The organism is Psychrobacter sp. CX90 (assembly GCF_057396305.2).
Genome location: NZ_CM182008.1, coordinates 576,713 through 634,383 on the forward strand (window position 1 = coordinate 576,713; position 57,671 = coordinate 634,383).

Sequence of the window (57,671 nt, forward strand, 5' to 3'; positions counted from 1 at the left end):
ACTATTTAGTTGGATGCAAGTTTTCACTGCAGCAGGGTTTGCATTTAGCCATGGTGCTAACGATATTGCGAATGCTGTAGGTCCATTTGCCGCTATTATGGATGTTATCCGTACCAATACTATCTCAAGTGAAGCTGCTGTTCCTAGTGCCGTTATGATTACCTTCGGCGTGGCGTTGATCGTCGGTTTATGGTTTATTGGTAAAGAGGTCATTCAAACGGTTGGTACAAACCTCGCTAAGATGCATCCCGCTTCTGGGTTTTCGGCAGAACTATCTGCAGCTGCTGTGGTTATGGGCGCGTCTATGCTTGGTCTTCCGGTATCAAGCACTCATGTGTTAGTGGGTGCGGTATTAGGCATTGGTATTGTCAATAAAGATACAAACTGGGCACTGATGAAGCCAATTGGGCTCGCATGGATTATTACGCTACCAGCGGCAGCAGCAATGTCTATGATAAGTTATCTAATTTTGATCCAAGTCTTTTAAGTTTAAAGTGTTTGGTTTAAGAAGCTAAGCATAAAATATTCAGGTAAAAAAAATCCCGCATGAAAATGCGGGATTTTTGTCTAAAATACCTAAGAGGCATCCAAAATGTATATTTTACACATTACGACCATGCTGGTTTTGCTGAATCTTTTTAGCCAATCGATAACACTCGTTAATGTGATCTGTGGCTATTTTTTTGAATATCATATAGCCCATGGTTGCCGCAACCATTTGACCACCTAAGGGAATAAACTTAGTCACTTGTTTTGCCACGATACGACCACCGAAGTTTTGTACAGTCTTTTTGACTACACCACGAGTTGCCATTAATCCTGCAAAATCAATAGCCCGATCTTTAACTTCACTCCAATGAACATCTTTTGACTCTAAATCAATGGCAGTATTTCGTTCAGAAATTAATCCGAAACGCTCACTAATCTGAGGTAAAAGTTGAGTTAACATACCTGCATCAACTGCAACATCAAAAAAAGGAACGGGGACAATGGCTACACCAGCAGACAACTTTGCACGTTTTTTTACAAGTGCCTCACACTCTTTTTTAATTTTCTCAAGGTTCAAATCTGGATCAATAGTTTCAGGTAGTTTTTGTATATCTGGAGTTGTTTTCATACATATCCTTATAGGGTAGGTTTATAGGGGTTTAACTGACTTATTACTTATTATAGTAGAGTGGCTATACTTAAGTGCAATCATTAACTACGTCTATTTAATTGAGTAACTTGCTCAACAATGTTAACTCATAACTCAAATTTTTAAATCATAAGCTTAACTACATACAATTGGTATTATTAATTAAATTAATAAGATACTCATTAATTAACTTGCTTAATTTATGTTATATAGCTCTATTTTAATACTAGGGGAATAATGCTCAATAGGTGGTTTGTATTAATTTTGACCAAAAAACGTATTAAAGGCATATATATTAACATTATGATTAAACAAAAGGCTTAAACAAATTACACAAGTGCTAAGATATTCAAACTTATCTATTTTAATTTATTCTAAAATACGCATAGGTTATTTTTTTGCATGAGTTTATGAGTTAAAGATATACAATTTCGGATAGAAAGATGATTAGTGAATAAGGTTATCTTTGCAAAAACGTATTTATTGAATGGATTCTAAGCTAACCCTTTTATCTCTAAAGTATTTTAACCTAAGATCTGTTCATCTAGTAGTCTGGTAATAGTAGTCTGGTAACTGATATTAGTTTTATCATAATGAAAGACAACACTCAGTCCTACAAATATAGCCTTGCCTCAGTTTATAGTATTCAAAACTTTCAAATTCCACTTAAGCTAAGTACAATAGCATGATGCTAAATTTAACCCCCCGATTCACAGGTAAATTGCCTGAAGACCTACCCCCTACCTTATTACCTCTATATGAGCAGTCAGCAACATTGACTCGGCTGTTTATTGCCCGTGGTATCCGCACAGTCAACGAGCTTGATTATTCATTGTCTACATTGCTATCTGCCAGTGACCTATATGATATTGACAAGGCCATGTTATTACTCGATGAGGCCATTGATACCAATAAGCGCATATTAATAGTTGGCGATTTTGATTGCGATGGGGCAACTAGCACAGCCTTGATGATGAAAGTGTTGGGCGACATGGGAGCAAATGTGCAGTTTATTGTGCCAGATAGATTTAAGTATGGCTACGGGTTGACACCTGAAATTGTCCAGCTTGGTATTGATACCTATCAACCAGACGTTATCGTTACCGTCGATAATGGCATTTCTAGTCATGAAGGGGTTAACAAAGCCAAAGAAAATGGCATAACGGTTATCATTACAGACCATCATTTAACCACTAAACCAACACCAGAAGCTGATGCTGTCGTTAATCCAAATCAATTAACTTGTAACTTTGATAGTAAGGCTTTAGTAGGTGTTGGTGTAGCTTTTTATCTGCTTGGACGCTTGTCAAAACATCGCCGTGATAATGATAAATTATCAGTGCAAGTGAGCCAATACTTAGACTTAGTGGCACTTGGTACGATTGCTGATGTTGGTGTGCTTGATCATAACAACCGTACTTTAGTACACCATGGCCTAAAAGCGATTAGGTCTGGGCAATGCTCATTAGGTATTTTAGCCATATTAGAGTTAGCAGGCCGTGATCACAAGAAAATGACAGTGCAAGACTTCGGCTTTGTAATTGGTCCACGTATTAACGCTGCGGGTCGTATGGATAATATGCGTATCGGTATCGAGTGTTTAATGGCTGAGGATTGGGCGGATGCTCAACGCTTAGCTTATGAATTAGACCGTCTAAATAAAGAGCGTCGCCGTGTAGAAAGTACGATGCGTGAGCAAGCAGATGACATACTGAATCAGTTACAACTGACAGACACGGTGATGGATAGTGAGGTCCAAGATAGCGGTATTTTTCCTAAAATAGAGCAAGATAAGGTAAGCTCTCGTGGCATTGTGCTATATCAGGATGACTGGCATCAAGGCGTGATAGGTATTGTCGCAGGTCGGTTGAAAGAAACTTACTACCGGCCTTCTATTGTGTTTGCGCCAGCGGACAGCAATAAGCTAGGGGATGAGGATTTAATTAAAGGCTCTGCACGGTCTATACCTGGCATTCACATTCGTGATGCGATTGAAGCGATTGCTGAAAATAAGCCTGAGTTAATTAGTCACTTTGGTGGGCACGCCATGGCAGCTGGATTAACCCTAAAAAAAGGTAACTACAAACCCTTTATGCAAGCGTTTTGCCATTTAATGGATACAATCGATGAGACAGTATTTGAAGAGGAGAGCTTCACGGATGGTCAGCTTTTAGCTGATGATTTTAGCTTGCAATTTGTAGATGCTCTTAATAATACAAATATTTGGGGTCACGGGTTTGTGCCACCACAGTTTGATGGGATATTTGAGGTTGTTCAATTTAAGGTTTTAAAAGATAAGCATTTAAAACTATCGCTTAAATATCCAGGGGTTCAGTACCCAATTGATGCAATTTGGTTTAATTTTGACCTCCAAGTTTGGGATTACAAGGCTGAGCAAGTACATGTATTGTTTGAGTTAGATATCAATGAGTGGAATGGCAATCAAAATATCCAGTTGATGATTAAAGATTTGTCATTGATTAAACCATCATAGCTTATTCTAAAAGTTGTTGGTCTAATAAGTTGCTGATTCACCGAAATTTAAGTCTATTTGCTGTAAAGTTCAATATCTGGAAATTTCCATTCGTATCGGATAGCAAGTGAGCGAATGATGAAAATTGTCAGCATGGTCGTTATTTCAACTATCCATTGACTAATACCAAACGTTGGTAGTATGAAATATAGGCTACCCCCTAGTAATGCTGGAGTTATGTATATTTCATGCTGTAGCACCAGTGGGATTTCATTACAAATCATATCTCGAATAATACCACCTACAATGATAGTGATAACACCAAACAATAATGAAACGGCAATATTTGCTCCCATGCTTACGGCAACCTTGATACCAATAAGGGTAAAAGCAGATAGGCCAATAGTGTCGAAAAGTTTTAGCAGTTTGTCGACATGTCGTGAGTTAGGATGGAAAAAAACTTGGAAGGCGAGTGAGGTTACTGTAATGACGGTTAAGTAACTCATATCGACCATCCAAAAAAGGGGGTGTCGATCTAATATGACATCTCGTACGGTACCGCCGCCAATTGCAGTAACAATCGACACTAATAGACAGCCAAAAACATCAAACTGTTTGTGCTTGGCCAATATTGTTCCGGATATGCTACAGGCAATTATTCCTATCATATCAAAGGCAAAAATAAGGGAGGTAGGGTCAAAGGTTGTATCCACTATTTTACCTATATACTGAGTTGAAATTAATGTACCATCCTGATCGAAGGCAGATGCCAGTCAAACTTTAAAGCCAAAAGGCGCACTACAAATATGACGCCAAGCATAATAAAGTCATTTAAACCTGTATGCACTCCTAAATACTCCAATGATAAGTAAACACACGAACCAATCAAGCTTGCCGTAATATAGATCTCTCTTTGCAATACCAAAGGTATCTCATTGCATATGACGTCGCGAATCATACCTCCTACAATAGCCGTACATACAGCCATTAGAATTGCAATTATTGGCGAGGTATCGTGGGTTAGGGCAACTTTCAACCCAATCACACTAAATGCAGCAAGACCCACTGCGTCAAATAACTTTAAAGCATTATCAATCTTGTGATATAGATGAAAAAAAACCTGTAATATCAAAGAGGTGAGGCTAATCACAATGACATAGCTTAAATCTGTCATCCAAAACAAAGGGTGGCGATTAAGTAATAAATCACGAATAGTACCGCCGCCAATCGCATTGACCATAGAGACTAAAATACATCCAGTAATGTCGAATCCTTTATGCTGTGCCAACAAGGTGCCAGCAATAGCACAAGCTATGACACCAATCATGTCAAAGATATAAATTAAATTCTCTGGACTTATCAAATGTTCTGGCATATATGTGCACTGTTGTTAAATTAATGAGGGTTAACTTTTAAACTTAGTATTGGTTGTCTTGCTTGACTTAAGTTTGAATGTGTATACACAAATGAAAAGGCCTCTTGAATCAAGAGACCTTTCCCTAAAATTACTTTATCTTCTAAGCTTTATCTTCTAAATTGGTAACGCTTCTCAATATAGCTACTTAGGAATGTATCTTAAAGTAGATATATATCCTACCTTCACGGTTGACTTTAAGGCTGATTCTACGATTTTCATTGTTATCTAAGTTATCTAAACCAAGCAATAATACACCATATTGTATTAAAGTCATTACAATGTCGCATATAACCGCCATTTTACAACAGTTACTTACGTTACACCTAGTGAACGTAGTTAAATGGACTACTTCAAAACTTTAAGTCCTGCTTTGTTTTCACGCTTTGGCTTATTAGGTGCAGAACTTGTGTCAGTTGTCGATTTGTTGTTTTCACTTGGTGTATAGTTTTCATACTCACTGGGATCAAAAAACATACCTTGGGAATTTTCTTTAGAGTAAATCCCCATTACCGCATGCATAGGCACCCACAAATCACGTGAAACACCGCCAAAACGAGCACTAAAGCTAATAAAATCATTGTCAATAGACAAACTACCTGTAGCCTGACTGGCGATATTTAAAACAATTTGACCGTCCTGAACGTATTCAGTTGGAATAATCAAGTTATCTTGAGTCGCATCTACTAAGAGATAGGGCGTTAACATATTATCTTCTAGCCACTCATACATTGCTCGAACCATATAAGGGCGGCTAGGGGTTAAATTTAAATCTTGCACTGACATATCAACCTCTTAAACGCTTAAAATAAAGTAAATATCATTCATATATCGATTTAATAAACATAGAAATTGAATGGTGACATTAACTCTATTTTGTAATTGTATTTATAAAGCTTTCTCTTTCAAAAATACGTTTTTGATATTCAAAAAGTGGGCGACATAAATGGGTTGGCAGCTCTATTTGCATATCATCTAAACGGTATAGCATTACCCCTAGTAAAATATCACACCAACCAAAGTCATCCGACATGAAATATGTGGATTGTCCAAAAATTGGCGATAAAGTCACTAAGGCATCTGAAAGTTTACGCCGAGCTATATCCGCTTGTTTTGCATTAAAGCTGTCTTTATGAGTCAGTAAAACTCTGCCAAGTTTTAACCAGTCGTTTTGAATACGCCACGCCAATTGACGTTGAATCGCTTTCATTTTTGGTGTATCTGGTAGCAGCTTATTGCCATGATACCGATCTTCTAAATACTCAAAGATAACATTTAATTCATATAAGCTAAAGTCACGATGCATGAGAACAGGTAGACTATTGTAAGGGTTTAATTGGCGTAAATCTTCAGGACGTTCACTATCAAGTAACGACAGATAGTACTTTAATTTTTTCTCAGCCAGAATGAATTTTACAACATGACTATCATAACCATCATCGGCATATAAAATTAGCTGGCTATCAGGTATGTCATTTGGGTTTATCATATACTCAGGGTGCCAATAAGTTGACTAGCATCGTAACTAAACTATTTCAGTTTATCAATAGAATAGTATAAACCTATTTCCAAAACTTAATAAAGATTTAACCATATGATTTATAGAGCAACATTAATTTTCACAAACCTCACTTTTCTGTTTAGAAGATATATCAGTTTACTTACCGTTCATGAATTATATCAATTTAAACAATATTAATTGTGTTATTTGAATATTCTGGATTAGCTTTAGAATAAAAAAAGACGATAATTAATATCGTCTTTTTTAAATGAAGAGTCGTTTATTTAATATCTTTCCAGAACTCTTTATTAAGTAGATAGACTGGTATTAATAATACCAGTAAAAATAAAAGTACATAGAACCCATAGCGTTGGCGATCTTCACGAACAGGTTCAGCCATCCATGCCATAAAGTTAACTAAATCACCCACACGATCACGATACTCTTGCTCACCTAATTCATTTTGAAGATTAAGTAAAACATGAGGCATCGCTGCGTTTTTAAGTACTAGGTTATTAGCTCCCCAAGGGCGACTGGGATCTTCATAAAAACTTAGTAGATAGGTGTATACCCAGTCATCTCCACGCAGTCTGCTCTCTAGAGATAAATCTGGAGGGGCAGCACCAAACCATGATGCTTGTACTTCTGGATCAATCTGGGCATCAATATGATCACCAATACCATCAGCAGTCACTAGAAGGTATTTTTCAACCAATTCAGGTGGGATATCCAAATCTTGAGCAATACGTGAGTGGCGAACATATTTCGCAGAATGACACCCTGCGCAATAGTTCATGAACATGGTAGCACCACGTTGTAGCGAGCCCTTATTATTGAAATCAATAGGGGCTGTACTACAAGTTAAGCTTTCTTCATGGCCTTCAGCATTGGTAAAGGTACCGCATCCGCCACCCCCAGATGCTTGGGCAGTGGTAGCAGCTAAGGCAATGGCAACACCAAATCCGAAGCCAGCAAATGATTTTTTAATCGCATTCATTAGTGACCTCCAGTAACGCGTTCAGGTGGTTGCTTACATTTTTCAATTGATGTGTATATTGGCATCAAGAAAAAGAATAAGAAGTACAATACTGTAAATATACGACCTAAGATAGTGTTAAGTGGGGTAGAGGGAGCAACACCCAAATAGCCTAGGAATACAAAACTAATGACAAAGATAGTAAGAGCAATCTTCGATAGAATCCCTTTATAGCGTATTGATTTAACAGGTGAACGATCTAACCATGGCAACAAGAATAACATAGCAATAGCACCGCCCATTGCGATGACCCCGCCAAGCTTATCAGGAACAGCACGTAGAATGGCATAAAATGGGGTGTAATACCATACAGGTGCGATATGTTCAGGTGTTTTAAGCGAATTAGCAACTTCAAAGTTTGGCTTTTCTAAGAAGAAACCGCCACCTTCAGGGAAGAAGAATACCACTGCAAAAAATATGATAAAGAATACCACAATACCTACCATATCGTGCACGGTATAGTAAGGATGGAATGGAACGCCATCTAACGGAATACCGTTTTTGTCTTTAAGTTTCTTAATGTCAACGCCATCAGGGTTATTAGAACCAACATGGTGTAAGGCAACTAAGTGAATAAATACTAATCCAACAAGCACTAAAGGAATGGCAACCACGTGCAAGGCGAAGAAACGGTTAAGGGTAATGCCCGATATTAAATAGTCTCCACGTACCCACTCTGCAAGACCATCTCCAATGACTGGAATAGCCGCAGGTAGATTAAGAATAACTTGAGCACCCCAGAATGACATATTACCCCAAGGCAGCAAGTAGCCAAAGAAGCCTTCAGCCATTAAGCACAGATAAATACCCATACCGATGAGCCAAATAAGCTCACGAGGTTTTTTGTATGAACCGTAAAGCATACCCCTAAACATATGCAGATAAACGACAACAAAGAATGCTGATGCACCAGTTGAGTGCATGTAACGAATTAACCAGCCACCTTTAACATCACGCATGATGTATTCGACAGATGCAAAAGCACCTTCAGCACTAGGGTTAAACATCATCGTCAACCATATACCAGTAACAAGCTGGTTGACTAATACAATCATTGATAGTACGCCGAAGAAGTACCAAAAGTTAAAGTTTTTTGGGGCATAATACTTTGACATATGGTATTCATATGTCTCAGTTGCGGGGAATCGAGCGTCAACCCAGTTCATCAAATTTTTACCAATACTCATAATTAAACCTCCCCGACAGTTAAGATAGGCCCATCTACACTGTACTCAGGAATGGGTAAATTAAGTGGGGCAGGAACGCCCTTATATACACGCCCAGATAAATCATATAGTGAACCGTGACATGGACAGAAGAAGCCACCATACCAGTTATCACCACCTAAATCAGCCGCGCCAACATCTGGACGGTAGTTAGGTGCACAACCTAAATGAGTACAAACCCCTTCAACGACTAAAATACTCGGATCACGTGAGCGAGTTTGGTTTTTGGCATATTCAGGTTGAATGGATGCTTCTGATTCAGGATCACTAAGCATTGGTGTGACATCTTCCAACATGGCTACCATTTCGTCGGTACGTTTGACAACAAATATGGGTTTACCACGATATTTAACCACAATCATTTGGCCATCTTCGATAGCACTAATGTCTTGTGTAACGGCAGCACCAGCAGCTTCAGCTTTCGCACTTGGATACCAAGAGCGGACAAACGGTGTTGCGACTGCAGCAACCCCAACTGCACCTATTGCAGCAGATGTAGCAATCAGTACTCTACGACGTTTTATGTTGACGCCTTCGGCATGGCTCATTAAAAACTTCCTCCAGATAATAGTCATGAAACAACTACCACTAGTCAAGAAATAACTAGTGTCGTTTCAAACTGGTATGTATTACCCAATTAAACTTAAGAGACATTAAAACCTCTTTACCAAGCTTATTAGGTTACATTGGCTTTGCCTATTTATTTCTAATTGTGTCTATTCTAAGCTATTTTGGCTATAAAATAAATTCAAATATGCAAAAAACAAAAAACCCCTGCGTAAACAAGGGTTTTTTTTTGTATCTGATAGTCACGACTATGCTAGTCGTACAAAATTATTAACGTTTAGAGAACTGAGGACGCTTACGTGCTTTGCGTAGACCCAATTTCTTACGTTCAACTTGTCGTGAGTCACGAGTAACAAAACCAGCTTCTTTAAGAGCAGGCTTTAAAGTTTCGTCAGACTCAATTAGAGCACGAGTAATACCGTGACGGATAGCACCCGCTTGACCATTAATACCACCACCTTTAACGGTAACGTACACATCATAGCTCTCGCCAGCTTCTAGCAGTTCAAATGGTTGACGAACAACCATACGAGATGTTTCGCGACCAAAGTACTCTTCAAGGGGCTTGCCGTTTACAACGATGTTGCCTGTACCTTTAGATAAGAATACTCGGGCAGTAGATGTTTTACGACGACCAGTTCCGTAATTGCGTTCCATAACTTACTCCTGATTATGCGATTAGATGTCTAGTTCTTGAGGCTGCTGGGCGGCGTGTGGATGCTCTGTACCAGCGTATAGCTTCAATTTCTTGATAGTAGCATAACCAAGAGGGCCTTTAGGTAACATGCCTTTGACAGCTTTTAAAAGAACTTCTTCTGGCTTATGAGCGATTAACTTAGTAAAGTTAGTCTCTTTAATACCGCCAGGATAACCGCTATGACGATAGTATTTTTTATCCTGTGCTTTTTTACCGGTTACAGTAACCTTATCAGCATTGATAACTACGATATAATCGCCTGTATCAACATGAGGAGTAAAAGAAGGCTTATGCTTACCACGGAGGCGAGAAGCAATTTGAGTGGCAAGACGACCTAAAGTTTTACCTTCAGCATCTACGATATACCAGTCGTGAGTAACCTCAGCGGGCTTTGCACTTTGTGTTTTCATGATTAAACCTTAAGTTGTCGAGTGAAACAGCCGTCATTGATATTATGAAAGATACTGATCACGTCTGTTTCACTTTTGTTGAGAGTGTTAGGGGAAACGGGGCTCTCAAAAAACAGACGCACATTGTATGCATTCCTGACGAAAAAAGCAATAGGCTATTATAAATAGAAGCAGATATTTATTGGCGCTTTACCCTAGGTTCAAGCGATTTGGCTTTGGGCTTTTTTGCTTAAATCAATTTTTAGTAAAGTGGCAAATATTTGTCCTATTTTGCACTGTTTAATCAGACTGTATGAGTATGATAGTTGCTGCAAAGTTTGAGTAATGGGTCGTTTATCTTCTATATAAAACAAAGTGTTTTCATTAACTATTTGCTCGCTGATTAACCCCTCAATCATAGGTACCCAGAGATTTAGGTCGTAAGGAGGATCGACAAATACAATATGATAGTGGAGAGGTTCAGGGTTTTTCTGCTCAATGTTTTGATTGCCACAAACGTTATCATTTGGATCTATTTTTTTAGCTGTCAAGCTAGTGCTTAACCTCCCTGTTAAAGTCGGTATAATATTCATGGCATTAGCGTTATAAACAGTGGCTTGATGTTTATTTAGCTTAAACTTTTCTGCTGTCTGGCTAATTAAAGCGGCTTGAGTTGGTTGTAATTCAATAAAGGTCGCATGAGCCGCACCGCGAGATAATGCTTCAAGTCCTAAAACACCGCTACCCGCACAAAGATCTAAGACATTAGCGTCAAAAAGTTCGAACTGTATCCAGTTAAATAGCGTCTCTCTAAGTCTGTCAGGTGTGGGGCGCAGTCCATCAGCATCTATAAAAGGCACAAGTTGGCGTTTATAGCGTCCACCAATAATACGTACACGGCTGAGGGAGGGCTCTTTTTTTAAGCGTGAAGAGCTGTTACCAGAAGTTTTTTTGGTTGTTAAGTACTGGCTATGGCGACTCATAAGACCCTGTCATCAATTATGCTTATAGTTTAAGTGTTTGTTTTGAAATTTTGTTCTTCAATTAAGCTACTGTTCTGTATCTGTATCCGCTTCCTCTAAAGTATCTAATGCGGCCTTTTGAGCGGCCTTCTCTGCTCTGATTGCTTCGAGTTCTTCATGGGTAGGGGGTAATAAAGGGTTTTTAGGGCGGCGTAGCACCCAATAATCAAATAAAGCACGACCAATTGGCGCTGCTGTTTTACTGCCGCCACCGCCATTCTCAACCAATATGGCCAGTGCAATCTGTGGGTTGTCAACTGGTGCAAACCCTGTAAACCAAGCATGATCCCAGTGGCGTTTATCGAGTTGGCTTTTATTGTAGCTTTTGCCCTGAGCAATAGACTTAACCTGTGCTGTACCTGTTTTGCCTGCAATTCGATAAGTTGGGGTATAAATGCCTCGGGCGGTTCCTCGTTTTACAGTTTGTTCCATTGCACTTGTCATCTTCAACCAATCAGAACGATCACCATTAAATTCAATATGACCAGTTGGTTTATCTATTGGTTGCACAAAGGCTGCCCCTTCAGAGCTTTTAAGCAGGTGTGGGATTATTTTTTGACCGAGACTGGCCGTTATGGCCGTGGCATTAGCGACTTGTAATGGTGTTGCTAAAAAGTATCCTTGACCAATGCTGACTGAAATAGTATCTCCTGGTAGCCAGTTTTTATCATAAGTTTCTTTTTTCCATTGGGGTGAGGGCATGACGCCAGTTTTCTCACTGGGTAAATCAATACCTGTCTTACTGCCAAAACCAAACCGTACCATCCAATCATGCAGGCGCTGAATACCCAATTGATAAGACAATTTATAGTAGTAGGTATCTACAGACATTACTATAGACTTGGTCAGGTTCACTGTGCCGTGTCCACCGCGTTTCCAATCTCTGAAGCGGTGAGTGTCTCCTGGTAAGGTAAAATAACCAGGATCATAGATGGTGTCGTTCCAACTCATGACGCCATAATGAATACCGGCTAGACCTTCGAAAGGTTTGATCGTAGACGCAGGAGGATACATACCTTGCAATGCACGGTTATAGAGCGGTTGATCTGGATCATCTCTTAAGTTGCCATAATCTTTGAAGGATATACCAGAGATAAATGGGTTTGGATCAAAACTTGGATTGCTGACAAAAGCTAATACATCCCCATTTTGAGGATCTATGGCAATGATAGCACCACGGCGACCATCTAATTGCTCCTGAGCTACTTTTTGCAATCCGTAATCTAAGCTTAAATAGATATCATTACCAGGAATTGGTGGAGAACTTTCAAGTTCTCTTAAAACATCGCCATGCACATTGGTTTCAACCGCCTTATAACCTGGCTTACCCAACAATATATTTTCATATTGCTTCTCGATGCCAATTTTTCCAATGATATCTGTACCCGCATATAAATCTTTATCAATCTGTTTAGATTCTTTATCGTTAATCCGTCCGACGTAGCCAATAGCATGGGCAAAAAGTTCATCATAAGGGTAAAAACGGGTAAATTTACTCTGGATACTGACGCCTTTAAAAAAGGGTTTACGCTCACTAAACTGCGCTACCTGCTCCTCGTTCAAATCAATTTTTATGGTAACAGGATCATTTTTGTTTTTATCGATACGCGCCAAAATATCAGTAATCTCCTCATTTGTTAACTTAAAAATAGGCGCGAGTAGCTTTAGGGTACGTTCAGGATCTTTGACATCATCTGGGCTCAACATAGCGGTAAAGACAGATTTATTATCTGCCAATAAATACCCGTTACGGTCATAAATATAACCGCGCGAAGGTGGGTCAGAGATGAGCTTGATACGATTGTTATCAGACTGCATGGTATATTGATCATGCGAGTACACTTGCAAAAACCAGTATCGGGCAAGTAACACCCCTAGACCTAAAAAAATAAATATGGCAGCAAATAAGATTCGATTGCCAAATATCCTGTTTTCCTGGCGGATGTCTTTAGAAATAGGTTGTTTCATTAAAAATTACTTAGCAGGCAAAAGAAAGGGTTACTGCAATAAAGAGACAGATGTTTAAGTCACTATGGCAAAAAAGGCGAAAATGGCATAACAAACCGCATTTTCTTTAGTGAGGTATATGATACTTTAATAAGATAGTTAGAACTAATGAGGTAGCTGGTTATTTAGTAATAGATGTAGTGCTTTACTTCTTATCTAGTACAACTTTAGCCATCTTTAATTTTCCATCACTAATTGTAGAATTATATCATATCAATTTTATATAACAGCTTTATATAAGAAGAGGGATATATAACAAGAAATTATATTTACTATTGGCTTAATGTCACTAAATAACCGCTTCTTTTTAACTAGATATGGTAGTTAGTCATATGACTCATTAATAATACATCACTAAGTAAAATATCCATGAATGTGGTAAAATCCTGCTTTCAAATGTACATAGAAAGTAGCCACACAGGTATACATACGGATCAAGCGTATGTGCCTATTATAATATAGGCGTATGTGCCTATCATAAATGTATAAATGCGTATTATTAGTGATTTATAGGCGATATAATAATAATGCTGTCCAATTTATGGCAAGTCCTTAGCGATCACCCTGAGTTTCTGGCAATGCTGACAATTCCATTTGTTACCGCATTTGTCACGTGGGCCCATGTGTGGATGGCCTTAAAGATGTTATTTTATCCTATATCCTTTTGGGGTATAAGAATTCCTAGCTTGCCTTTTAATATACAAGGCTTAGGTTGGCAAGGAATTGTACCTGCTAAAGCAGGTAAGATATCAGGTGTTATTGTTGATCAAACCTTATCAAAGCTTGGTTCACTTGACGAGTTTTTTCAGGCGATGGAACCTGAAGAAATGGCAGACTTCATTACAAAGACTGTTGACTCCAATCTTGAGTTATTGATTGATGAAATAATGAATGAGCGTTCTGCTGTATTATGGACCAACTTACCTTATGCGGTAAAACGTCGTATCTATGCCCATGCGCATGAAGAGATGCCAAGTATCATGAAGTCATTGGTCATTGATTTAACCAACAATGTTGAAAATTTGGTTGATATGCGCCAGATGATTGTGCGTACGATGGAGAGCGACCGTCGACTGATGGTTAATATGTTTTTAAAAGTTGGTCAAAAAGAGATTGATTACATTTGGCATATTAGTGCGCTTATCGGATTTATTTTTGGCATTATTCAGATGTTTATATACTTAATCGTACCGCAACATTGGACGGTTCCATTCTTTGCAGCGATTTGGGGTTTTTTGACCAATTGGATTGCTATCTGGATGGTATTTAATCCAGTAGATCCAAAGCCCATAAAGTATCTTAAAATTTTTAAGCGTCTTCAAAGTTTCCCATATATAGTACCTGTGCTACCTAGAATAGATACTTATCAATGGCAAGGTGGCTTTATGAAGCGCCAACCTGAAGTATCAGAAGTCTTTGCTGAGATTGTGGTTAAAGACTTGGTAACGCTTGAAAACATCATGCATGAAATGATGTACGGCCCTAAGGCAGCTCAAACTAGGGATTTAATGAAGCAGCATTTGTATGACGTGCTTGAGTCGCCATTGGTCAAGACGACGCTTAGGGTAGGGCTTGGTCGTCGAGAGTTCGGACAGCTAAAAAATACTATTATTGATAAATCTATAGACGCGACCATGATTCCAATTCGCGACCCTCAATTAAATGAAAGCCGAGCTAGCAAAGTTTTTGTCTTATTTAGAGATCGAATCAAAGCCTTATCATCACGAGAGTTTCAAAATTTATTACGACCCGCTTTTCAAGAGGATGAAACTACCCTTATTATTCTAGGGGGGGTAACTGGCTTTCTAGCGGGTTGGTTGCACTTAATTATCGTATTTTATCCTTAACTGAATTGAATAATTGTTCAACACTTATATGAATCAGTTTGTTTCGATATTAATAACAATTTAAGCAAAGTGGCTAGAAGTAGCTAAAGGGCAAGCAAGTATGGTTATCACTGAGCTAGGATATTTTGCATTAATTGCAGCGTTGGTATTGGCCTTATTGCAAATCGTTCTACCAACGGTTGGCATAAATAAAAATGAAATTCATCTACAGCGTCTAGCGCCAAGTCTTTCATGGGCATATTTTATAGCTTTACTTTTCTCATTTATTGCATTGATGGCAGGCTTTTATTTCAACGATTTTAGTCTTATTTATGTTGCTAAACATTCAAACTCTTTATTGCCTTGGTACTATAAACTCTCTGCAACTTGGGGTGGTCACGAAGGGTCGCTATTATTGTGGGTTACTATCTTGGCAGGGTGGTCAGCTTTAGTCGCTTGGTTTAGCCGTGGATTGCCATTAGATATGCGAGCGCGTGTTTTAGTGGTCTTAGGCGCCATTCAGTTTATGATGCTGACCATGCTTATTTTTACATCGTCGCCGTTTGACCGCACCTTACCTAATATGCCAGTCGATGGCGCTGATTTAAATCCATTATTGCAAGACCCTGGATTGATTTTTCATCCGCCTATGCTATATATGGGTTATGTTGGTATGGCAGTACCTTTTGCTTTTTGTATGGCGGCACTATGGGCGGGGCGTTTAGATGCCGTTTGGACCAGATGGTCACGCCCTTGGGCTCTCGCTGCTTGGGCGTTTTTAACGTTAGGTATTGCATTAGGCTCATGGTGGGCATATTACGAATTGGGTTGGGGCGGTTGGTGGTTTTGGGATCCTGTTGAAAACGCTTCACTGATGCCTTGGTTGGCCTGTACGGCTTTGATTCACTCTTTGGCAGTGACCGAAAAACGGGGTGTTTTTAAAGCATGGACGATAATGCTCGCAATATTTGCCTTTGCACTGAGTTTGCTAGGTACTTTTTTGGTTCGTTCTGGCGTAATAACCTCCGTTCATTCATTTGCTGCGGATCCGACCCGAGGCTTAGCCATTCTTGCTATTTTAGGTATAGTAATCGGTACGGGATTAATTGCCTTTGCTCTAAGGGGGTGGCGTCTGACTGTTGAGAGTCACTATGAACTTAAATCACGAGAAACCCTTTTGATAATTAATAACATCGTGATTTTAGTCGCCACACTCGTAGTATTGTTAGGTACGCTTTACCCTATTATTGCTGACTCTTTTAATTTAGGTCAGGTGTCCGTAGGTCCCCCATATTTCAATGCTTTATTTGTCCCTTTGACATGGTTGTTATTGTTGGTCATGGGGATGGGTTCTAATATACGTTGGAAACGAGATAAGCGCCCTTTTTTGGGTATTGCAACTGGGCTGTTTGTGAGTTGCCTATTGTTGGCTGGGATCATTACCTATTTGGTTACAAAAAGCGCGGAAGTCCAAATCATTATCACTGGTTTCTTGTGCTTATGGGTGTTGGCTTGGATGACTTTTGATATAAAAGATAAAACCCGCAATGCGCCAAATTTGCGCATGGGGTTGAAACGCCTCAAACCAAGCTATTGGGGCATGCAAATGGCGCATTTGGGTGTTCTAATTTTGGCGTTAGGAATTGGTGTTACCAGTACTATGAGCATTGAGACTGATGTGGCAATGAATGTTGGTGATACTAAAACAGTTGGTGGTTACGAATTTACCTTGTCAGCATTTGATGAGGTGCGGGGGCAAAATTATGACGCTGTTCAAGCTGAAATAAAAGTAACTAAAAACGATACACTAGTGACGACTTTGTATCCACAAAAGCGTAATTATGTGGTTAGTCAAATGCCAATGACAGAAGCGGGTATTAATACAACCTTCTTTCGTGATCTCTATGTGGCACTAGGAGAACCGATTAATGATAACGATCCAAACAGTAACTGGGCAGTGCGTATATATGTTAAACCCATGATAAGTTGGCTGTGGATTGGTGCAATTGTCATGGCTTTGGGGAGTTTGCTAAGCCTGAGTGACAAACGCTATCGTTTAAAAAGATAGAAGCTACCCTGATAACCCATAAGTTATTTAGTGTTATAAATTAATTTGTAAAACTTAATAATATTTTGGCTATTAGATTGTTTGCCACTTGATCATTTGGCACTTAATTATCTGGCACTTAATTATCTGGCACTTAATGATAATGTTATCTGCCTTGAACGGGTTAGACAAATACCTTGATACTATAAATAAATGAACATGTAGACCAGTAGAGTGACTATTAATTTGATGGCTTGATCTGATAGCTAGACAGGCATTTAGCTGCATAAACAATTAGGCAAATAAACATACCGCTCAGCAAGTAGAGGTTTTGTTGATTAGGGTGCAATGGCCTCAATATTGATAGTATTAATGATGCATTAAAAGGAAAATGGCATGACAGGTCCGATCGTAAAAAAGTCAACCATAAAAACATGGTTTCTTATTCCATTGATTGTGTTTATTGGCTTAATCGTTATGTTGTTTTTTAGATTAGGTAAGCCAACGGATATTGTTGTGGATAATGCCCTTAATAGACCTGTGCCTACGTTTGAATTGCCACTGCTTTCCGATATGTCAAAAAAAGTTAGCAATAATCAACTACCCAGTCATCCCTATCTCATTAACGTCTGGGGATCGTGGTGTCCAACGTGTATTGTAGAACATCCATTCTTGCTTGAATTAGACAAGCAAGGTGTTGATATTGTGGGGGTAAATTATCAAGATGAAGTTGAGAATGCTCTCGCTTATTTGCGAAGAATGAGTGATCCTTTTGTTTTTTCTGCTCATGACTACACAGGGTCTCTTGCAATAGATTTAGGGTTAACGGGCGCACCAGAAACTTTTGTGGTTGATTCACAAGATAACATTCGTCAACATATTGTTGGCGAAATTAATGAGAAAAACTGGAATGAGCGTGTGAAGCCATGTATGACGCTTCTTGAAGAGTTGGGCAATGACGATATTGATTTAAATAAATCAGAAACGACGGCAAGAATTGCTGAGGTATGTAAATGATCTTATCTAACCTTATACCTCTAAAAACTTTTAAGCAGTGGTTTTTAGTGACGCTAATAGCATTGATTTTTACAGTTACTCTTGGCTTGTTTACCAGTACTGCTTATGCGGCGATTGATGTTTATGAATTCGACACTCCTCAACAAGAGACGCAATACAGATCATTAATTGAAGAGTTTCGCTGCCCAAAATGCCAAAACCAGAATTTAGCAGGTTCAGATTCACTGATCTCAAAAGATTTAAAGCGAAAGACTTATGAGATGGTCATGGAAGGAAAGTCAGATGCTCAAATTCGTGACTATATGTATGAACGTTATGGCGACTTTATTAGCTATAAGCCACCCGTACGGCCAACGACGTGGATATTGTGGTTTTTCCCTCCTTTAATTCTAGTGACTTTGATTGGTTGGTGGTTATGGCGAAATAGCCTTAGTAACAGATCAAAACATAAACTAAGCTATGGCGCCGAGTCTGCTGCATCCAGCATAGATAATGTGATAGACAGTAGCAATAACAGTAATAGTGAGATTGTTGAATCAGGACTGTCTACTGAGGAATCTGCTTCTCTAGAGGCACTGTTAAAACAGCATGGTTCTATAAGTAATAAAAATAGTGATATACCAAAATAAAATTAAGTGTCATATTTTTTATACCTTAAGGGTCGACGAGTTGGACACGCCAATTCTTTCGCTATACAACGCTAAATATAAAGAATCACTTAAGGTTTTAAGGTGCTACCAATCATCTTGCTATTCATAGTCGTAGGCTTTATAGCATTTTTATTTATCAGCTATGTCTTGATGCCTCTTAACATTATTTGTTGATATCTCAACTGAAAGGAGTTAAATCATGCCAACGATAACGATTTTTATCGCCCTGGCAATCATTCTAGCAATTGCGCTTGCTTATGTCATAGTGCTGCCTTGGTTTAGAGAATATAATTCAGCAGGTAATAAAAAAGATAATAAACTGATTGCCTTGAATGTCGAGGTATTTCAAGATCGTATCACTGAGTTACAAGCTGACTATGAAAGTGGACAGATGAGTAAAAGTGCTTTTATAACTCAAAAAACTGAGCTTGAGCGACAGTTATTACAAGCTAGTGCTTTTGATAATACGCCATCATCTAATTCTATAACAACTGAGCAACTATCCGAATCCGACAGAATATCTAAAAATGAACCTAATGCTATATCTGACAAACACTTAAATGAAGATCAACTAAACGACGATCATAGCTATTACAAATTTAATGGCAATAAAAAAGCCCGTACGATCGTATTAATTTGCGTTCCTCTATTAATAGGACTTATCTATATATTGGCTGAAGATAGAACACCTGTTAGAGATCTGTGGAATGCGCAAGATAACGTTGGCGAAGTGGCAGATGACTTATTGATAGGAAAAATTGACACCCCGCCAGAATGGGCAACCAAAGATAATGTAGCACTTTTAAATGCCATTCAAACTAATGTCCATCATCATGCCCATGACGCCCAACGCTGGATGCGACTATCAGACATTTATCTGGCGTTTAAAGCAGATAACCAAGCCTTAGAGGCGATATCGCGGGCTTATAGAATTAAGCCTTCAGATGAAACGATAGCCGTCAGATATGCGCAAACTCAATTTTTTGTGAATGGCGGCATGTTGAGTGCTGATGGACTAAGCGCGTTACAACAGGTACTTAAGCAAAATCCTGAGCATCAAGGCGCTCAGATGCTTATGGTAATGGGCGAAGCACGCAGGGGGAACTATGACAATGCTCAAGCGTGGATTAATAGATTGCGTGATGGGATTATGTCAAAAGAGGGTGACCATTCACAAGCGATACAAAGCCTTGATGAATTAAGCCAAAATATTCAGGCGCAGCAGCAAGCAAGTTTATCTGCAGACCCGCAAACGTTGCAAACGGATAAACAAAGCGCAACAGGCATAAGCAGTTTAAATGCATCTGTAAAAATAAACAGTAGCTTGATTCCTCTAATCGAAACAGGTGATACGCTATTTGTTACCATACAAGAAGAAACTGGCGGTGCACCTCTGGCTGTAAAGCGCCTCCCCGCAAATCAGGCTTTAGCCGCCAAAGACAATACTCTGAAAGTCAATTTATCAGATAATGATGCGATGATGCCAACCCATACAATTTCAACGGCAATAAACGCGAATAAAAAGTTAGTGGCAACAGCTCGCATCAGTAAATCTGGTCAAGCAATGAGTGAATCTGGCGATTTACGTTCTGACAGAGTGCCCCTTCAATATACAGAAGGGGATAACTTGGACAATATAAATATCGTTATAGAAATTAACCAGCAACTGCCATAATATCTATTTATCAGTTTATTCAACCTTATCCAATAGCTGTCAAGTTGCTGATGGTCACATTTAATTTTTAATATAACTTGAGCTTTTAAAGATCTCAAGGTAAGGTAACAAAGTTTCAAAACTAGACGTTATGAATTGCAATAAAGCACCTTTTGCAAATATCAATGTGGATATTTGTTGTTATAATTTAATCATGATTATTTTGTTATTTAAGTGATATTGATTATAGACATCTTCCGCATAATGTTATTTGCTCATACTCACTTAACTAGAGGATTTAATTTATGATGCGTATTATATTGCTAGGACCACCAGGGGCAGGCAAGGGCACTCAAGCTCAGTTTATCTCTAAAGAGTTTGATATTCCGCAAATCTCAACGGGGGATATGCTTCGAGCAGCTATCAAAGAAGGTACTGATCTAGGTAAACAAGCACAAAGCATCATGAAAGCAGGGGGGTTGGTATCAGATGACTTGATCATAAATCTGGTAAAAGAGCGTATATCAAAGCCCGACTGTGCTAATGGTTGTATTTTTGATGGTTTTCCGCGTACTATCCCTCAAGCTGAGGCTTTAGTGGATGCGGGGGTTGCGATTGACCATGTGGTAGAGATTAGTGTTCCTGATGATGAAATTGTTTCTCGTTTATCAGGTCGTCGTCAACATCCAGATTCTGGTCGAGTGTATCATGTGATTTATAACCCTCCTAAGCAAGAGGGTATTGATGATGTGACAGGTGAGCCTTTAGTTCAGCGTGAGGATGACAAAGAAGAAACCATTCGTGATCGCTTATCAACCTACCATAAGCAGACCTCTACATTGGTTGGCTTCTATCAAGAAAAAGCCGAAAAAGATGCTGACGCTGCCAAATATCATAAGTTTGATGGTACGGAAGACATCGAGGTTGTTAAACAAAAAATATTAAGTGCGTTAAAAGGATGATTTCAAACCCAAAAGTGGGACGTATGACAAAAGTTGGTTTGAGATGGGCTTATAAATCCGTTTAGTCTTCTATAAATTAGCTATGGACGTATTGCTTGCTGGTAGTGATTGTTTTTAATGTGGATTTGTATTGAATGATCGCTTAAGTTGGTTGCTAATAATCATTGAGTCAAAGCTTCATACCTAAACATGTCTGATAATAAAAATCTTCAACACGTACTGTTTAAAAAGCATTATTTACAAATTACGGGTTGTAAAATGACCTCAGAAGTTAATAAAAAAACCCGCTAAATTAGCGGGTTTTTATTATTTAATGATAGGCTTTATTTAGGTGCTTAAGGTTAACTCAAGCGATGCTAGGAATTAGGCATTGCCTTCAGCTGCGGCTTGTTGCTGACTTTGCGCATAGGCTTGATCAAAGTTAACAGGTGCTAATAACAACTGTGGGAAGCTACCACGAGTTACGATATCGCTAATGACTTCTCGGGCATAAGGGAACAATACATTTGGGCAATACGCACCAAGAATTTGACCAACCTGTTCTTCAGGAATGTCTTTTAATAGGAAAATGCCACCTTGATGGACTTCCGCGATAAAGGCAGGTGCACCGTCATTTTGAGCATTGACAGTAACGGTAAGCACAACTTGATAATGATCTTCATCAAGCTTTTCAGCGTTAGTAGAAAGGTTAATGTCTAATTCAGGCTTCCATTCTTTAGTAAAAACATCAGCCCCCGGTACTTCAAGCGACATATCTTTAACATAAATACGCTCTAGAGCAAGTTGTGGTTGTGCTGCTTGTTCAGCCATTATAAGGCTCCTTTATTTATTGTTTAATTGTATTAAAATAATTAACTATGACTTTTAAGATTAGCCATTTAGCATTTGGTCAAGTTTACCATCTTGGTTCAGCTGGTCTAGCTCGCTAAAACCACCAATGAATGTATTACCTATAAATATTTGTGGCACAGTGCGATAGTTATTTGTTTTTTTCATTAACGCCATACGTTCTTCGGAGCTAATATCATGCATGCCGATTTCGGTAAATTCGATACCCTTAGAGTTCAATAAATGTTTGGCACTTGAACAATAGGGGCAAATTGGCGTGCTGTATAGTGTAACAGGTACAGTCATAACTTATCCTTGAGGTTAGGTCGATAGACAATATGGTACTTTATTCTTGGCTTGCATCAAATAGAACCATACTTAGTACAGTAGGTTACATTGCACTATAGTAGCTGTATGTAGCTGTATAATAAAACTTTGTCTATAAAATAACTTTATTAATGTTTAAAAAATATTTGCAAATAATACAGATTTAGCGAGCTTTAGCTTTGCCATTAATCGTCTTGCCTTTTGGCTTTGCTGTCGCACCTACCAATGGCATACCTGCAGCTTGCCATCCGCCAATACCGCCTTCTAGACGAAATACGTTTGGTTTACCAATCATCTGAACGGCAGCACCTGCCTGAATACCCATGTCGCAGACAATGACAATAGGTTCTTCTATAGCACGAATTTCTTCTAGACTATCCTTAAACTGGGTAAAAGGAATGTTACGGCTACCTTGAATATAACCTGTATTAAATTTTTTCTTTGCACGAATATCAATAATTTGTGCGTTCTGAGTATTGACCAAAGTGCCTAAAGAGTTAGGTGCAATTTTCTTGCCACTGCGCTTGTTCTCAACAGCAAAAAACAACAAAATAAGTACTGCTAAAATTCCAAACAAGAATGGGTGGTTGCCCATAAATTCAAGCATACGATCTAGTGACAAAATGTTTCTCCAATAATGGATTTAGGGAACATGACTTAATGGCTCTTATTATAACGTGATAAGTTGCAGATTGCATTAGACATCCCATGTGAAATTAATCCACTTTGAAGCAATTAATTAGAAGTGTCACTTTGATGTGACACTATAGTTTCCTACTACAATGTACCTCTATAAAAAGCCGCTAAACTGCTGTCTTAGTAGGTGGGGGTATCTGCTTCCTCTTGCAGGGTAACCAAGCTCTCAACGCGTCGTTGCTTCACTTTACCCTCGGCGACAGCCTTCCATAATGCGCAGCCTTTACTGTTATAAGTATGTTTGCAGTCTCTAAATTGGCAGTCTCCCGCTATAGGATCAAGCTCCACAAAGCCTGCTAAAATGTTATCAGGGGTTAGGTGCCATATGCCATATTCACGTATGCCAGGTGTATCAACAATACCGCCTTGGGTCAAGTCACTGGGGTTAAATGGTAGTAAACGACTGGTCGTCGTGGTGTGTTGACCAAGTTTTGAGTTGACTGAAATTGTGTTGACATTTTGATCAGATTCGGGAAGTAACGCATTGACTAAAGTGCTTTTTCCAACACCAGATTGGCCAGCAAAAATCACTAACTTGTCAGCTATTTTCTGTTTTAAGTCATCAAGTCCGAGCTTGTTAGCCACTTGTTGTGAGGGAATAGTATTTGAGGTAAAAGTATTTTCTGGACAGGGTGCGGAGGTTAGAACCGTCTCATAACCCAGCGCCTCATATTCCTCTAATAACGACTTTGTAAATGCATACTCAGGTAGAGACAGTAAGTCTGCCTTATTAAGAACCAGAAGAGGTTTAACGTGAGCGTGATGACAAACAACTAGGTATCTATCAATTAAGCTAGGTGCAGCAGCAGGTAAGGCTGCAAAAACAATGGCTAAAATATCGACATTAGCGGCAACGGGCTTTAGTCTATGATAACGATCTGGTCTTGAAACTAATGAGGTTCGTTCTTTTACAGATTCGATGCGTCCAAATCCCGTATTAGGATCAGCGACCCATCGTACTTGATCGCCAGTTGCGAGCATTGGTAAATTAGTTCGCGCATGACAACGCCAAATATCGCCAAGTTGTATGGCTTGCCAAAAAGGTTCAGGTTCGCCCTCACTAATCTTAGGACGCTCAGGTATCTTGGCTGGTAAAGAGGTCACTTGAACCTCTAGCTGTTTACCATAATGTGCCATAACCACTCCATCCATCAAACCATCATCAATGGAGTCTTGCTGAGCAGTTTGCTGCTTGTCGATGCGTCTTAATTGTTGTTTGGTCAGTTTGCGTTGTCTAATCAAAGCCATAAAATAGTTGTGTCCGTGATGTAATGTATCATATTGTTTGTCATTTTAGGGCATGTCTTCATTGACAGTCATTTAAATCATATGGGTTAAAAATAACTAAATGTCCGCTAAACTTTATCTGATTTTTAACCAATAGGCCTATACTTACTTTGAAACCATTCCTGTTTGACGATAATATATTTTATTTTTTACCTTATAGTTTAAATGAGGATAATAATTTAAATGAGGATACCTCTAATCTGTGGCATTTGCCATAAACGCGCAATCGAGCAAGGTTATATTACGCTAGATCAAAATCTAATCTAAAAGGCTAGATTTGAAAAATGGTTAGTTAATAGTTGGTTGGGTCAATGCAAGTTGCTTATAAAGCTTGTTAAATAATAAAACCAATCGTGTCACTTGTATACTTTGTCACTATAACTTTTTTTTGAGGTAAAAGGCGTTTTGTTAGCTCTTAAATCTATAATTTAACGTAAAAATCGGCATGTTTTTTTAAAATATTTAAGCTAACGGGTTTAAATTTGTTAACATAGGGCTTAATTGACCTTTTCGTTCTAGTTGGGGGCTATTTTAACGCTTATACCAAAGGTAGAAAGGGTAGTCTGATCAACTGTATAGCTCTCTATATCGAGCTATATCGAGCTCTATATTCCATAACTGCCTATATTATACCTCTCGATATGAATCGCTATACGATAACGCTCTATTTTTAACTTATTTATTAAGAGTGAAGATTTAAGATTTATAGTCTCTTTAAATGATATTATTGCCAATTTTATTAAATGTAAGATTTAGGATAACTTATGAGTAATACCGATCATCCCAATAAGATTAAGATTAAGAATGAGGGTAAAAAAGGGCTGGTATGGATCGATTTAGAAATGACTGGTCTTGATACTAAGACAGATGACATTATTGAGATTGCGACTATCGTTACCGATGAAAATTTAAACGTGCTGGCTGAAGGACCAGTATTTGCTATTAAGGTACCAGACCAAAAGCTGAATGCAATGGATGATTGGAATACTAAACAACATGGGCAATCAGGACTAATAGATCGTGTTCGCCGTAGTGCTGTTACGTTAGAAGAAGCCGAGCGTGAGACCATTGCCTTTTTAAATAAATGGGTTGATGCGGGTAAGTCCCCAATGTGTGGTAATTCTATATGCCAAGACCGCCGCTTTTTAGCGCGTCAGATGCCTGAGCTTGAGCGATTTTTCCATTATCGTAATTTAGATGTATCTTCTATCAAAGAGCTTTGTTACCGCTGGCGTCCAGATGTACTTAAAGGGGTCACTAAAACAGGTAGCCACTTAGCTATGGATGATATCCGCGATTCAATCCGTGAGTTAAAGCACTATCGTGATCATTTTTTCAGACTTCTAGATTAAGGTTAGATTGAGTCACTATTACTCAAACACTATTACCTTTAATTAAAGCTGAATATTAATGCTGGAAGTTGATTAGATTAAAACTTTCGGCATTTTTAATGGGATTATCAACTTGAATACGATTTTTAACTATTTTCTCAGCTGTTTGAGCCTCTGAGCTTTCTGGTTGTATTGTGACACCAATAATTGCTTCTACCTTCTCATAAGAACTACCAGGTTTAATAACTCGCCAATCCCCTAACACATAACGTTGCTTAAGTTTATGATTTACTGACAGTTCATGCATATTTGGCCGATGTGTATGACCGTGTAGCAAGGCATCAACGTTTTGTAAAGCCTTAGCCACGGCTAACTCATTGACATCCATAATATATTCTGCTTTTTTTGACTTACCTTTGGCACTGTGTTGCCGAATATTTTCGGCTATTTTTTGGCGGTTATGTAGAGATTTTCTCAGTAAAAACCACTGAATACATGGGTTGCGTATTACTTTTCTAAAGCGCTGATAAGCTTTATCGTCGGTACATAGTGCATCACCATGCTCAAGTCGGAACGTACGTTGGCCTACTTGGATGTTGTACGGCTCGGCTATCAGTTTACCCTTAAATATATCGCAAAACTTTTGCCCTAATACAAAGTCACGATTTCCGTGCATGACAAATATTTGGCAGGTATTATTACTTAAAGTAATTAACTTCTCTAGGAATGGCGTAATCCAGTGGTGTTCTTTTTGAGTGTGACTCAGTGATAAATAAGCATCATCTCCGATCCAAGCATCAAACCAATCGCCTAATATATACAACTCTTGTAGGTTGGGTAGGGCAGCTAAATCATTTAATAATGCCAAAAAAGCCTGCACTAAGGCAGGCTCATCAGTAGATAAATGTAAATCACTAATAAAAACCCGGCGAATACTGTGCGGCTGGGTAGTTATTAGATGGCCGTAATCTGAAACGGCGCTTTGATTTATTAACATAGTCACTTATTCGCTAACTATTTATTCGCTAATAATTTTAGCAGAGTTAATGACGACAGCTTCTTTAGGGACATCAGCATGCATACCAAAACGGCCAGTTGGTACACCTTCAATTTTTTTTACCACATCCATGCCGCTTGTCACTTTACCGAAGACAGTGTAACCCCAACCTTGCATGTTTTTTGCAGAATGATTTAAGAAATCATTGTCTTTAACATTGATAAAGAACTGACTCGTTGCAGAGTTTGGATCTTGTGTACGTGCCATTGCAATGGTACCTTCGTCATTTTTTAGGCCATTGTCTGCTTCAATTTCAACAGGTGCACGTGTGGATTTTTCATTCATCTCAGCGTCCATACCGCCACCTTGCACCATAAATCCAGGTATGACACGGTGGAAAATAGTGCCATTATAATGACCAGCATTGACATATTCTACAAAGTTAGCAACTGTTTTTGGCGCTGCTTGTGCGTTTAGCTCAATTACGATCTCGCCCATTGATGTCTCTAATTGTACTACTGGCGTATCAGTCATTGTTGTTTCCTCTGTTTTAGGTTTTGAATTGACATGGGTAGTCGGAGTGGTGTCTGTATTCGCACAACCCATAAAAAAGATTGGCAGTATCAAACTTGTATAGCCAAATGCTTTAAGTGCGCTCACTTGTTATCTCGCTTATTTAATAATTGGAGAAGACAGGATTCATAAATAGAATGTTCATAAATACAAAGCTATGAATTTAGGCGATAGTCTAACGTCTTTTTTTTAGCTTGTCATGTGTCTAGCTGTTACAGCGTTTAGCAAACCTGATAGAATGGCATCATATTATGATGTTAACTAGATATTATTTGTCGGTTTGTGATTAGGTTTTGTTTTTATGGTTTATGATCAGTCGAGAGCCAATCTTTGATCAACCGTGGGTCAGTACTGATTTGCGGATATCCAGTACCCTGTTAACTTGATAGCTAAGGCAACAACCCTAATGTATAACCGATGACTTATGAGTGCAAAGACTGATTTATTTGAAGATTTAACTTTTGACGCTTTAAAACAGGAGCTGTAAATTAATGAGCAAGACAAACGACAATACTAATGGCAATGTTAGCACCAATATAAATAATGACAAAAAAAACGATTTTATTCGTCATATTATTCGCGAAGATGTTGCCCAACATAAATATGAAAAAATCATCACTCGTTTTCCGCCGGAGCCAAACGGCTATTTGCATTTAGGTCATGTAAAATCCATCTGCTTAAACTTTGGCATTGCCGAAGAGTTTGGCGGTGTGTGTAATTTACGTTTTGATGACACCAATCCGACTGCTGAAAAACAAGATTATATCGATAGTATTCAAAGAGATGTAGAATGGCTAGGCTTCGAGTGGGCTGGTGAGCCACATCATGCTTCTGGTTACTTTGATCAGCTATATGATTGGGCCATTCAGCTTATAAAACAGGGCGATGCGTATGTAGACTTGCAAACACCAGAACAAATAAAAGAAAATCGTGGTTCATTTAATGAGCCAGGTAAACCATCGCCCCAACGTAATGCAAGTGTTGAGGAAAACCTTCAGCTTTTTGACGATATGAAAAATGGAAAATTTGCTGAGGGTAAAGCGGTATTGCGCGCTAAGATTGATATGGCTAGCCCAAACATGAATATGCGAGATCCTGTGATATATCGTGTCATGCATCAACACCATCATCAAACAGGCGACAAATGGTGTATTTATCCCATGTACGATTATGCCCACCCCTTATCCGATGCCATAGAAGGTATTACACATTCAATTTGCACGCTAGAATTTGAAGATCATCGACCTTTTTATGATTGGGCTGTTGAGAAGATTGGAGAAAAGGGGGGAATTGACTATCCTCCCCATCAATACGAATTTAGCCGTCTCAATGTTGATCATACGATGACCAGTAAACGCAAGCTAAAACAATTGGTTGATGAAGGCGTTGTCAGTGGTTGGGATGACCCCCGTATGCCAACCGTGGCTGGTATGCGCCGCCGTGGTTATACTCCAGAAGGTCTACGTGATTTTTGTGACCGTGTTGGGGTCACTAAATCAGACAGCGTTGTTGATTTTCGTCTATTAGAATTTAGTATTCGTCAGTCATTAGAAAATACCACAGCCCGAGGCATGGCAGTGCTTAAGCCGCTCAAAGTAACTATTACTAATTTTGAGGAAGCAGTTAGCGAGTGGGAAAGTTTAAAAGCAGACAGTGTGACCGGCCGCTGGGATGAGACCAATAAAGCATTGTGGCTGACTCAGCCTAAACACCCTAATATCGATATGGGCGAGCGTGAAATTCCATTTACCAAAACCATTTATATTGATAAAGACGACTATGAGCTTGATCCGCCGAAAGGCTATAAGCGTTTGTCGCCTGCAAAGACAGAAATACGTTTGCGCAATACCTATTGTTTAGCCGTAAGTGAGCATATACTTGATGAGGCCGGCAATGTGGTTGAGCTTAAAGCCACGATTGATAAAACAACACTTGGCAAGAACCCTGAAGATCGTAAAGTAAAAGGGGTTATCCATTGGGTATCGGCAACACAAGGTGTACCAGCCACTGTGCGCATTTATGAGCAATTATTTGACGTGGAAGATCCCGCTAATGCGGATGATTTACATGAGGTGCTTAATCCAAATTCACTTACAGTGCTAAAGGCGGTTATTGAACCTGCTCTTGCAAATTCAGACGCTGAAAGTCGCTTTCAATTTGAGCGAGAAGGTTATTTTGTGGCTGACAGTGTGGAGCATACAAAAGAAACCCCTGTCTTTAATCAGATTGTGAGTTTAAGGGACAGTTTTAAGCCAGTTTAGGATGGTTTATAGTATCTTACATGTCTATTATAAATAGATTTTGCAACTAACCCATTTCAACAGTATAGAGGTGAGTTAGTTTTAATAATTAATGGTTCATGGCAGTATTAGTTATATTTTGATGATGGATATGATTAATTTATTAGCTTTTTATTTAATTATTTAACGGTTGTTTTATTTAACGTGCAGTTGCGAGTTATTCAGCTGCTAGTTAAGGCTCATACAGCCCTTAGTTAGCGACTTACCTACTTGCCAATAATTACTTGCTAATAATTACTTGGCAATAATGCTTGCCAATAAAAACGTACCCTAAAGACAAGTTTTTCAGTTAAAAAACTAAATTGGTAATCGTGTATTTTATTAAAACCTTACCAAAAAACAGGAAGTCCCATGCCATTAAATTGCTATCAATGTAAAACAGATACTCTAGAACCCGCGCTGCTTGATGGTAGCCTGGAGGCGTTAAAATGTATAACCTGTAATGGTGTACATGTTTATCTATCGGCCTATCGAGAGTGGTTAGAGGCTCAGACCTTAAAAAACAGCAATAACTTAAGAGCAGAAGGTTCTGAAGTAGCGGATAACTTCGATTTTACCGAAGTTGAAAACACCGATGGTGCTTTGATTTGTCAAGGCTGCGGCAAATACACCCTTAAATATTTGATAGACAATGAGCATGAGAATACCATAAATGTTTGCCATAGCTGTAATGACATATGGCTAGATCGTGGTGAGTGGCAGCTGCTTAAGTATCTAAAAATGCAGAATGCATTGACCGAAGTGATAAGTGACCCTTGGCAAAAGCGTTTGAAAGCTGAGGAAAGAGAGAATAACTTTAAACTGTTATATCAAAAAAAACTAGGTAATGATTTTGCTAAAGCTGAAGAGTTTGCCCAGTGGTTAGTCACACGCTCAAATAAAAACGAGATACTGCATTATCTAAAAGAACGAAAACTATAAATCTGATAACACATCTGAAAAAAAACTAACTGTATCAAACCCGTTAAACCTAATATTTATAGCATTTACAGACGTTTTCCTCCTTATATTAATTTTTAAATTTGGTATTAATAAATCTTAAAATGAAGATAAAAAGGGAGCATTAAACCTAATGCTCCCTTTTTTATTAATAATAAAATATTCAAATTAGACTGATAGAGTATCCGTGCCAAACTGTTTACGTTTATTGGCAAAGAATCGGTCTAGCCTATTCATTGCATCTTCAAGATCCAATAAGTTTGGTAAAAAGACGACTCGAAAATGGTCTGGAACATCCCAGTTAAAACCAGTGCCTTGAACCATAAGTACTTTTTCTTCAACCAATAAATCCATCATAAACTGCATGTCATCTTCGATGGGGTAGATGGAACGGTCCATTTTTGGAAAACAATAAAAAGCCCCTTGTGGCAAGGTGCATGAGATACCAGGAATGGCATTTAGGCGATCAATAGCCAGCTGTCGCTGTTTATATAATCGACCAGACTCATCAGTAAGCGCTTGCATGCTTTGGTACCCTCCCATGGCTGTTTGGATGGCATGTTGTGCTGGTACGTTAGCACATAGACGCATTGAGGCAAGCATGTCCAAGCCTTCAATAAAGTCACTGGCATGTTCTTTCTCCCCTGAGATCATAAGCCAACCCGCTCTAAAGCCAGCAATACGATGTGACTTCGATAACCCATTATAGTTTAGTACAAGCACGTCATGTGCTAAGGTAGACATAGGCGTATGCACAGCATCATCGTATAATACGCGGTCATAGATTTCATCCGCCATGATTACTAAATCGTACTCACGCGCTATCTCAACTATCTCAAGCAACAGCTCGTTAGAATACAGTGCCCCAGTTGGGTTATTAGGATTAATAACGACGATTCCCCGGGTTTTATGCGTAATCTTTGCACGAATGTCTTCTATATCAGGTTGCCAGTTATTCTCCTCGTTACAACGATAATGTACCGCAGTACCGCCAGAGAGGTTGGCAGCCGCAGTCCATAATGGATAATCTGGCATGGGGATTAATACTTCATCGCCATCATTCATCAATGCCTGCATCGTTAACACAATAAGCTCAGAAACGCCATTGCCCAAATAAACATCTCGTACATCAACTGCGCTTAACAGGCCTTTAGACTGATAGTATTGTAAAATCGCTTTTCGAGCTGAGAATATACCCTGTGAATCAGAATAACCTGTGGATTTATGCAGATTTAAAGCCACGTCTTGCAAAATTTCATGCGGGGCATCCAAACCAAATGGGGCAGGATTACCTACATTCAATTTAATGATGCGTTGACCTTGAGCTTCCATTTGCATGGCTGTTTTTAATAGGGGTCCACGAATGTCATAACAAACATTTTGAAGTTTATCTGACTTTTTTACTAGTTTACGAGAAGGGCTTTTGATGGCATTAGGCATGGCTGTTTTACCCGTGTTAGAATTTAAAGTAGATGAAAGCAGGTCGTTGTTGATATTCGATTTGGTCTGCAAGCTTGTTGCTAGCTCTCCTCGCAATAAATAACCTTCAGTACAGTCTAATATTTTAGCTAGGGTAGGCAACTTAGAAGACACAATACCATTGATACCCCGTTCCCAATTAGAGATAGCGCCTCGGCTCACTTTAGAGCCAGACTTAGTCATTAAGACAGCCAGCTGCTCAGCGGTTAATCCTTTTGCTTTGCGAAGCTGCGTTAAACGCTTGCCTTGAGCCTGAAACTCTGATGGTTCTGTGATATTTGGTAGTGTGGTCATAATGGTGCCGTCATAAATATACTCTTCAGATACTGAGTAGTGGTTAAAATTTTACGTGCTGGTTTCAAGGGAGACGCTTACTTAATAAAATATATATATTCAATAGTATAATGCAAGATATTATTGCATTTAAAACTTTTTATCAATAGTTTCTATGCAAGATATGCTTGCAAAATTGAATATAATTATTACTTAATTCTCATTTAAATATCAGATACACCATGAGGTTAAGCAGAAATTTTCTTTACTTTTCTATATTGTGATTATGTAACGGGACGGGGTAATTTAAATAATTGGGTTTGTAGATGATATATAAGACCGCATATAGTTAACTATAGTCAATCTTAAAATTTTATCTTATAAAACGTCGAAAACTATAAAATAGCCTATAACTGCTTAAAATTACACTGTGTTAAATGTAGTAAAAAACATTCTGTTATTACCAGCTATGAGGGAAAAAGTAATGCAAGATAATCAATTGAGTAAGTCAGAAATCGAACAGTTAACGGAGGCCGACTGGCGTTCTCGTTTATCAGATGAAGAATATTATGTGTTACGTCAAAAAGGCACTGAGCGACCTTTTACAGGTATTCATAATAAGACAAATGAAAAAGGGGTATTTCGCTGCAAAGGGTGTGGTGCAAAACTTTTCGACTCAAATAATAAGTTTGATGCAGGGTGCGGCTGGCCAAGTTTTGACGCAACCTTGGATGACTCAGCAGTAGAGGAGCATCTCGATACCTCTCATGGTATGCGCCGTGTTGAGGTCACTTGTCGTAACTGCGGTGGTCATTTGGGTCATGTATTTCCAGATGGACCAAAAGATACCACAGGAATGCGGTACTGTATCAACTCAGTGGCTATAGATTTCGATCCTAATAAAGGTTAAGAAAAGGTTAATGTCTATACTTTAATGACGCTATTTAAATGACACTACTTAAATGACACTATTTGATTTAATGACGGTACTATTTTGAAGTCTAACTTAATGCCTATAAAAACAAAGGAATACTAATGGCAACATTATATGATTTTAGCGCACAGGACATCCAAGGAAATCTGGTTAACTTTAAAGACTTTGAGGGGAAAGTGTTACTCATTGTCAATACTGCCAGTAAGTGTGGCTTTACCCCACAGTTTGAGGGTCTAGAAAAGTTATATCAAGCATATAAAGAGCAAGGGTTGGTCATTATAGGTTTTCCTTGTAATCAGTTTGGTGCTCAAGAGCATGGGAGTAGCGAAGAGATTGGTGCATTTTGTCAAAAGAACTATGGCGTTAGTTTTTTAATGATGGATAAAATTGATGTTAATGGCGACAATGAACACCCAGTTTATACGTGGTTAAAAAGTCAGGAAGGTGGGTTTTTAACCGATAAAATAAAATGGAACTTTACCAAATTCTTGATAGGTCGTGATGGTAGGGTTGTTGATAGGTATGCGCCAACGACTAAACCTGATGCGATAGAGAAGGATGTGATTAAGGCACTTTCATCTTAACCCTTAGTAACTTTTCTCATTCTTCTTAGTTTATATATGGCTTAGTGGTTAATTATAAGTATGTTGGCATTATTACTTTAGGTATATACTTTAGCCAATAACCCATGTGTTTTATCAAAATTTCTTTATATTCAAGCTTAGGGCCCCTTTATGCGAATACGTAAGCTATTTAAATTTGAAAACGCACACATAGTGCGTAATTGTAGCTCAGATCGCTGCAAGCGTTCGATACATGGTCACAGTTATCAAATTGAGCTTATCTTACAAGCAGATAGGCTGGATAACGGACAAATGGTTTATGACTTTGGGCTACTTAAGTCATCTATTAAAGATATTATTGATAGTTTTGATCATGCTATCTGCTTCTGGAATAAAGATAATCCTGACTATATTGAGATGTGTAAAGAGTTTAGTGCACGCTGGATTAGCTTGCCAGTGTCTCCTTCTGCGGAGCAGTTTTCAAGAGTTATTTTTTTCTGGGCGCAAAGTATTCTTAAGCAAACGCAAACCACTAATGGTGAAGCAGATGTTAGTGTTTATTCAGTGATCGTACACGAGACAGCAACCGGCTATGCACAGTGTTTTGCTGAGGATGTGGCAAACGTACAAATGGGAGCTCTGAGATTGGAAGATTTCGAATTTAGTGATCAGGTAAAAGCTGAGTGGCATGATTCAAATATGTATGACAAACTTATTTCTGGTAAAAAGTTTGTCAACCCTGAGGTTGAGTTGCAGGTTAAGTAGAGTAGAGATTAAATCTTGATAAACATTTGATTTAAAAATAAAAAATGGTTTTGAGTAGGGTTTTTATGACGAAGAAAATAGTTGAGCTTACTTTAACTTCTGAAGAGGATACGAAAGCTCTCGCTAGAAAGCTTGCCTTAGCAGGAATAAGTGGTAATGTCTGGTTGTCAGGCGATTTGGGGGCAGGTAAAACCACATTAACCCGCTATTGGCTTCGAGAACTAGGACATACGGGCGCCGTCAAAAGCCCAACCTATACATTGGTTGAACCTTATGATTTAAGCCATTGTCAATTAAGTAGTCATGCTACAATTCAATCTGGAGTTAAGACCGTTTACCATGCTGATTTATATCGTTTGCAAGACCCCGAAGAATTGTCTTTCATTGGCTTCGAAGAGTATTTGGAAGACGATGATGCGCTGATAATTATAGAGTGGGCGAGTAGGGCAAAACAGTATTTGCCAAAGCCAGTGATGACGATTCATATTAAAATCGTAAAAAATGAGTCTGAGGATGAGGTTCGTCAAGTCAGTATTGATTATGAAGATGATGCTAGTTTTGATGCGTCTCAATTAGGGGCTGTATAGAATTTAGCTTTGAGCCTCTCTAAAATAAACAAACTCAATGCACATATGCTTTACTTTATTCATCAATAATACAGTCCTTAACCTATAAATCACTATATCAGACCTTTATTAATGACTTCCAACACCACTCAAACCTCCCAAGCTCAACTGAATAATCGTTTAGAAAGTAATCGTTTACAAAGTAATCGTATAAAAAAACTTCCTCCTTTACTTGTTAATCAATTAGCAGCTGGCGAGGTGGTCACGCGCCCCGCTTCGGTTGTTAAAGAGTTAATGGAAAATGCAATTGATGCAGGTGCAAGCGAAATTATTATCAAAATTACTCAAGGCGGCATGGGGCTGATTGAGGTATGTGATAATGGCTGTGGTATTCATCCAGATGACATGGTAATGGCAGTGACGCGATTTGCCACCAGTAAGATAGCAGATGTTGCGCATTTACAGGGCATTTCCACATTAGGATTTAGAGGAGAAGCCCTAGCAGCAACAGCAGCAGTGTCGCGGCTTACCATTAAAAGTAGTTGTGATGATAGTGGTATTGGTCGTGAGCTAACTGTTGCGGGTATTTTAGAGGATACCCCGTCACTCATACCGGTTGTTCAACCGCAAGGCACAACCGTTACTGTTAAAGATCTGTATTTTAATGTGCCAGCTCGGCGTGGTAATTTAAAGTCCATTTCTACTGAATTTAGTCATATTGAATCCGTTGTCAAGCAGCTAGCGTTAGTGGCTAGTGATATTGATATCAGCCTTTGGCATAATGATAGGCGCCGTTTTTATTTTGAGTCTATTCGGCCCAAGTCGGAAGGTTATTGTACGACAACTAAAACCCCTTTAGAGACTGCAAAAGGAATGATGTCTCGATTGCAAATAATATTGCCAAGTTTGGCATCGCAATCAGATTCAACTTTTGAAGCAATGGTTCAGCCCATTAATATAGCTCTAGAAGGATTAGCGCCTCAAGTCGATTCTGCACAGATTTGTCATATCTCTGGGCTGATAATGCCTCAAGCCAAAGGTTTTACCTCAGCAACTTTAAATCTCAAATTGATCTATATAAATGGGCGGTTAGTAAAAGATAAACAAATTGCACAGTGCCTACGTGAGTGTGTGGCAAGTTTTCAGCCTAATAATACTGAAACTATACTAAATGAATTAGGCTATGTGTTGTTTTTTCAGCTTCCTCATTCTTGGTTAAATCTTAACGTGCATCCTTCTAAACGATGTATAAAGATACAAAATTTAGCAAATATAACGGCACATCTTAAAGTAGGCGTTCGAGATGGTTTGCAAACATGGGTAAACAAGCAAACCACTAAATCAGCTCAAGCCAATCTTGAATACGAAAATAGGGTTCGCAAAAAGTCCGGTAGAAACGAATCAGATAAAAACGAGCCAGATAGAAAAAAGCAAGCTGGCGAAAAATATCCTTATTTAAAAGGTTTTGATGCTACTTATTCAAATGCTACTCATTCAAACACTAGGATGTCGAGTGGATCAGTTTCTGAAAAGCCACAGCGATACCAACTGTCAAATATTAACGATTCATTTAATAAGGTTAGATATAGTACCTATAATAATATTACTGCACCTACAAATAACCTGCTTCTTAAGAGTTTGCAGCAACTTCATATTCCGTCTTCCAGACTGCCCTCAGAAAAGAGTATACAGTCTGATAGTTTAATAAGCTGCTTGGCTATATTAGGAGATGCCAGAGATCTTAAGGGGCTATTAGATGATAGTGGCTTATCAAAGTTGTCTAAACGTTATTCTTTTGAAGAGGGCGCTTTAGTATTGATACAGGTTAATAATAGTTTTTTGTTGATGAGCGAATTCAGGTTATTTACGTATTGGCATAAGAATATTGCCCCTATTTTAGACAATACAGTGCATGCCGGTACTGACAACTCAGCACATTACCTGTCGATCAATAACATTAAGTTTCCAAATGACTATTTATCTCTTGACGTAGATGAGAAGCTTGACTATTTAAATACTAGCTTTATCCAGCATTTAGCTGCTGAAGAGGATCATAATGCCCATGAGTATCTCAAAAAGTTTGCAGTAGTCAGGATGAACCATAAAGAGGTTATGGTTGCCCTGTTAAAGCAAGCTTTCGCTAATAGAAAGCTGAGTGAATAATTACCAAATTTATATAAGTCAGCCTATGTAAAAAGGCTCATTTAACAAAGACAATTTAATAAATATCATTCTATTACCCACTATTACCCAAATTACTAACCCGCTAGACGATTGAATGAGCATTTAAATGACTAATACGTTAGAGCAGCATACAGACGCCACTAACGATACTGTAGAGCAGGTATTAAGCTTAAACAAGCTACCTGAAAATGCAGTGGTATGTCTGATGGCGCCAACAGCAAGTGGTAAAACCTCTTTAGCATATGAGTTATATGATACAGGGCGGTTTGAGATTATTTCGGTAGACTCTGCGCTCATTTATCGTGATATGAATATTGGCACTGCTAAGCCAAGTGCAGAGGAATTGCGTCGTTATCCCCATCACATGGTTAATATTATTGATCCAACCGAAACTTACAGTGTGGCTAGTTTTGTAGCAGATGTGGAGATACTGATTGAACAGATTCATGCCCGCAGTAAGATACCGTTATTGGTTGGTGGTACCATGATGTATTACATGGCAATGTTTACGGGATTATCGCCGGTTCCAGAAACAGACATAAAGACCCGAATCAAGGTAGAGAAGTGGCGACAGAATGCGGGTATTGAGGTACTGCATGACTATCTGAAACAGGTAGACCCTGACATTGCTGAGCGTCTCAATGCGACTGATACTCAGCGTATAACTCGTGCTGTTGAAGTTTATGATTATACAGGAAAGCCACTCAGTGAATGGCAAAAACTGCCTAAACAGGCGATAGCTGATCATCCAAAACAGTTTTGGTTGGGTCTAGCGGTTATGCCTGAAAGAGCATGGTTACATGAGCGAATTGAGCTTCGATTGCAGCAAATGTGGGAGGCTGGTTTTTTTGATGAAGTGTTACATTTATTGAACCATTACTCGCTAACGCCTGACACTCCTTCTATGCGCTGTGTGGGTTACCGACAAGTTTTAGATTATCTAATGAATACCAAACATCCAGTAATGCAACACATACTAACGAATGAAAATCATGGTCATAAGACACAAGATAATGCACGATCATGCGAGCTGGAGGTCGCTTGTCAAGACATGAAAAATAAGGCACTATATGCTACAAGACAACTTGCCAAACGTCAGTATACGTGGTTAAGAAATTTAGTGAACACTCATTCTACTGTCTGCGTAACACAAAAGGCAGATGTCGTGCATTCTGAGAATTTGATTTTTGCAATGACCCAAACCAATAAATCTATCACTCCTGATGCTTTGAATAACCGTGTGTCTAAAGTTGTGTATCCTTTTTCGAGCATTAAAGATGCTAAAGATTTTTTATTCGCTCAGCTTTAGCTATAAGATATCTTTACGACATTGTTCCTATCTAAATTTCTAAAATTACCACTATTAATAATCAAAACATTGTTAGACGTTAGTTGTTAAATTAATGAATGTGATACGTGAGCTACTTTTGTAGAAAACACATTAAATAATACATAAATTATTAAATATAACTGATAAAATAAGAATAACTTTAAATTTTAAATAACTTTTTGTTGTAAATATTGTCTGTTGTAAATATTGCTACTGATCTAAATACTTACACATTACTTTGTCATCCATAGATAATAATTATCGATAATAAATTAAAAAAAATAGGAGACACACAATGTCAAAAGGACAAACTTTACAAGACCCTTTTTTAAATGCTTTACGTAAAGACCGTATTCCGGTGTCCATTTTTCTGGTCAACGGCATTAAGCTGCAAGGTCAAATCGAATCATTCGATCAGTATGTGGTACTGTTAAAAAATACGGTTAGTCAAATGGTATATAAACATGCTATTTCTACAGTAGTGCCTGCACGTAATCCACGCACTAGTGGCTCGTCTACTTCGGTAAGTGGTATGCATTCATCCAGTAACCTCCAAGCTCCAAGTGGTTTTTCTGGTACTCCAGCGGCCGGGGCATTTGATCGAGGTTCCGCTGGTTTTGAAGGGGGTGGTTTTACAAATAAACGCACCAGTTTTAATCGCAGTGGCTTTACGGAGAGGGGTTTTAACCAAGAGCGAGGCAGTTTCTCTCAAGAGCGAGGTTTTGCTAACGAGCGAGGTTTTGAGAGTAATAGGAGCTTTGATGACAGAGGTCTTGCCTCAGGAAGTGCCCAGGCGCGTAGCTTTGAAAGCAGGGGTTTTGAGGACAGTGCTTTAGAAAAGCGTGGCTTTCAACCGCCTACTAAGCCATTAGACAAATCTGATGAGTCTACTAGTAAATTTGAAGATGATGATTGATTCACTATGACATAATTTTTACTTCTGTTTACTAAGACCTGCTGTCACTGAGCGGGTTTTTTTGTACGCAATAAAGCGATTGTGAAAATAAAGGAATGGTTAAAATTAGGTCAGTCTACAGAAGTCAATTTACTCGCAACTATTATTTATATGATAAACTTAGCGTATTAACCACATAGCTAACCAGATGTTTTAAAAATAAGAAATCCTATGTTATCCAAGCTATCTATTCAAAAGACAGATAAATATATTGATTATGCCATACAAGCGATTCGTACTGAGCAAGCTGCCTTAGAGCTTTTAATTGAGCAGCTTGATGAGCGATTTGTAGAAGCTTGTGAACTCATCTTAAGCTGTAAAGGTCGGGTCGTTGTCACTGGCATGGGAAAGTCGGGGCATATTGGACGCAAGATTGCCGCCACTTTTGCATCCACTGGTACACCCGCCTTTTTTATGCATCCCGGTGAAGCTGGACACGGTGATCTTGGTATGTTGGTTAAAGGTGATGTGCTATTAGCAATCTCAAACTCTGGCCAATCAGATGAGATTAAAACGCTATTACCGGTGGTCAAACAGTTTTCTATACCACTAATTAGTATTAGCCGTGATACCAGAGGCGTGCTGCCGAAATCTGCTAATGTGTCACTGACTTTAGGTGCATTTGATGAGGCCTGTCCTTTGGGACTCGCACCTACTTCAAGTACTACGGCGACACTAGCATTAGGCGATGCTTTAGCAGTCACTTTAGTGCATATTAGAAATTTTACCTCTGAAGATTTTGCATTGTCGCATCCGGCAGGTGCTTTAGGTCGTAAGTTATTGATGCGTGTTAGTGACCTTATGCATAGTGATGAAACAAAGACTAAACTTCCCACGGTAACGTCAGAAACAAGCTTACATGAGGCATTATTTACAATGACAAGTGGACGGCTGGGCATGGCTGTCGTGGTAGATGAAAAGCAACGGGTTGTGGGAATCTTCACTGACGGCGATTTGAGACGTGCTTTAGAAAAACATATAGATTTGAATACTAAAATGGCGGATATTATGACACCATTACCTAAGACAGTTTCAAAGGATATGCGTGCCTCTGATGCCTTAACAATCATGAATAAAAAAGCGATCAATCAGCTGCTTATTGTCGATAAAGAAAATCGCTTGGAAGGGGTCATTACTATTCATGACCTATTAAATGCAGGTGTTAAATAGCGGTTTTATCAAACTATCATTTGAGGATTACATAGCGATGCAGGATTTAATAAAAGCTGCTGGCAAGGTTAAAATTCTAATACTTGATGTCGATGGGATATTAACCAATGGCCATATTATTTATGATGCTAATGGGGTAGAGACTAAACAGTTTAGTGTCAAAGATGGCATGGGTATTAAAGCGCTTAGAAAAATTGGCATAAAGACTGCAATTATAACCGCACGTACCAGTCCAATGGTGGAAAAACGTGCTGCTGAACTAGGAATAGACTATGTGGTTCAAGGTCGTTCTGACAAGCTCGCTGCTATGCAAGAATTGCTCATTGATCTACCTTATAATTTAGCGGATTGTGCCTATATGGGCGATGATTTAACCGATCTTAAAGCACTTCAATCTGTGGGTTTTGCTGCATCTGCTCCTAATGCGCACCACGAAGTTATTAGCCGCGTTATGATGGTAACGACGCAGCAAGGTGGCAACGGGGCTGTCCGTGAGGTATGTGATTTAATATTGAAAGGTCATGGTAAGTATAACGATTATCTCAGCGATTATTTACTAGATTAATGTTACTCTCAGATAAAGCTAGTAGTTCGCTGTTAAAAATGCGTTATTAAAACTAAAACAATAAGCTATTAAAACAATGCGTTATTAAAGAGGTTCGATGAATACTCGCTTCTTATTTATTGTGTCTTTGATTGTTGCTGTGTTTGCGGTATGGTTTTATCGTAATCAGGGTAATATTGAAGCGCCTATTCAGTTTTCTGAGTCAAATATTGAATATCGAGCCACTGATATTTTAGCCGTTCAAACTGATGAATCTGGTATTGCAGAATATTCACTTACTGCAGATGATTTAACGCATTATTCAGATAAAAATCTAGATCGACTTAAGTCTATGACCATTAATTGGCGTCCCAGCCTTGAACAAAATGTAGTGATTAATGCTGATGAAGCTGAGATATATCATGATGAGTCAAAAGTAATCATGAGTAATAACGTTATCTTTGCTAGTCAGCAATCTAGAGCTAGTCATTTAAGTGATACAGATTCAAGTGAGGTTAAAAATTCAGTAACACCGCCAATGCGATTAATGGCATCGGAGCTTATCGGTAATTTAGATAAAAAGGTTATTTATAGTGACAAACCGATTAAAGTCACTCAATCTAAGAATGAGTTTGACGCAGCAAGCTTTGAGGCAAATATGCAAACAGGCGTATATGATTTTACAAAGGTTGCAGTAACTTTTATGCCGCCTCCGCGTACTAATGAACCCTTATTTTAAGCTAAGCAATAATTTTACGCTTTAAGTGTTAATACCTCATACCCACGTAAATAAGTTATTTAATCCTAGGAACGACACCGTGAATCCATGCCGACATGAATCAATACGAGAATCAATATATCGTTATGCAAGCCGTGATAAAAATGTATTGAGCGCAGTTTTTATAGCAGTCGCATCCGTATTGACCGCTGGCATCTCGATGCACGCTCAAGCTTTGCCTTCGGATGCCCAGCAGCCTATTAGATTGCTTGCTGATAGAGCAACCTATAGTGAACGTACTGGGGTAAACTCATATTCTGGAAATGTTACGATTACCCAAGGTACTTTGAAATTAGCTGCTGATAATATTACGGTTAATCTATCAAATAACCGCAGTATTCAATCAGCCGTTTTAAGTGGTCGTCCTGCAACGATGCAACAAGTGGTTACTAAAGAGAAGGGGCTTGCGCGTGGTCAGGCCAACAAAATTGACTACAATGCAGTTAATGGTATCGTTACGCTCACAGGCAATGCCAAACTGACTCAAAATGGAGCAAGCTTCTCAGGTAATGTTATCAGATATAGTTTAAAGGTTGGAGACGTGGAAGCGACTTCAGGTGGTAGCCAGCGAGTAGAGCTTATTTTTCCACCAAACGCAGCGTCAAGTCGTAAAGGAATACGGTAATTATGAATGAAAATCTATCCGCATCTGAACTGATCCAACTTGATGACAGTCAAGCGATTCACAAAGTTGATTCATATAATGAACCAAAAAATACGCTTACCATGCAACATCTTGCAAAGAGATATGCTAAGCGGTGGGTAGTTAAAGATGTGTCTTTTAGCGTGGAGCAAGGTCAGGTTGTGGGTTTGCTTGGTCCTAACGGTGCGGGTAAAACCACCAGTTTTTATATGGTAGTTGGTCTAGTTAATATGGACAAAGGCGTGGTAAGGCTGGGGGATCAAGACCTATCTAAATATGCCATGCATGAGCGTGCTAGAGCAGGTATAGGGTATTTACCTCAAGAGGCATCTATATTTCGTAAACTGTCTATTCAAGATAATATCTTATCTATATTACAAACCCGCAAAGATTTAAATATATCTGCGCAAAAGCAGGAGCTTGAAAAGTTAATTGCAGACTTTAATTTAGAACATGTTAGGCACTCTTTAGGCATGAGCGTATCTGGCGGTGAACGTCGCCGCTGTGAAATTGCACGCGCGCTTGCCTCAAATCCAAAGTTTATTTTACTAGATGAGCCTTTTGCTGGTGTAGACCCCATCTCGGTTGGTGATATCAAAGAAGTCATCATTACCTTAAAAGAGCGCGGAATTGGTGTGCTAATTACCGATCATAATGTTCGTGATACATTAGCTATTTGCGATAAGGCATATATTGTTAGTGAAGGTTCAATTATTGCTGAGGGTACCTCCGCGCAAGTATTGGAAAATGATTTGGTCCGCGAAGTATATTTAGGTAAGGATTTTCAAGTTTAACTTCCTTATCTACATGTAATAAAACCTTATTAACTATTGTATCTATATAAATCACTGCTGTATCTATATAAATCACTGCCTTTATATAAACCACTAAACTTTTTCTCATATCTCTTCTTATGCCGACTCAATACTGCATGAATGATATGCGCAGTGTTCTGCTAATCACAATCACTAATGTTAGTTTTATTATTCTATTATTGAGCATTCATTAGGTTTGGTGTTTTCAGTCGTTATTATTATCACTATATTTGCTATTAATATATTTGCTATTAATGCCGTTGTTGGTCATGATTCTTATCTATCACATCCCTTATATTAAAAATCTAAAGCTGAGTACTGTCTATGGCCAAGTCTAAATCCAGTTATGTCTGTCAAAATTGTGGTGCTTATTTTGGTAAATGGTCAGGACAGTGCTCCGACTGTGGTGAATGGAATAGCTTAGTCGAAGCCCCAAATGTGAGCATGCCACATCATAAGACCACTACTAAACCCAGTTCGGCACCTCATGCACAAAAGCATTCAATCAGCTCAACTCAAAAAGATCGTATTAATTATGCTGGATCACAAAGTGGCGTTGTACCTCTAGCCTCTATAGGTGTCTCTTTAGATACCCGTTTACCAACGGGTATTGGCGAGTTTAACCGAGTGCTAGGAGGCGGATTGGTAGCGGGATCTGTGGTACTCATTGGCGGTGATCCTGGTATTGGTAAATCTACTATATTGCTGCAAACTGCCACTAATATGGCTGACCCCAATTCATTGGCGGGTAGTGCGCTTTATGTCACAGGAGAAGAGTCCTTATCACAAGTGGCAATGCGTGCACAGCGACTTGGGTTACCGAATGCACATTTAAAAGTAATGGCGGAGACGAATGTCGAAACTATTTGCGCTGCACTGACACAAGAGCAACCTGCAGTAGCGATTATTGATTCAATTCAAACCATATACACCGATGCGATTAATTCAGCACCAGGCGGAGTCAGTCAAATCCGTGAATCTGCTGCGATGCTTACCCGCTATGCTAAACAGACGGGAACGGCACTGTTTTTGGTAGGCCATGTCACAAAAGAAGGCACGCTGGCAGGTCCAAGGGTCCTAGAACATATGGTTGATACGGTATTATATTTTGAAGGACAATCCGATTCGCGCTTTAGAATGATACGTGCAGTTAAAAACCGTTTTGGTGCTGTCAATGAGTTGGGTATATTTGGGATGACTGATACAGGGCTTAAAGAGGTTGCTAACCCTTCTGCAATTTTCTTAAGCCGTTATGATAAACCCATATCTGGCTCTGTAGTCATGGTAAGTCGTGAGGGTACAAGGCCACTATTGGTCGAAGTTCAAGCTTTGGTTGATGACTCTGCTGGTCAACCTAGGCGTATGGCATTGGGTTTGGATCAACAGCGCTTAGCCATGCTTCTTGCAGTGATGCACCGACATGGTGGAATTCATACCAGTGGTCAAGATGTGTATGTAAATGTGGTTGGCGGTGTTAAAGTGATGGAAACAGGTTCGGATTTAGCGGTACTATTAGCTTGTGCCTCAAGTATTAAAGAAAAACCGCTACCATCTTCTTTAGCCGTATTTGGAGAAGTCGGCCTCTCTGGTGAAATACGCCCCGTACCAAATGGCCAAGAGCGTCTAAAAGAGGCAATGAAGCATGGTTTTAAGCATGCGATTGTTCCAAAAGCTAACGCACCGAAGAGTTTAATGGCACAATTCAAAGGTATTAACGTGATTACAGCAGACCGTTTGGATGATGCTATAGATAGAGCTTTTGAGATTTAATAATTAAGCATCAATATCAAACTAAAGTTGATTATTAGTTTTCAACACTTTTAAACGCTAGTATCGTGTCTCTACTTTTACTGGCTTTTAAACCTTATATTGGTTTTAAATTATTTATGGGATACTCATTATAAAGTAAATTAGTAAAACTTATAAAAGTGATGAACAGGGCCATGACCTTGTCCCACATTTAATTTATCAGCTGCTTTTAATGCGCCAGTCAGGTAGTCTTTTGCCTTTAAACAGGCGTCATCAAGTGAGTCTCCATTTCCCCAGAAAGTTGCTATAGCTGCAGATAAGGTACACCCAGTACCATGACTGTTTTTGGTAGCAAGACGTATGCTTTCAAACCACTTTAACTCATCTGAGATGCGCAGTAAGTCTGGTGATTCATCTTGGGTTAAGTGTCCCCCTTTTAAAAACACAGCACCTGGTAAACGCATGGCTTGATCTTTCATCTCTTCTCTATTTTTAGCTTCAGGCTCGCCAAGCAGATCTGCGGCTTCTGGTAGGTTAGGCGTAATGAGCCCAACTCGTGGCATTAACACCTCACGCAGCGCAGCGACGGCATCAGCATCAAGCAGACGATCGCCGCTTTTTGCCACCATAACAGGATCTAAGACCACTTTTTTCGGTCTATATTTAACCAGCGCTTCAGCAACACAGCGAATCATATCGTCTGTGCCTAGCATGCCAATTTTTACAGCATCGACTTTTACATCATTAAACACAGAATCGAGCTGAGCGGAGACTAGCTCAGTGGGCATCATCTCTACTTGTTGTACACCTTGAGTATTTTGAGCAATAACAGCGGTAATGACACTCATTGCATAACCGCCATTCGCACTTATTGATTTGATATCAGCTTGAATACCTGCACCGCCAGTACAATCTGTACCAGCAATGGTTAATATATTGGCAATCATAATTTTTCTCCTATTTTGTCTTTAATAAGGCTTGCGCAGCTACTTTAGGGTTGTTTGAGCTACAAATTTCGGAGACGACAGCAATACCATTGCATCCAGTAGCATAAACTTGGGCAGCATTATTAAGATGAATACCGCCTATAGCAACAGTGGGTAAGGTGCTTAACTGTACCAACTCTTTTAAGCCATTTATACCTATCGGTAATTCATGATTGGCTTTAGTGTTAGTGGCAAACACTGGACCTAAGCCGACATAATTTAATCGCTCAAAATGCTCATGTTGAGCGGCTTGTAATTGTTCGATAGTGTTAATGGTTAGACCTAACCAAGCATCGGCACCTAGTAGACTTCGAGCTTCTAATACGGTCATATCTCCTTGGCCAATATGGGCGCCATCAAGCCCTGCTTTTTTGGCAATTGACACTCTATCGTTGATCAACAGTGGTACACGCCCGCCAATAGCTTCTTTAAGCTGACAAGCCGTATGGTAGAGCGCATTATCTGATGCATATTTATCGCGCAGCTGTACCATTGTTACACCGCCATCTATGGCAGCACAAACAGTGTCTATTAATCCTTTATGACCACACATATCAGCATCAGTCACTAAATAAAGATTTAAAGCAGATACTGACTTTGATGAAGGTTTTGAAATATTTGATTTCATAAAGTTATCACGAGTGTTGTCTTACACATTTATAATCATTAACCAGATCAACAGTATGAACAGTATGATTTAATTAATAAGTCGGGGAGGTTAGCTACTTCTCAATATCAATTGGTTACTGGTTGTATCGAATTTAGATATGCCCCTTAATTAGATATGCCCCTTAAATTGTCACTAATGCTACATGTATATAGGTTTTATAAAGGTCTGTATGTCAGTTATTCAAATGATATTCTATCATCTATATAATAATTAATAATCAGTAGATACAAAAAAGCACCTGCTTAATAGCAGGTGCTTTTGATAGGTATTAGAGTCTTAATCAATTAAAATATTAAGGGTTATTGACCCGTTCAATAGCAACATTAGCCACACCACGAGATACTAGACCAATTTTTTTTGCAGCACCGTAAGATAAGTCAAGCACACGGTTACCCGAAAATGGTCCACGGTCATTGACTTTAACAATAACACTTTTACCATTATTCTTATTTGTGACTTTTAAAAATGTATTAAAAGGCAAAGAAGGATGGGCCGCAGTCATCGAATGCATATTGAAGCGCTCACCACTTGCTGTTTTTCTACCATGGAATTTGCCACCATACCATGAAGCACGGCCAGATTGCTTAAAGCGATTAACAGAGTTAGAAGCCACTAAAGTAAGATGCGAAAGCATATCGGTAGTATGGTCATTAGCTAAGGTATCTTTATCCATTAATGAGCTTTGTGTGGCTAAGGATATCGGTTCGTAAGACGTTTTAATCAAAGAGGGAGCGCGGCTTAGGTGACTTGATAGACCGCTTATTACATTATCTATTTGGCTGGACATTTGAGCTTCTTTAGCTGAATTTGTATTAGCTGCACTAGCCATAGTATTTGCACCAAATATACAGGCTAGAGCACATAGTGTAGATGAAAGCTTATTCATGACTGCCTCTTGAGCATTATGTCTATTGTTTTGTTCGTATTTAGTCAGTACGATATCTAACTAGTGACTTAAAAAATACATAGGTAAACATACCTATGCAAAAACTGAGGTTATAAAACTATAAGTATAAAAACCCTTAGTTTTATAACCAAAATCAGTAGCACCTAAGATATCTATAAAATGTCACATACTTATATGAGTATGTTTATTTTTTGTAACTTACACTAACTGAAACCTTTTTTCAAGTCAACATAACGTTTAACTATCAATAAAAAACCATGCTAACCATAAATTTATAGACAAACTAAATAATTAGGCAAATTTCTAGAATCAAAATGATGCAATTGCTAGGCTATAAAGTAGGCTGACAAGAGTCGATATTTAAGTAGGGTCTTCATTAACAGTTGCATCTCTAAATATTAGCTAGTTAAGTAACTTTTTATGGTTATTTTAATGGTTATTTCAATGGTAAGAAACATTATTCGTAAAGAACTTTAATAACTTCAAACTCAACCAATCCACGTGGCGTTTCGATACGGGCTTCATCCCCTTCAGACTTTCCAATAAGTCCGCGAGCGATTGGCGAGTTAACAGAAATTTTATTAGCTTTAAAATCAGCTTCATCATCACCGACAATTTTATAGCGCTTCTCTTCTTCGGTGTCTAGATTCTCAATGACAACGGTCACACCAAATACGACACGACCTTCTTTTGGTAGCGTGGTTGGATCAATTACTTGTGCCCCCGCTAGTTTCGCTTCAATATCTCGAATACGTGCTTCACAAAAGCCTTGTTGTTCACGAGCTGCATGATATTCTGCATTTTCTTTTAGGTCGCCATGTTCACGAGCTTCTGCGATAGCCGCAGTTATGCGTGGTCGGTCAACCTTTTTGAGCTGTTTCAGCTCTTCTTCAAGTGCATCATGCCCTTGTGGTGTCATTGGAAAGCGTTGCATATCAATATCCTTAGATAAAAAAATATGTATAGTAGATAAAAAAACACCACAGCGCCCTCTGCTTCTGAGAGGGTACTGAGTGCATAAATATTAGATGCGTATAAACCATCAATTAACGATGACAGGTTTATACTTACAAAAATTGCTAATCGAGCATTTCGATTAGCAATTGCAAAACAGTTTAGAGCACACTTAATCAATGGCTGTTAAATCTGGTATGAACTTATCTGAACTAATTGATCAAACAGTATCAGTTAAATAGTATCAGCTTGCTCATGTAGATCTTGTAGTTTATACACTTCAAAAGGTAAGTCAATGGTGTAAGACTTACCTACGGCATCGGCAGCCCCAATTGTCGTGACATAAAATACTTTACTTTGAAGCGCATTGCGGCGTATAGAAAATGAGTCTTCTTGTGCCTGCTTGCCTTCAGTTGTATTAATAATAAGGTCAATTTCGCCATTTTTCAAGGCATCAACAATATGCGGACGACCTTCGGTTACTTTTTTAATGCGGGTGCACTCAATTCCTTGTTCATTGAGGAATTGCTGAGTACCAGTTGTCGCAACAAGCTTAAAGCCAAATCCAATCAGTTTTTGAGCAATTGCAGGTAGATTAGGTTTATCACTATCCCTTACTGAGATGAATACAGTTTTAGTTTCTCCCTCTTTAGGCAGACCAGGTAAGCGCTCATTAGTACCAATCACGCTCTTGTAAAAAGCCTCGCCGAATGTCTTACCAACACCCATTACTTCGCCCGTTGATTTCATTTCTGGGCTAAGAATAGGGTCTACGCCTGGGAATTTTGCAAACGGGAATACCGCTTCTTTTACCGCAAAGAAAGCGGGAATAACTTCTTTGGTAAAGTTTTGGTCAACAAGAGACTTACCTGCCATACAGCGAGCAGCAACTTGAGCCAGCGATGTACCAATGCATTTGGACACGAAAGGGACGGTACGGGCAGCACGAGGGTTAACTTCTAAGATATATACTGTGCCCTCTTTAACCGCAAACTGTACATTCATTAAACCGACAACACCAAGCTCTTTTGCCATGGCAACTGTTTGACGGCGCATCTCATCACATATTTCTTGAGACAGAGAATAAGGAGGCAATGAGCACGCTGAGTCGCCAGAATGAACCCCCGCTTGCTCGATATGTTGCATAATACCGCCGATGACCACGTCATTACCATCGCTTACGCAGTCCACATCAACTTCAATCGCATCGTCTAAAAAGCGGTCAAGAAGAACAGGTGCTTCATTTGAGGCTTGCACCGCAGTACGCAAATAGTGTTTGAGTTCATCCTCGTTATAAACGATCTCCATTGCACGGCCGCCCAACACATAGGAGGGACGTACAACAAGAGGGTAGCCCACATCTTTGGCCTTAATTAAGCCATCCTCTAAGCTGGTAGCAAGCGCATTAGGGGGTTGAATTAAATCAAGCTGATGAATCATATGCTGAAAGCGTTCACGGTCTTCTGCACGGTCAATCGCATCAGGGGAGGTGCCAATAATATTAACACCGGCTGCTTCTAAACTACGTGCCAGTTTTAGAGGGGTTTGACCGCCAAACTGCACAATAACGCCATCTGGTTTTTCAATACGGACAATCTCTAGCACATCTTCTAAAGTAATTGATTCAAAATATAATCGGTCTGAGGTGTCATAGTCGGTTGAAACTGTTTCTGGGTTACAGTTAACCATAATGGTTTCATATCCATCTTCACGCATGGCTAGTGCCGCATGGACACAGCAGTAATCAAACTCTATACCTTGACCAATGCGGTTTGGTCCACCGCCGATAACCATAATTTTCTTGTTATCAGTCGGGTTAGCTTCGCACTCCTCATCATAAGTGGAGTACATATAAGCTGTTGAGGTAGCAAACTCGGCAGCACAAGTGTCCACACGCTTATATACAGGGTACACTTCTAAATCCCAGCGTTTTTTACGTAGCTGTTTTTGCGACACACCCAGTAATTTTGCTAAGCGTAAATCGGACAAGCCTTTACGCTTGTATTTGCGTAGGTTTGTTTCATTAAGCCCACCAAAGCCAAGGGCTTGGACTTGTGACTCAGTTTTAACAATATCTTCAATCTGTACTAAAAACCATGGGTCAATATTGGTTAATTTAAAGACTTCATCTACGCTCATACCAAAGCGGAACGCATCGGCTAGATAGAAGATACGCTCTGGTGTAGGAATGGTTAAGCGGTTGTTAAGCTCTGAGCGTACTTTATCTTCGCTAAGCTTACCTTCTTTTAAGGCAGCAAAGTCGATTTGCTCATCAAAACCATCAGCACCCGTTTCCAAGCCGCGTAATGCCTTTTGCATGGACTCTTGGAAGTTACGACCAATCGCCATGACTTCGCCAACAGATTTCATTTGTGTCGATAAAATATTTTCCGCTTGAGGGAACTTCTCGAAGTTAAAACGAGGAATCTTTGTGACAACGTAGTCGATTGATGGCTCGAAACTGGCTGGGGTTTTGCCTCCAGTGATATCGTTTTGCAGTTCATCCAATGTGTATCCTACCGCAAGTTTTGCCGCAATCTTAGCAATAGGAAACCCCGTCGCTTTTGATGCTAGAGCAGAGGATCGAGACACACGCGGGTTCATCTCAATCACTACCATCCGGCCAGTTTCTGGATTAACCCCAAACTGCACATTTGAACCGCCTGTTTCCACACCAATTTCACGTAATACAGCCAGTGAAGCGTTACGCATAATTTGATATTCTTTATCTGTCAAGGTTTGTGCAGGGGCTACTGTGATTGAGTCGCCTGTATGCACACCCATCGGGTCGATATTTTCGATAGCGCAGATAATAATACAGTTATCATTTTTGTCACGCACCACTTCCATCTCATATTCTTTCCAGCCAATGAGTGATTCATCAATTAAAAGCTGGTTGGTCGGGGAGAGGTCAAAACCACGCTCACAAATTTCGATAAACTCATCACGGTTATAAGCAATACCACCGCCAGAGCCGCCCATGGTAAATGACGGGCGAATGATACAGGGAAAGCCAAGTTTTGCTTGAATTTCAAAGGCTTCCTCCATGCTTTCAGCAATCTCAGCACGTGGGCATTCAAGACCAATACGCTTCATCGCTTGATCAAATAGGTCACGGTCTTCTGCCATTTCAATAGCGTCTTTGGTGGCACCAATGAGCTCAACGTTATATTTTTCTAATACCCCGTTCTTGTCTAAATCTAAAGCGCAGTTTAATGCGGTCTGACCACCCATGGTTGGTAAGATAGCATCTGGACGTTCTTTGTCGATAATGAGTTCAACCGTTTGCCAAGTAATGGGCTCGATGTAAGTGGCATCAGCCATCACAGGGTCGGTCATAATGGTTGCTGGATTTGAGTTTACCAGAATGACTCGGTAGCCTTCCTCACGCAGTGCTTTACACGCTTGGGCACCTGAGTAATCGAATTCACACGCTTGGCCAATCACGATTGGGCCTGCTCCGATAATTAAGATACTTTTGATGTCGGTACGTTTTGGCATAATTTGACCTTATAGCTGTATTAGTTGCAATATTAAATTTTAATTTTTTGGCAGGTATCTTCAACAGTTTCTTTTAAGTAAGCAATGAATTCGCCAGATTTTGTTAAATTTAAGTTATTTCCATCAATTGGAAATAATGTATTTTTCACTTCGGTATTCGGTAAGGCTTCTAGAGACATAAGAATATCCATCTCATGATCGCTTAGACCTTGATAAAACTCCATTATTGTTATTACAAATCCGCCCTGTCCTTCAGAATAAAGTGCTTCAGTAGAAGAATAGAGTGTTTGGTAGTATCTTTGAAATAACGAACCATTATCTGACTTAAGAAAGTCGATATACTTATTGGTCTCATCAAGAGTTAACGGAGCAATAGTCTTCTGAATCTTTTCTTTTAAATAAATCGACGTATTTCGATGTACTTCTTCAGAGTCTAAGCAGTGACTAAAGCTGTTATTTTCTTGATTGACATTTTTAGCCATACCTAAGTAGTCATCGATGGAAAAGACAGCAACCAATAGATTAGTTAATTCATCTTTCTTAGTGCTCGCACTTTTCTCGCTTTTTATAATACTTTGATTATTTAACATATTATTAGGCGAGGTATTTAAAGCTGGTGAACAACCACTCAATACGCTAAAAGAAAGTAGGGCCAGTAGAACTGTTCTAAAAGTTAACATTTTTCACATGCCTTGTATGCTAATAAACCGTCTATTGGCGAAATAGAGACTCAAAATAACCGATTTAAATTTTGTATAAAGGATAGCTATTTAAAAATGACTACTTAGCTTTTAGCAGCTTCCATCATTTCTTCAAACTTTTTAAACAAAGGCGCAGCATCATGTGGACCAGGACTGGCTTCTGGATGACCTTGGAAGCTAAATACGGGTTTGTTGGTCAGCTCAATACCTTGGTTGGTACCATCAAATAACGAACGATGCGTCGATTTTACATTGTCAGGTAACGTATTCTCATCGACCGCAAAGCCGTGGTTTTGACTGGTAATCATGACTTGTTTGGTTTCTAAGTCTTGAACGGGATGGTTTGCACCGTGGTGGCCTGTTTTCATTTTGATGGTTTTAGCACCGCTGGCAAGACCAACCAGTTGGTGACCTAAGCAGATGCCAAACGTTGGAATTTTGGTCTCTTCGATAATATGACGAACATTGTCTATCGCATAGCCACAAGCTGCTGGGTCGCCAGGGCCATTGGATAAGAAGATACCGTCTGGGTTCATTGCTAATACATCAGCAATGGGTGTTTGTGCGGGCACAACGGAAACTTTGCAGCCTATATCGACAAGCATACGCAATATGTTGGTTTTAGTGCCAAAATCATAGGCCACTACGTTATATTTGTGTTCGATATGCTCGTTTAACTGTTTGTAATAACCACCAGTTTCACTTTTAGCAACGCCATGCACACCACGGTCTGCAAGCTCCCATGTCCCTGCTGTCCACTCAAAACCTTCGGGATGACAGCACTCTTTCGCCAAATCCATGCCTTCAAGACCAGAAAATCCTTTCGCTAACTCTAATGCTTTGGCAATATCATCCTCAGTAAGGGTGCTGCCATTAGTAGCGGTCATAATGCAGCCGTTTTGTGCGCCTTTATCACGTAAGATACGGGTCAGCTTCCGAGTATCAATTTCTGCAATGGCGACTGTTTGTTGGCGAATCAGGTAATCCGTTAAACTTTCTGAATTTCGGAAATTTGAAGTGGTCATTGTGGCATCACGAATAATTAAGCCTTCTGCCCAAACTTGATGACCCTTTTGGGAGCTAAAATCAATATTACCAGATTCAGCATCTTCACTATTTGTGCCCGTGTTACCAATGTGGGGGTAGGTCAAGGTAACAATTTGCTTGGCATAACTTGGGTCGGTTAATATTTCCTGATAGCCAGTCATTGAGGTGTTAAACACCACTTCACCAATGCGGTAACCAGGCGCTCCGATAGAAATACCGCGAAAAATCGTGCCATCTGCTAATGCTAGAATAGACTCGACTTCGGTAATCGTTGTATTATTTGTCGAGTTGCTGTTTTTTGAGTTGCTAGCTGGTTTCGAATGACCATGTGTGCTGTCCTGTACGCCCATATTCCTACCCTCATTATTCGTGATTATCAATTATCTTGCCGCGCAATTTGTAACTTGTAAATAATATAAACTAAGTTATTAAGTTATTGAGTTACTAAGTTATTTAGGTTTTATACTTGTTCATAAATAAGTTATTTCTATATCATTTGATCATTTGTTTTCTATAAGTTAATGGTATTTTTATATAGCATGATAAGTTGAGTGTGAAAACTGAATCAACCGACTCTGCATCATAATTGAATTTATCAGTTTCTATCATTCATTAACTTCTGTAAAAGGTTGTGACGACTTTAAACTCAGTTTTAGAGTCGGTATTTCGAAATAAGTAATAATTTTTGCGATAACTTTGTGCTATAAACATGCCTGGTGCTATAAACATGCCTGTTAATAAATTTTAGGCACAAAAAAACGAGTAGAAGAGGACAGAATACAACAAAAGTCACTAATGAATAACTTAATAGTGAATGTTGCAAACTGTCTCATGTCTACTCGCTTAGGTACAGATTTTGCGTATTATACAAAACCTGATACAAAATGGCTAGCAACCAAATCAAAATAGCTGATAAAAAATGGCTTTATTGGCTATCAGCCGAGCGGCGTCGATACTGAATAGAATTGTATAAAGATAATCCAATAAACGCTACCCCAATTAGGCCAGTGACCAATTCGGGAACATGAAACTTCATCGAAAGAAGCATGATAATAGCCAAAGCACCGATAGCATAGTGAGCCCCATGTTCTAGATAGATAAACTCATTTAATGTACCTTTATCAACGAGATAGAGGGTCATTGACCGTACAAACATGGCGCCAATAGCTAGGCCAAGCATAATGATAATGACATCATTGGTAATAGCAAAGGCGCCAATAACCCCGTCAAAACTAAATGAGGCATCTAACACTTCAAGATAGATAAAACCTGCTATACCTCCTTTTAATATGGTGGTTGATACTCCTGCGGTATTGGAAATGATGTTTCCATGAGCGTCAGTAAGCGCTTCCTCTTCATCAGACTCCGTGCTACCTTCAAGCATGGTTGATAGTACATTAACCCCTAGATATACCAAAATCCCCCATATGCCTGCAATCAAAATAACAGATTTTTTAGTATCATCTACCCACGATAACGAGATCATCAAGGTTAAAATAGCAACAAAGGTGCTCATAGCATCTACTTTACTAAAGCGCGTTAGCTTACGTTCGAGCCAATCAAACCAATGCACTTTTTTATCCCCAAACATAAATCCTAAAAACACTAGTAATAAGAACATACCGCCAAAGGCGGAGATTTCTGCATGATGAGCATTCAGGTGTTCGGCATATTTTGCTGGGTCATTTAGCGCAAGTTGCACCACCTCGACAAACCCTAGATTTGCCGTCACTGCGACGATGACGATGGGGAATACTAAGCGCATACCAAATACCGCAACAAGAATACCGATGGTTAAGAATATCTTTTTCCAAAAGTCATTCCATCCTTTTAATATGGAGGCATTAACAACGGCATTGTCAAATGACAATGAGATTTCCATAACCGCTAAAATAGCAGTAATTGCTAAAGCAGAAAACATGGTTGAGATACCGCCATGGGTAAACCCCCACCAAGCAGCCACTATTAAGCATAGGATGGTAAAAATAATATCAAAAAAGAAATGACGCATAAGGTACTCAGCTTTAAAATGGTTATTTAATGCGCAGATAATAGCACGCTGTTACCTCTCAATAAATTAGCTTTGAGTGAACTGAGTCATTAATGTCATAATATAGGATAAACTACATGAGTTTTAGTAACGCGCTTTCAGTGTTATGTCGTTAGAATTAGGTAATTAGGTATTTAGCAACAAGCATTTACTAACTAACAAGCATGTACTAACCAATACTGAGTAATACATAAGGAAGGTCAGATGATTTATAAATATATGGATAAAACCCCACAGTTTTCGACACCTTTTAAAGGTTGGGTCGCTGATAGTGCAAGAGTTATTGGTGATGTCTATTTAGGTCAGCATGCCAGTGTTTGGTTTGGTGCGGTAATACGTGGTGATAACGAGCGTATCAATATTGGCGATTACAGTAATGTTCAAGAAAATGTGGTCATTCACACCGATGCAGGTGTCGAGGTAAATATTGGTAATTATGTTACGATTGGTCATTTAGCCATGCTGCATGGTTGTCAAGTTGGCGATAACAGTTTAATTGGTATTGGCGCAGTGGTGCTCAACAATGCCAAAATTGGTAAGAATTGTATTATTGGCGCCAAAGCTTTGGTAACTGAAGGCAAAGAGATTCCAGATAACTCGTTGGTAATGGGTGCACCCGCTAAGGTGGTAAAAGCTTTAACAGATCAACAAGTCGAGATGTTAAAAATGTCAGCACTGCACTATGCCGAAAAATGTCAGCAATTTAAGACAGGGATAGAGGAGGTGGCACTACCTGAGTGATGTCTTTTCAGTCCCATTATTTTTAGGCTTACTGTGCAAATCCGTGCACATAGTTTAAGTCATCCTAAATTTACGCTTTGTTAATTTACGCTAAGTCACACCTCAGTTATCAGTAATTAGCATTACTTATCTTTAGTTTCAACTGCTTATCATTTAGTTTTTAATAATTTATCATTCGTGACGCATTAAGGTGGAGTAAATATAATATGTCAACAGACCAGCACCAACAAAACTTTGAAAAAGAGCTGGCGCTATTTGATTTGGATCATACCTTACTAGATGTTGATAGTGATTATCTATGGGGCGAGTACATCGTTAAAAATGGCTTGGTTGATGAAGCTCAATACCGCACTGCTAATCAGCGCTTTTATGAAGAATATATTGAAGGCACATTGGATGCGGTTGAATATAACGAATTTGTGGCTGAGTTTTTAACCAGCTTGCCAATAGAGCGTTTGTGCG

At 39.1% G+C, this 57,671-nt stretch carries 53 protein-coding genes (2 of these 53 running past the window's edge); 26 read left to right on the top strand and 27 right to left on the bottom strand.

The window, feature by feature from the left end; all coding sequences use genetic code 11:
* Positions 1-487, top strand: partial view of an inorganic phosphate transporter gene (locus AC2SLN_RS02325; RefSeq protein WP_486548760.1) — the final stretch only. It extends 1,121 nt beyond the left edge of the window; 487 of the gene's 1,608 nt are visible here — the last part of the coding sequence; the start codon falls outside the window, past its left edge; its stop codon occupies positions 485-487.
* A gap of 114 nt (positions 488-601) precedes the next feature.
* Here AC2SLN_RS02325 and AC2SLN_RS02330 read toward each other — a convergent pair whose 3' ends face one another.
* Positions 602-1,117, bottom strand: coding sequence for a hypothetical protein (locus AC2SLN_RS02330; RefSeq protein WP_486530085.1), 516 nt, complete (start codon positions 1,115-1,117; stop codon positions 602-604).
* 709 nt (positions 1,118-1,826) lie between these two features.
* On the opposite strand from AC2SLN_RS02330, the gene recJ reads away from it, so the two are divergent.
* Complete coding sequence (gene recJ / locus AC2SLN_RS02335; protein WP_486548792.1) at positions 1,827-3,632, top strand: single-stranded-DNA-specific exonuclease RecJ; 1,806 nt, start codon at positions 1,827-1,829, stop codon at positions 3,630-3,632.
* Between the two features lie 53 nt (positions 3,633-3,685).
* Here the strand turns inward: recJ and AC2SLN_RS02340 are convergent, their stop codons facing one another.
* From AC2SLN_RS02340 to mrdA, 11 genes are all read right to left on the bottom strand, one after another.
* Positions 3,686-4,279, bottom strand: coding sequence for a trimeric intracellular cation channel family protein (locus AC2SLN_RS02340; RefSeq protein WP_486530186.1), 594 nt, complete (start codon positions 4,277-4,279; stop codon positions 3,686-3,688).
* A gap of 71 nt (positions 4,280-4,350) precedes the next feature.
* On the bottom strand, positions 4,351-4,986 hold the full coding sequence (locus tag AC2SLN_RS02345; RefSeq protein ID WP_486548759.1) for a trimeric intracellular cation channel family protein: 636 nt from the start codon (positions 4,984-4,986) through the stop codon (positions 4,351-4,353).
* A 387-nt stretch (positions 4,987-5,373) separates the two neighbouring features.
* Complete coding sequence (locus AC2SLN_RS02350; RefSeq protein ID WP_486548758.1) at positions 5,374-5,811, bottom strand: ClpXP protease specificity-enhancing factor; 438 nt, start codon at positions 5,809-5,811, stop codon at positions 5,374-5,376.
* Between the two features lie 85 nt (positions 5,812-5,896).
* Positions 5,897-6,514 (bottom strand): glutathione S-transferase N-terminal domain-containing protein, encoded by a 618-nt coding sequence (locus tag AC2SLN_RS02355; RefSeq protein WP_486548757.1) that lies wholly within the window; start codon positions 6,512-6,514, stop codon positions 5,897-5,899.
* 292 nt (positions 6,515-6,806) lie between these two features.
* A complete protein-coding gene (locus tag AC2SLN_RS02360; protein ID WP_486548756.1) occupies positions 6,807-7,523 on the bottom strand; it encodes a cytochrome c1 in 717 nt (238 codons plus the stop codon).
* On the bottom strand, positions 7,523-8,728 hold the full coding sequence (locus tag AC2SLN_RS02365) for a cytochrome b (RefSeq protein ID WP_486548791.1): 1,206 nt from the start codon (positions 8,726-8,728) through the stop codon (positions 7,523-7,525). The genes AC2SLN_RS02360 and AC2SLN_RS02365 overlap by 1 nt, the downstream gene beginning before the upstream one ends.
* Positions 8,729-8,751: 23 nt before the next feature.
* Complete coding sequence (gene petA / locus AC2SLN_RS02370) at positions 8,752-9,336, bottom strand: ubiquinol-cytochrome c reductase iron-sulfur subunit (RefSeq protein ID WP_486548755.1); 585 nt, start codon at positions 9,334-9,336, stop codon at positions 8,752-8,754.
* Positions 9,337-9,625: 289 nt separating this feature from the next.
* Entirely contained in the window at positions 9,626-10,012 is a 387-nt protein-coding gene (gene rpsI / locus AC2SLN_RS02375; protein ID WP_486548754.1) for a 30S ribosomal protein S9, read from the bottom strand.
* Between the two features lie 21 nt (positions 10,013-10,033).
* Positions 10,034-10,462 carry a 50S ribosomal protein L13 gene (gene rplM / locus AC2SLN_RS02380; RefSeq protein ID WP_486530078.1) on the bottom strand — a complete coding sequence of 143 codons (429 nt, stop codon included), beginning with the start codon at positions 10,460-10,462 and terminating at the stop codon, positions 10,034-10,036.
* Between the two features lie 200 nt (positions 10,463-10,662).
* The gene (locus AC2SLN_RS02385; RefSeq protein ID WP_486548753.1) at positions 10,663-11,424 is read right to left on the bottom strand and encodes an RsmD family RNA methyltransferase; all 762 of its coding nucleotides are present in this window, start codon (positions 11,422-11,424) and stop codon (positions 10,663-10,665) included.
* Positions 11,425-11,490: 66 nt separating this feature from the next.
* Entirely contained in the window at positions 11,491-13,431 is a 1,941-nt protein-coding gene (mrdA, locus tag AC2SLN_RS02390) for a penicillin-binding protein 2 (RefSeq protein WP_486548752.1), read from the bottom strand.
* Between the two features lie 566 nt (positions 13,432-13,997).
* Between mrdA and AC2SLN_RS02395 the strand changes: the two genes are divergently transcribed.
* The 6 genes from AC2SLN_RS02395 to adk all read left to right on the top strand — a co-directional run bounded on the left by AC2SLN_RS02395 (position 13,998) and on the right by adk (position 21,626).
* Positions 13,998-15,317 carry a DUF445 domain-containing protein gene (locus tag AC2SLN_RS02395; protein WP_486548751.1) on the top strand — a complete coding sequence of 440 codons (1,320 nt, stop codon included), beginning with the start codon at positions 13,998-14,000 and terminating at the stop codon, positions 15,315-15,317.
* A 100-nt stretch (positions 15,318-15,417) separates the two neighbouring features.
* Positions 15,418-17,364: a heme lyase CcmF/NrfE family subunit gene (locus tag AC2SLN_RS02400; RefSeq protein WP_486548750.1), complete on the top strand. Its 1,947-nt coding sequence runs from the start codon at positions 15,418-15,420 to the stop codon at positions 17,362-17,364.
* Between the two features lie 375 nt (positions 17,365-17,739).
* A complete protein-coding gene (locus tag AC2SLN_RS02405; RefSeq protein WP_486548749.1) occupies positions 17,740-18,360 on the top strand; it encodes a DsbE family thiol:disulfide interchange protein in 621 nt (206 codons plus the stop codon).
* Positions 18,361-18,407: 47 nt separating this feature from the next.
* On the top strand, positions 18,408-18,989 hold the full coding sequence (locus tag AC2SLN_RS02410) for a cytochrome c-type biogenesis protein (protein ID WP_486548790.1): 582 nt from the start codon (positions 18,408-18,410) through the stop codon (positions 18,987-18,989).
* 220 nt (positions 18,990-19,209) lie between these two features.
* Positions 19,210-20,685 (top strand): c-type cytochrome biogenesis protein CcmI, encoded by a 1,476-nt coding sequence (gene ccmI / locus AC2SLN_RS02415; protein ID WP_486548748.1) that lies wholly within the window; start codon positions 19,210-19,212, stop codon positions 20,683-20,685.
* 287 nt (positions 20,686-20,972) lie between these two features.
* The gene (adk, locus tag AC2SLN_RS02420) at positions 20,973-21,626 is read left to right on the top strand and encodes an adenylate kinase (protein ID WP_486548789.1); all 654 of its coding nucleotides are present in this window, start codon (positions 20,973-20,975) and stop codon (positions 21,624-21,626) included.
* A gap of 363 nt (positions 21,627-21,989) precedes the next feature.
* Here the strand turns inward: adk and secB are convergent, their stop codons facing one another.
* The 4 genes from secB to rsgA form a co-directional block, all read right to left on the bottom strand.
* Positions 21,990-22,439, bottom strand: coding sequence for a protein-export chaperone SecB (gene secB, locus AC2SLN_RS02425; protein WP_486530182.1), 450 nt, complete (start codon positions 22,437-22,439; stop codon positions 21,990-21,992).
* A 57-nt stretch (positions 22,440-22,496) separates the two neighbouring features.
* The gene (gene grxC / locus AC2SLN_RS02430; protein ID WP_486548747.1) at positions 22,497-22,760 is read right to left on the bottom strand and encodes a glutaredoxin 3; all 264 of its coding nucleotides are present in this window, start codon (positions 22,758-22,760) and stop codon (positions 22,497-22,499) included.
* A gap of 184 nt (positions 22,761-22,944) precedes the next feature.
* On the bottom strand, positions 22,945-23,388 hold the full coding sequence (locus AC2SLN_RS02435) for a rhodanese-like domain-containing protein (RefSeq protein WP_486548788.1): 444 nt from the start codon (positions 23,386-23,388) through the stop codon (positions 22,945-22,947).
* A gap of 209 nt (positions 23,389-23,597) precedes the next feature.
* A complete protein-coding gene (gene rsgA / locus AC2SLN_RS02440) occupies positions 23,598-24,725 on the bottom strand; it encodes a ribosome small subunit-dependent GTPase A (RefSeq protein WP_486548746.1) in 1,128 nt (375 codons plus the stop codon).
* A gap of 803 nt (positions 24,726-25,528) precedes the next feature.
* On the opposite strand from rsgA, the gene orn reads away from it, so the two are divergent.
* Positions 25,529-26,116 carry an oligoribonuclease gene (orn, locus tag AC2SLN_RS02445; RefSeq protein WP_486548745.1) on the top strand — a complete coding sequence of 196 codons (588 nt, stop codon included), beginning with the start codon at positions 25,529-25,531 and terminating at the stop codon, positions 26,114-26,116.
* Between the two features lie 55 nt (positions 26,117-26,171).
* Here orn and AC2SLN_RS02450 read toward each other — a convergent pair whose 3' ends face one another.
* On the bottom strand, positions 26,172-27,092 hold the full coding sequence (locus tag AC2SLN_RS02450) for a UDP-2,3-diacylglucosamine diphosphatase (RefSeq protein ID WP_486548744.1): 921 nt from the start codon (positions 27,090-27,092) through the stop codon (positions 26,172-26,174).
* 21 nt (positions 27,093-27,113) lie between these two features.
* A complete protein-coding gene (locus AC2SLN_RS02455) occupies positions 27,114-27,626 on the bottom strand; it encodes a peptidylprolyl isomerase (RefSeq protein ID WP_486548787.1) in 513 nt (170 codons plus the stop codon).
* A gap of 530 nt (positions 27,627-28,156) precedes the next feature.
* On the opposite strand from AC2SLN_RS02455, the gene AC2SLN_RS02460 reads away from it, so the two are divergent.
* Complete coding sequence (locus AC2SLN_RS02460; protein ID WP_486548743.1) at positions 28,157-29,926, top strand: glutamine--tRNA ligase/YqeY domain fusion protein; 1,770 nt, start codon at positions 28,157-28,159, stop codon at positions 29,924-29,926.
* 390 nt (positions 29,927-30,316) lie between these two features.
* Positions 30,317-30,886: a TFIIB-type zinc ribbon-containing protein gene (locus tag AC2SLN_RS02465; RefSeq protein WP_486548742.1), complete on the top strand. Its 570-nt coding sequence runs from the start codon at positions 30,317-30,319 to the stop codon at positions 30,884-30,886.
* A gap of 186 nt (positions 30,887-31,072) precedes the next feature.
* Here AC2SLN_RS02465 and AC2SLN_RS02470 read toward each other — a convergent pair whose 3' ends face one another.
* Positions 31,073-32,677, bottom strand: a complete 1,605-nt coding sequence (locus tag AC2SLN_RS02470) for an aminotransferase class I/II-fold pyridoxal phosphate-dependent enzyme (RefSeq protein WP_486548741.1) — start codon at positions 32,675-32,677, stop codon at positions 31,073-31,075.
* A gap of 463 nt (positions 32,678-33,140) precedes the next feature.
* Between AC2SLN_RS02470 and msrB the strand changes: the two genes are divergently transcribed.
* From msrB to radA, 13 genes are all read left to right on the top strand, one after another.
* A complete protein-coding gene (gene msrB / locus AC2SLN_RS02475; protein ID WP_486530064.1) occupies positions 33,141-33,566 on the top strand; it encodes a peptide-methionine (R)-S-oxide reductase MsrB in 426 nt (141 codons plus the stop codon).
* A 125-nt stretch (positions 33,567-33,691) separates the two neighbouring features.
* A complete protein-coding gene (locus AC2SLN_RS02480; protein WP_486548740.1) occupies positions 33,692-34,174 on the top strand; it encodes a glutathione peroxidase in 483 nt (160 codons plus the stop codon).
* A 150-nt stretch (positions 34,175-34,324) separates the two neighbouring features.
* Entirely contained in the window at positions 34,325-34,918 is a 594-nt protein-coding gene (locus AC2SLN_RS02485) for a 6-pyruvoyl trahydropterin synthase family protein (protein ID WP_486548739.1), read from the top strand.
* Between the two features lie 65 nt (positions 34,919-34,983).
* A complete protein-coding gene (gene tsaE, locus AC2SLN_RS02490; protein WP_486548738.1) occupies positions 34,984-35,505 on the top strand; it encodes a tRNA (adenosine(37)-N6)-threonylcarbamoyltransferase complex ATPase subunit type 1 TsaE in 522 nt (173 codons plus the stop codon).
* Between the two features lie 111 nt (positions 35,506-35,616).
* Entirely contained in the window at positions 35,617-37,647 is a 2,031-nt protein-coding gene (gene mutL / locus AC2SLN_RS02495; RefSeq protein ID WP_486548737.1) for a DNA mismatch repair endonuclease MutL, read from the top strand.
* Positions 37,648-37,873: 226 nt separating this feature from the next.
* Positions 37,874-38,977: a tRNA (adenosine(37)-N6)-dimethylallyltransferase MiaA gene (gene miaA, locus AC2SLN_RS02500; protein WP_486548786.1), complete on the top strand. Its 1,104-nt coding sequence runs from the start codon at positions 37,874-37,876 to the stop codon at positions 38,975-38,977.
* Positions 38,978-39,293: 316 nt separating this feature from the next.
* The gene (gene hfq, locus AC2SLN_RS02505; RefSeq protein ID WP_486548736.1) at positions 39,294-39,914 is read left to right on the top strand and encodes an RNA chaperone Hfq; all 621 of its coding nucleotides are present in this window, start codon (positions 39,294-39,296) and stop codon (positions 39,912-39,914) included.
* A gap of 210 nt (positions 39,915-40,124) precedes the next feature.
* On the top strand, positions 40,125-41,123 hold the full coding sequence (locus AC2SLN_RS02510) for a KpsF/GutQ family sugar-phosphate isomerase (protein WP_486548735.1): 999 nt from the start codon (positions 40,125-40,127) through the stop codon (positions 41,121-41,123).
* 37 nt (positions 41,124-41,160) lie between these two features.
* Entirely contained in the window at positions 41,161-41,688 is a 528-nt protein-coding gene (locus AC2SLN_RS02515) for a KdsC family phosphatase (protein ID WP_486548734.1), read from the top strand.
* A 97-nt stretch (positions 41,689-41,785) separates the two neighbouring features.
* Positions 41,786-42,406, top strand: a complete 621-nt coding sequence (lptC, locus tag AC2SLN_RS02520; protein WP_486548733.1) for an LPS export ABC transporter periplasmic protein LptC — start codon at positions 41,786-41,788, stop codon at positions 42,404-42,406.
* Positions 42,407-42,605: 199 nt separating this feature from the next.
* Positions 42,606-43,070, top strand: coding sequence for a lipopolysaccharide transport periplasmic protein LptA (gene lptA, locus AC2SLN_RS02525; RefSeq protein WP_486548785.1), 465 nt, complete (start codon positions 42,606-42,608; stop codon positions 43,068-43,070).
* 101 nt (positions 43,071-43,171) lie between these two features.
* Positions 43,172-43,882, top strand: a complete 711-nt coding sequence (gene lptB, locus AC2SLN_RS02530; protein ID WP_486548784.1) for an LPS export ABC transporter ATP-binding protein — start codon at positions 43,172-43,174, stop codon at positions 43,880-43,882.
* Positions 43,883-44,227: 345 nt separating this feature from the next.
* Positions 44,228-45,673, top strand: a complete 1,446-nt coding sequence (gene radA / locus AC2SLN_RS02535; protein WP_486548732.1) for a DNA repair protein RadA — start codon at positions 44,228-44,230, stop codon at positions 45,671-45,673.
* A 140-nt stretch (positions 45,674-45,813) separates the two neighbouring features.
* Here the strand turns inward: radA and thiD are convergent, their stop codons facing one another.
* The 8 genes from thiD to AC2SLN_RS02575 form a co-directional block, all read right to left on the bottom strand.
* A complete protein-coding gene (thiD, locus tag AC2SLN_RS02540; protein ID WP_486548731.1) occupies positions 45,814-46,599 on the bottom strand; it encodes a bifunctional hydroxymethylpyrimidine kinase/phosphomethylpyrimidine kinase in 786 nt (261 codons plus the stop codon).
* A gap of 10 nt (positions 46,600-46,609) precedes the next feature.
* The gene (thiE, locus tag AC2SLN_RS02545) at positions 46,610-47,266 is read right to left on the bottom strand and encodes a thiamine phosphate synthase (protein WP_486548730.1); all 657 of its coding nucleotides are present in this window, start codon (positions 47,264-47,266) and stop codon (positions 46,610-46,612) included.
* A 334-nt stretch (positions 47,267-47,600) separates the two neighbouring features.
* On the bottom strand, positions 47,601-48,194 hold the full coding sequence (locus AC2SLN_RS02550) for a septal ring lytic transglycosylase RlpA family protein (RefSeq protein ID WP_486548729.1): 594 nt from the start codon (positions 48,192-48,194) through the stop codon (positions 47,601-47,603).
* Positions 48,195-48,672: 478 nt separating this feature from the next.
* A complete protein-coding gene (greA, locus tag AC2SLN_RS02555; RefSeq protein WP_486530051.1) occupies positions 48,673-49,149 on the bottom strand; it encodes a transcription elongation factor GreA in 477 nt (158 codons plus the stop codon).
* Positions 49,150-49,403: 254 nt separating this feature from the next.
* Positions 49,404-52,670 carry a carbamoyl-phosphate synthase large subunit gene (gene carB / locus AC2SLN_RS02560; protein ID WP_486548728.1) on the bottom strand — a complete coding sequence of 1,089 codons (3,267 nt, stop codon included), beginning with the start codon at positions 52,668-52,670 and terminating at the stop codon, positions 49,404-49,406.
* A 32-nt stretch (positions 52,671-52,702) separates the two neighbouring features.
* Positions 52,703-53,350, bottom strand: a complete 648-nt coding sequence (locus AC2SLN_RS02565) for a hypothetical protein (RefSeq protein ID WP_486548727.1) — start codon at positions 53,348-53,350, stop codon at positions 52,703-52,705.
* 104 nt (positions 53,351-53,454) lie between these two features.
* Positions 53,455-54,768 (bottom strand): glutamine-hydrolyzing carbamoyl-phosphate synthase small subunit, encoded by a 1,314-nt coding sequence (carA, locus tag AC2SLN_RS02570; RefSeq protein WP_486548726.1) that lies wholly within the window; start codon positions 54,766-54,768, stop codon positions 53,455-53,457.
* 575 nt (positions 54,769-55,343) lie between these two features.
* Positions 55,344-56,429: a DUF475 domain-containing protein gene (locus AC2SLN_RS02575; protein ID WP_486530047.1), complete on the bottom strand. Its 1,086-nt coding sequence runs from the start codon at positions 56,427-56,429 to the stop codon at positions 55,344-55,346.
* A gap of 243 nt (positions 56,430-56,672) precedes the next feature.
* On the opposite strand from AC2SLN_RS02575, the gene AC2SLN_RS02580 reads away from it, so the two are divergent.
* Together AC2SLN_RS02580 and AC2SLN_RS02585 are read left to right on the top strand one after the other, a co-directional pair.
* A complete protein-coding gene (locus tag AC2SLN_RS02580) occupies positions 56,673-57,209 on the top strand; it encodes a gamma carbonic anhydrase family protein (protein ID WP_486548725.1) in 537 nt (178 codons plus the stop codon).
* Between the two features lie 206 nt (positions 57,210-57,415).
* Positions 57,416-57,671: the beginning of an HAD family hydrolase gene (locus AC2SLN_RS02585; protein ID WP_486548724.1), read on the top strand. 461 nt of this gene lie beyond the right edge of the window; 256 of the gene's 717 nt are visible here — the first part of the coding sequence; it begins with the start codon at positions 57,416-57,418; its stop codon lies off the right edge, out of view.

Excerpts from the sequence above, each read along its gene's own strand:
- AC2SLN_RS02330 (WP_486530085.1), bottom strand. The coding sequence starts at position 1,117 with ATGAAAACAACTCCAGATATACAAAAACTACCTGAAACTATTGATCCA.
- recJ (WP_486548792.1), top strand. The coding sequence starts at position 1,827 with ATGCTAAATTTAACCCCCCGATTCACAGGTAAATTGCCTGAAGACCTA.
- AC2SLN_RS02340 (WP_486530186.1), bottom strand. The coding sequence starts at position 4,279 with ATGATAGGAATAATTGCCTGTAGCATATCCGGAACAATATTGGCCAAG.
- AC2SLN_RS02345 (WP_486548759.1), bottom strand. The coding sequence starts at position 4,986 with ATGCCAGAACATTTGATAAGTCCAGAGAATTTAATTTATATCTTTGAC.
- AC2SLN_RS02350 (WP_486548758.1), bottom strand. The coding sequence starts at position 5,811 with ATGTCAGTGCAAGATTTAAATTTAACCCCTAGCCGCCCTTATATGGTT.
- AC2SLN_RS02355 (WP_486548757.1), bottom strand. The coding sequence starts at position 6,514 with ATGATAAACCCAAATGACATACCTGATAGCCAGCTAATTTTATATGCC.
- AC2SLN_RS02360 (WP_486548756.1), bottom strand. The coding sequence starts at position 7,523 with ATGAATGCGATTAAAAAATCATTTGCTGGCTTCGGATTTGGTGTTGCC.
- AC2SLN_RS02365 (WP_486548791.1), bottom strand. The coding sequence starts at position 8,728 with ATGAACTGGGTTGACGCTCGATTCCCCGCAACTGAGACATATGAATAC.
- petA (WP_486548755.1), bottom strand. The coding sequence starts at position 9,336 with ATGAGCCATGCCGAAGGCGTCAACATAAAACGTCGTAGAGTACTGATT.
- rpsI (WP_486548754.1), bottom strand. The coding sequence starts at position 10,012 with ATGGAACGCAATTACGGAACTGGTCGTCGTAAAACATCTACTGCCCGA.
- rplM (WP_486530078.1), bottom strand. The coding sequence starts at position 10,462 with ATGAAAACACAAAGTGCAAAGCCCGCTGAGGTTACTCACGACTGGTAT.
- AC2SLN_RS02385 (WP_486548753.1), bottom strand. The coding sequence starts at position 11,424 with ATGAGTCGCCATAGCCAGTACTTAACAACCAAAAAAACTTCTGGTAAC.
- mrdA (WP_486548752.1), bottom strand. The coding sequence starts at position 13,431 with ATGAAACAACCTATTTCTAAAGACATCCGCCAGGAAAACAGGATATTT.
- AC2SLN_RS02395 (WP_486548751.1), top strand. The coding sequence starts at position 13,998 with ATGCTGTCCAATTTATGGCAAGTCCTTAGCGATCACCCTGAGTTTCTG.
- AC2SLN_RS02400 (WP_486548750.1), top strand. The coding sequence starts at position 15,418 with ATGGTTATCACTGAGCTAGGATATTTTGCATTAATTGCAGCGTTGGTA.
- AC2SLN_RS02405 (WP_486548749.1), top strand. The coding sequence starts at position 17,740 with ATGACAGGTCCGATCGTAAAAAAGTCAACCATAAAAACATGGTTTCTT.
- ccmI (WP_486548748.1), top strand. The coding sequence starts at position 19,210 with ATGCCAACGATAACGATTTTTATCGCCCTGGCAATCATTCTAGCAATT.
- adk (WP_486548789.1), top strand. The coding sequence starts at position 20,973 with ATGCGTATTATATTGCTAGGACCACCAGGGGCAGGCAAGGGCACTCAA.
- grxC (WP_486548747.1), bottom strand. The coding sequence starts at position 22,760 with ATGACTGTACCTGTTACACTATACAGCACGCCAATTTGCCCCTATTGT.
- AC2SLN_RS02435 (WP_486548788.1), bottom strand. The coding sequence starts at position 23,388 with ATGCTTGAATTTATGGGCAACCACCCATTCTTGTTTGGAATTTTAGCA.
- rsgA (WP_486548746.1), bottom strand. The coding sequence starts at position 24,725 with ATGGCTTTGATTAGACAACGCAAACTGACCAAACAACAATTAAGACGC.
- orn (WP_486548745.1), top strand. The coding sequence starts at position 25,529 with ATGAGTAATACCGATCATCCCAATAAGATTAAGATTAAGAATGAGGGT.
- AC2SLN_RS02450 (WP_486548744.1), bottom strand. The coding sequence starts at position 27,092 with ATGTTAATAAATCAAAGCGCCGTTTCAGATTACGGCCATCTAATAACT.
- AC2SLN_RS02455 (WP_486548787.1), bottom strand. The coding sequence starts at position 27,626 with ATGACTGATACGCCAGTAGTACAATTAGAGACATCAATGGGCGAGATC.
- AC2SLN_RS02460 (WP_486548743.1), top strand. The coding sequence starts at position 28,157 with ATGAGCAAGACAAACGACAATACTAATGGCAATGTTAGCACCAATATA.
- AC2SLN_RS02465 (WP_486548742.1), top strand. The coding sequence starts at position 30,317 with ATGCCATTAAATTGCTATCAATGTAAAACAGATACTCTAGAACCCGCG.
- AC2SLN_RS02470 (WP_486548741.1), bottom strand. The coding sequence starts at position 32,677 with ATGACCACACTACCAAATATCACAGAACCATCAGAGTTTCAGGCTCAA.
- msrB (WP_486530064.1), top strand. The coding sequence starts at position 33,141 with ATGCAAGATAATCAATTGAGTAAGTCAGAAATCGAACAGTTAACGGAG.
- AC2SLN_RS02480 (WP_486548740.1), top strand. The coding sequence starts at position 33,692 with ATGGCAACATTATATGATTTTAGCGCACAGGACATCCAAGGAAATCTG.
- AC2SLN_RS02485 (WP_486548739.1), top strand. The coding sequence starts at position 34,325 with ATGCGAATACGTAAGCTATTTAAATTTGAAAACGCACACATAGTGCGT.
- tsaE (WP_486548738.1), top strand. The coding sequence starts at position 34,984 with ATGACGAAGAAAATAGTTGAGCTTACTTTAACTTCTGAAGAGGATACG.
- mutL (WP_486548737.1), top strand. The coding sequence starts at position 35,617 with ATGACTTCCAACACCACTCAAACCTCCCAAGCTCAACTGAATAATCGT.
- miaA (WP_486548786.1), top strand. The coding sequence starts at position 37,874 with ATGGCGCCAACAGCAAGTGGTAAAACCTCTTTAGCATATGAGTTATAT.
- hfq (WP_486548736.1), top strand. The coding sequence starts at position 39,294 with ATGTCAAAAGGACAAACTTTACAAGACCCTTTTTTAAATGCTTTACGT.
- AC2SLN_RS02510 (WP_486548735.1), top strand. The coding sequence starts at position 40,125 with ATGTTATCCAAGCTATCTATTCAAAAGACAGATAAATATATTGATTAT.
- AC2SLN_RS02515 (WP_486548734.1), top strand. The coding sequence starts at position 41,161 with ATGCAGGATTTAATAAAAGCTGCTGGCAAGGTTAAAATTCTAATACTT.
- lptC (WP_486548733.1), top strand. The coding sequence starts at position 41,786 with ATGAATACTCGCTTCTTATTTATTGTGTCTTTGATTGTTGCTGTGTTT.
- lptA (WP_486548785.1), top strand. The coding sequence starts at position 42,606 with ATGCACGCTCAAGCTTTGCCTTCGGATGCCCAGCAGCCTATTAGATTG.
- lptB (WP_486548784.1), top strand. The coding sequence starts at position 43,172 with ATGCAACATCTTGCAAAGAGATATGCTAAGCGGTGGGTAGTTAAAGAT.
- radA (WP_486548732.1), top strand. The coding sequence starts at position 44,228 with ATGGCCAAGTCTAAATCCAGTTATGTCTGTCAAAATTGTGGTGCTTAT.
- thiD (WP_486548731.1), bottom strand. The coding sequence starts at position 46,599 with ATGATTGCCAATATATTAACCATTGCTGGTACAGATTGTACTGGCGGT.
- thiE (WP_486548730.1), bottom strand. The coding sequence starts at position 47,266 with ATGAAATCAAATATTTCAAAACCTTCATCAAAGTCAGTATCTGCTTTA.
- AC2SLN_RS02550 (WP_486548729.1), bottom strand. The coding sequence starts at position 48,194 with ATGAATAAGCTTTCATCTACACTATGTGCTCTAGCCTGTATATTTGGT.
- greA (WP_486530051.1), bottom strand. The coding sequence starts at position 49,149 with ATGCAACGCTTTCCAATGACACCACAAGGGCATGATGCACTTGAAGAA.
- carB (WP_486548728.1), bottom strand. The coding sequence starts at position 52,670 with ATGCCAAAACGTACCGACATCAAAAGTATCTTAATTATCGGAGCAGGC.
- AC2SLN_RS02565 (WP_486548727.1), bottom strand. The coding sequence starts at position 53,350 with ATGTTAACTTTTAGAACAGTTCTACTGGCCCTACTTTCTTTTAGCGTA.
- carA (WP_486548726.1), bottom strand. The coding sequence starts at position 54,768 with ATGGGCGTACAGGACAGCACACATGGTCATTCGAAACCAGCTAGCAAC.
- AC2SLN_RS02575 (WP_486530047.1), bottom strand. The coding sequence starts at position 56,429 with ATGCGTCATTTCTTTTTTGATATTATTTTTACCATCCTATGCTTAATA.
- AC2SLN_RS02580 (WP_486548725.1), top strand. The coding sequence starts at position 56,673 with ATGATTTATAAATATATGGATAAAACCCCACAGTTTTCGACACCTTTT.